51 protein-coding genes, 2 pseudogenes and 1 riboswitch (1 of these 54 only partly in view) are annotated in these 57,081 nt (G+C 63.7%); of the genes and pseudogenes, 30 read left to right on the forward strand and 23 right to left on the reverse strand.

What is annotated here, in order from left to right; genetic code table 11:
- The coding region (locus G332_RS0106800) for an IS481 family transposase (RefSeq protein WP_019626249.1) at positions 1-976 on the reverse strand (976 nt) is incomplete at its 3' end.
- Between the two features lie 170 nt (positions 977-1,146).
- On the opposite strand from G332_RS0106800, the gene G332_RS0106805 reads away from it, so the two are divergent.
- The 4 genes from G332_RS0106805 (at position 1,147) to G332_RS0106820 (ending at position 6,834) form a co-directional block, all read left to right on the forward strand.
- On the forward strand, positions 1,147-3,177 hold the full coding sequence (locus G332_RS0106805; protein WP_081619775.1) for an N-6 DNA methylase: 2,031 nt from the start codon (positions 1,147-1,149) through the stop codon (positions 3,175-3,177).
- Between the two features lie 137 nt (positions 3,178-3,314).
- Positions 3,315-4,607 (forward strand): restriction endonuclease subunit S, encoded by a 1,293-nt coding sequence (locus tag G332_RS0106810; RefSeq protein WP_156000789.1) that lies wholly within the window; start codon positions 3,315-3,317, stop codon positions 4,605-4,607.
- On the forward strand, positions 4,607-5,401 hold the full coding sequence (locus tag G332_RS0106815; protein ID WP_019626252.1) for a hypothetical protein: 795 nt from the start codon (positions 4,607-4,609) through the stop codon (positions 5,399-5,401). The genes G332_RS0106810 and G332_RS0106815 overlap by 1 nt, the downstream gene beginning before the upstream one ends.
- 308 nt (positions 5,402-5,709) lie before the next feature.
- Positions 5,710-6,834, forward strand: coding sequence for a hypothetical protein (locus G332_RS0106820; RefSeq protein ID WP_019626253.1), 1,125 nt, complete (start codon positions 5,710-5,712; stop codon positions 6,832-6,834).
- 775 nt (positions 6,835-7,609) lie between these two features.
- Here the strand turns inward: G332_RS0106820 and G332_RS13070 are convergent.
- Positions 7,610-7,708, reverse strand: a pseudogene (locus G332_RS13070) (IS3 family transposase); the annotation flags it as partial.
- A gap of 223 nt (positions 7,709-7,931) precedes the next feature.
- On the opposite strand from G332_RS13070, the pseudogene G332_RS13255 reads away from it, so the two are divergent.
- Positions 7,932-8,345, forward strand: a pseudogene (locus tag G332_RS13255) (type I restriction-modification enzyme R subunit C-terminal domain-containing protein); the annotation flags it as partial.
- Positions 8,346-8,545: 200 nt separating this feature from the next.
- Here G332_RS13255 and G332_RS0106835 read toward each other — a convergent pair.
- Entirely contained in the window at positions 8,546-9,472 is a 927-nt protein-coding gene (locus G332_RS0106835; protein WP_019626256.1) for a prenyltransferase, read from the reverse strand.
- Positions 9,473-9,637: 165 nt separating this feature from the next.
- Positions 9,638-9,760, reverse strand: a complete 123-nt coding sequence (locus G332_RS13825) for a hypothetical protein (protein WP_019626257.1) — start codon at positions 9,758-9,760, stop codon at positions 9,638-9,640.
- 551 nt (positions 9,761-10,311) lie between these two features.
- Between G332_RS13825 and rfbF the strand changes: the two genes are divergently transcribed.
- From rfbF to G332_RS0106875, 7 genes are all read left to right on the forward strand, one after another.
- Positions 10,312-11,091, forward strand: a complete 780-nt coding sequence (rfbF, locus tag G332_RS0106845; RefSeq protein WP_019626258.1) for a glucose-1-phosphate cytidylyltransferase — start codon at positions 10,312-10,314, stop codon at positions 11,089-11,091.
- Between the two features lie 2 nt (positions 11,092-11,093).
- Complete coding sequence (gene rfbG, locus G332_RS0106850; RefSeq protein ID WP_156000791.1) at positions 11,094-12,206, forward strand: CDP-glucose 4,6-dehydratase; 1,113 nt, start codon at positions 11,094-11,096, stop codon at positions 12,204-12,206.
- Positions 12,196-12,774, forward strand: coding sequence for a dTDP-4-dehydrorhamnose 3,5-epimerase family protein (locus tag G332_RS0106855; protein WP_019626260.1), 579 nt, complete (start codon positions 12,196-12,198; stop codon positions 12,772-12,774). The genes rfbG and G332_RS0106855 overlap by 11 nt, the downstream gene beginning before the upstream one ends.
- Complete coding sequence (locus G332_RS0106860; RefSeq protein ID WP_019626261.1) at positions 12,771-13,661, forward strand: NAD(P)-dependent oxidoreductase; 891 nt, start codon at positions 12,771-12,773, stop codon at positions 13,659-13,661. The genes G332_RS0106855 and G332_RS0106860 overlap by 4 nt, the downstream gene beginning before the upstream one ends.
- Entirely contained in the window at positions 13,658-15,019 is a 1,362-nt protein-coding gene (locus G332_RS0106865; protein WP_019626262.1) for an NAD(P)/FAD-dependent oxidoreductase, read from the forward strand. Before G332_RS0106860 ends, G332_RS0106865 begins: the two co-directional genes overlap by 4 nt.
- Before the next feature lie 4 nt (positions 15,020-15,023).
- Entirely contained in the window at positions 15,024-15,992 is a 969-nt protein-coding gene (locus G332_RS13075) for a glycosyltransferase family 2 protein (protein WP_019626263.1), read from the forward strand.
- A gap of 352 nt (positions 15,993-16,344) precedes the next feature.
- A complete protein-coding gene (locus G332_RS0106875; RefSeq protein WP_019626264.1) occupies positions 16,345-17,802 on the forward strand; it encodes a triacylglycerol lipase in 1,458 nt (485 codons plus the stop codon).
- A gap of 228 nt (positions 17,803-18,030) precedes the next feature.
- Here G332_RS0106875 and G332_RS13770 read toward each other — a convergent pair whose 3' ends face one another.
- Positions 18,031-18,252: a hypothetical protein gene (locus G332_RS13770; protein ID WP_019626265.1), complete on the reverse strand. Its 222-nt coding sequence runs from the start codon at positions 18,250-18,252 to the stop codon at positions 18,031-18,033.
- A 699-nt stretch (positions 18,253-18,951) separates the two neighbouring features.
- Between G332_RS13770 and G332_RS0106890 the strand changes: the two genes are divergently transcribed.
- The 4 genes from G332_RS0106890 to G332_RS0106905 all read left to right on the forward strand — a co-directional run bounded on the left by G332_RS0106890 (position 18,952) and on the right by G332_RS0106905 (position 26,111).
- On the forward strand, positions 18,952-20,997 hold the full coding sequence (locus tag G332_RS0106890) for a hypothetical protein (protein WP_019626267.1): 2,046 nt from the start codon (positions 18,952-18,954) through the stop codon (positions 20,995-20,997).
- 211 nt (positions 20,998-21,208) lie between these two features.
- Positions 21,209-22,702 (forward strand): pyruvate kinase, encoded by a 1,494-nt coding sequence (pyk, locus tag G332_RS0106895; protein WP_026340683.1) that lies wholly within the window; start codon positions 21,209-21,211, stop codon positions 22,700-22,702.
- Positions 22,703-23,070: 368 nt separating this feature from the next.
- The gene (locus G332_RS0106900) at positions 23,071-23,856 is read left to right on the forward strand and encodes an alpha/beta fold hydrolase (protein ID WP_019626269.1); all 786 of its coding nucleotides are present in this window, start codon (positions 23,071-23,073) and stop codon (positions 23,854-23,856) included.
- Positions 23,853-26,111 carry a bifunctional diguanylate cyclase/phosphodiesterase gene (locus G332_RS0106905; RefSeq protein WP_019626270.1) on the forward strand — a complete coding sequence of 753 codons (2,259 nt, stop codon included), beginning with the start codon at positions 23,853-23,855 and terminating at the stop codon, positions 26,109-26,111. The genes G332_RS0106900 and G332_RS0106905 overlap by 4 nt, the downstream gene beginning before the upstream one ends.
- A gap of 87 nt (positions 26,112-26,198) precedes the next feature.
- Here the strand turns inward: G332_RS0106905 and G332_RS0106910 are convergent, their stop codons facing one another.
- Positions 26,199-26,621, reverse strand: a complete 423-nt coding sequence (locus G332_RS0106910; protein WP_019626271.1) for a rhodanese-like domain-containing protein — start codon at positions 26,619-26,621, stop codon at positions 26,199-26,201.
- 173 nt (positions 26,622-26,794) lie between these two features.
- A riboswitch (yybP-ykoY riboswitch) is annotated at positions 26,795-26,961 on the forward strand.
- A gap of 68 nt (positions 26,962-27,029) precedes the next feature.
- On the opposite strand from G332_RS0106910, the gene G332_RS0106915 reads away from it, so the two are divergent.
- Positions 27,030-27,656 (forward strand): TMEM165/GDT1 family protein, encoded by a 627-nt coding sequence (locus G332_RS0106915; protein WP_019626272.1) that lies wholly within the window; start codon positions 27,030-27,032, stop codon positions 27,654-27,656.
- Between the two features lie 280 nt (positions 27,657-27,936).
- The gene (locus tag G332_RS0106920; RefSeq protein WP_019626273.1) at positions 27,937-28,368 is read left to right on the forward strand and encodes a hypothetical protein; all 432 of its coding nucleotides are present in this window, start codon (positions 27,937-27,939) and stop codon (positions 28,366-28,368) included.
- Positions 28,369-28,555: 187 nt separating this feature from the next.
- Here the strand turns inward: G332_RS0106920 and G332_RS0106925 are convergent, their stop codons facing one another.
- Positions 28,556-30,649 (reverse strand): S9 family peptidase, encoded by a 2,094-nt coding sequence (locus G332_RS0106925; RefSeq protein ID WP_026340685.1) that lies wholly within the window; start codon positions 30,647-30,649, stop codon positions 28,556-28,558.
- A 552-nt stretch (positions 30,650-31,201) separates the two neighbouring features.
- Positions 31,202-31,588 carry a cupin domain-containing protein gene (locus G332_RS0106935; protein WP_018935040.1) on the reverse strand — a complete coding sequence of 129 codons (387 nt, stop codon included), beginning with the start codon at positions 31,586-31,588 and terminating at the stop codon, positions 31,202-31,204.
- A gap of 267 nt (positions 31,589-31,855) precedes the next feature.
- Between G332_RS0106935 and G332_RS0106940 the strand changes: the two genes are divergently transcribed.
- The 5 genes from G332_RS0106940 (at position 31,856) to G332_RS12730 (ending at position 36,875) form a co-directional block, all read left to right on the forward strand.
- On the forward strand, positions 31,856-32,152 hold the full coding sequence (locus G332_RS0106940) for a DUF3817 domain-containing protein (RefSeq protein WP_019626276.1): 297 nt from the start codon (positions 31,856-31,858) through the stop codon (positions 32,150-32,152).
- A 22-nt stretch (positions 32,153-32,174) separates the two neighbouring features.
- On the forward strand, positions 32,175-33,155 hold the full coding sequence (locus G332_RS0106945) for a daunorubicin resistance protein DrrA family ABC transporter ATP-binding protein (protein WP_019626277.1): 981 nt from the start codon (positions 32,175-32,177) through the stop codon (positions 33,153-33,155).
- Positions 33,152-33,919 carry an ABC transporter permease gene (locus G332_RS0106950; protein WP_019626278.1) on the forward strand — a complete coding sequence of 256 codons (768 nt, stop codon included), beginning with the start codon at positions 33,152-33,154 and terminating at the stop codon, positions 33,917-33,919. Before G332_RS0106945 ends, G332_RS0106950 begins: the two co-directional genes overlap by 4 nt.
- Before the next feature lie 95 nt (positions 33,920-34,014).
- A complete protein-coding gene (locus G332_RS0106955; protein ID WP_026340686.1) occupies positions 34,015-35,130 on the forward strand; it encodes an FIST signal transduction protein in 1,116 nt (371 codons plus the stop codon).
- Positions 35,127-36,875 (forward strand): bifunctional diguanylate cyclase/phosphodiesterase, encoded by a 1,749-nt coding sequence (locus G332_RS12730; protein WP_051080540.1) that lies wholly within the window; start codon positions 35,127-35,129, stop codon positions 36,873-36,875. Before G332_RS0106955 ends, G332_RS12730 begins: the two co-directional genes overlap by 4 nt.
- A gap of 28 nt (positions 36,876-36,903) precedes the next feature.
- Here G332_RS12730 and G332_RS0106965 read toward each other — a convergent pair whose 3' ends face one another.
- The 3 genes from G332_RS0106965 to G332_RS0106975 all read right to left on the reverse strand — a co-directional run bounded on the left by G332_RS0106965 (position 36,904) and on the right by G332_RS0106975 (position 38,598).
- Entirely contained in the window at positions 36,904-37,404 is a 501-nt protein-coding gene (locus tag G332_RS0106965) for a DsrE family protein (protein ID WP_019626281.1), read from the reverse strand.
- 70 nt (positions 37,405-37,474) lie between these two features.
- Positions 37,475-37,963, reverse strand: coding sequence for a DsrE family protein (locus G332_RS0106970; RefSeq protein ID WP_026340687.1), 489 nt, complete (start codon positions 37,961-37,963; stop codon positions 37,475-37,477).
- A complete protein-coding gene (locus G332_RS0106975) occupies positions 37,960-38,598 on the reverse strand; it encodes a TetR/AcrR family transcriptional regulator (protein WP_019626283.1) in 639 nt (212 codons plus the stop codon). Before G332_RS0106975 ends, G332_RS0106970 begins: the two co-directional genes overlap by 4 nt.
- 381 nt (positions 38,599-38,979) lie before the next feature.
- Between G332_RS0106975 and G332_RS0106980 the strand changes: the two genes are divergently transcribed.
- Complete coding sequence (locus tag G332_RS0106980; RefSeq protein WP_019626284.1) at positions 38,980-39,654, forward strand: rhodanese-like domain-containing protein; 675 nt, start codon at positions 38,980-38,982, stop codon at positions 39,652-39,654.
- Positions 39,655-39,901: 247 nt separating this feature from the next.
- Here the strand turns inward: G332_RS0106980 and G332_RS0106985 are convergent, their stop codons facing one another.
- Together G332_RS0106985 and G332_RS0106990 are read right to left on the reverse strand one after the other, a co-directional pair.
- The gene (locus G332_RS0106985; protein WP_019626285.1) at positions 39,902-40,474 is read right to left on the reverse strand and encodes an NUDIX hydrolase; all 573 of its coding nucleotides are present in this window, start codon (positions 40,472-40,474) and stop codon (positions 39,902-39,904) included.
- Position 40,475: 1 nt separating this feature from the next.
- Positions 40,476-41,090: a BMC domain-containing protein gene (locus G332_RS0106990; RefSeq protein WP_019626286.1), complete on the reverse strand. Its 615-nt coding sequence runs from the start codon at positions 41,088-41,090 to the stop codon at positions 40,476-40,478.
- Between the two features lie 268 nt (positions 41,091-41,358).
- Here G332_RS0106990 and G332_RS0106995 point away from each other — a divergent pair, with 268 nt between their 5' ends.
- From G332_RS0106995 to G332_RS0107005, 3 genes are all read left to right on the forward strand, one after another.
- A complete protein-coding gene (locus tag G332_RS0106995; protein WP_019626287.1) occupies positions 41,359-43,389 on the forward strand; it encodes a site-specific recombinase in 2,031 nt (676 codons plus the stop codon).
- 155 nt (positions 43,390-43,544) lie between these two features.
- Positions 43,545-44,636, forward strand: a complete 1,092-nt coding sequence (locus G332_RS12735; RefSeq protein ID WP_019626288.1) for an alpha/beta fold hydrolase — start codon at positions 43,545-43,547, stop codon at positions 44,634-44,636.
- Between the two features lie 29 nt (positions 44,637-44,665).
- Entirely contained in the window at positions 44,666-45,052 is a 387-nt protein-coding gene (locus tag G332_RS0107005) for a YajD family HNH nuclease (protein WP_019626289.1), read from the forward strand.
- 20 nt (positions 45,053-45,072) lie between these two features.
- On the opposite strand, the gene G332_RS0107010 is transcribed toward G332_RS0107005, so the two are convergent.
- Complete coding sequence (locus tag G332_RS0107010; protein ID WP_019626290.1) at positions 45,073-45,654, reverse strand: GNAT family N-acetyltransferase; 582 nt, start codon at positions 45,652-45,654, stop codon at positions 45,073-45,075.
- Positions 45,655-45,927: 273 nt separating this feature from the next.
- Here G332_RS0107010 and G332_RS0107015 point away from each other — a divergent pair, with 273 nt between their 5' ends.
- Positions 45,928-46,377, forward strand: coding sequence for a host attachment protein (locus G332_RS0107015; RefSeq protein WP_019626291.1), 450 nt, complete (start codon positions 45,928-45,930; stop codon positions 46,375-46,377).
- A gap of 291 nt (positions 46,378-46,668) precedes the next feature.
- Here G332_RS0107015 and G332_RS0107020 read toward each other — a convergent pair whose 3' ends face one another.
- Entirely contained in the window at positions 46,669-47,241 is a 573-nt protein-coding gene (locus tag G332_RS0107020; RefSeq protein WP_369699373.1) for a histidine phosphatase family protein, read from the reverse strand.
- A 189-nt stretch (positions 47,242-47,430) separates the two neighbouring features.
- Here G332_RS0107020 and G332_RS0107025 point away from each other — a divergent pair, with 189 nt between their 5' ends.
- Positions 47,431-48,219, forward strand: a complete 789-nt coding sequence (locus tag G332_RS0107025; RefSeq protein WP_019626293.1) for a proteasome-type protease — start codon at positions 47,431-47,433, stop codon at positions 48,217-48,219.
- Positions 48,220-48,417: 198 nt separating this feature from the next.
- Here G332_RS0107025 and G332_RS0107030 read toward each other — a convergent pair whose 3' ends face one another.
- Both G332_RS0107030 and G332_RS0107035 read right to left on the reverse strand, forming a co-directional pair.
- On the reverse strand, positions 48,418-49,374 hold the full coding sequence (locus G332_RS0107030) for an alpha-E domain-containing protein (RefSeq protein ID WP_019626294.1): 957 nt from the start codon (positions 49,372-49,374) through the stop codon (positions 48,418-48,420).
- A gap of 1 nt (position 49,375) precedes the next feature.
- Complete coding sequence (locus G332_RS0107035) at positions 49,376-50,824, reverse strand: circularly permuted type 2 ATP-grasp protein (protein WP_019626295.1); 1,449 nt, start codon at positions 50,822-50,824, stop codon at positions 49,376-49,378.
- 135 nt (positions 50,825-50,959) lie between these two features.
- On the opposite strand from G332_RS0107035, the gene G332_RS0107040 reads away from it, so the two are divergent.
- Positions 50,960-51,238 (forward strand): hypothetical protein, encoded by a 279-nt coding sequence (locus G332_RS0107040; protein WP_019626296.1) that lies wholly within the window; start codon positions 50,960-50,962, stop codon positions 51,236-51,238.
- 153 nt (positions 51,239-51,391) lie between these two features.
- Here the strand turns inward: G332_RS0107040 and G332_RS0107045 are convergent, their stop codons facing one another.
- From G332_RS0107045 to infB, 6 genes are all read right to left on the reverse strand, one after another.
- A complete protein-coding gene (locus tag G332_RS0107045; RefSeq protein ID WP_019626297.1) occupies positions 51,392-52,009 on the reverse strand; it encodes a class I SAM-dependent methyltransferase in 618 nt (205 codons plus the stop codon).
- A gap of 54 nt (positions 52,010-52,063) precedes the next feature.
- Entirely contained in the window at positions 52,064-54,151 is a 2,088-nt protein-coding gene (pnp, locus tag G332_RS0107050; RefSeq protein ID WP_026340689.1) for a polyribonucleotide nucleotidyltransferase, read from the reverse strand.
- 123 nt (positions 54,152-54,274) lie between these two features.
- Positions 54,275-54,544: a 30S ribosomal protein S15 gene (gene rpsO / locus G332_RS0107055; protein WP_019626299.1), complete on the reverse strand. Its 270-nt coding sequence runs from the start codon at positions 54,542-54,544 to the stop codon at positions 54,275-54,277.
- Positions 54,545-54,661: 117 nt separating this feature from the next.
- On the reverse strand, positions 54,662-55,621 hold the full coding sequence (truB, locus tag G332_RS0107060; RefSeq protein ID WP_019626300.1) for a tRNA pseudouridine(55) synthase TruB: 960 nt from the start codon (positions 55,619-55,621) through the stop codon (positions 54,662-54,664).
- A gap of 32 nt (positions 55,622-55,653) precedes the next feature.
- Entirely contained in the window at positions 55,654-56,121 is a 468-nt protein-coding gene (gene rbfA / locus G332_RS0107065; RefSeq protein ID WP_019626301.1) for a 30S ribosome-binding factor RbfA, read from the reverse strand.
- Positions 56,121-57,081: the 3' portion of a translation initiation factor IF-2 gene (gene infB, locus G332_RS0107070; RefSeq protein ID WP_019626302.1), read on the reverse strand. Its footprint extends 1,859 nt past the window's final position; 961 of the gene's 2,820 nt are visible here — the last part of the coding sequence; its start codon lies beyond the right edge, outside the window; it ends in the stop codon at positions 56,121-56,123. The genes rbfA and infB overlap by 1 nt, the downstream gene beginning before the upstream one ends.

The following is a 57,081-nucleotide window of genomic DNA, read 5'->3' on the forward strand; positions in this document are numbered from 1 at the left end:
TCGCCTGGTCATATACACGTTTTCGAAATAAATCGGGGCGTTCATGGTGCCAGGCCTTGAGGGTTTCCACCGGTGTCCGGTGCCCAAGCGCCTTCTGCCCGATGTGATGGTTGTACAGCCGCTGGTAGTGTCGCAGGGCGTCGTGCAGGTGCTGACCGGAATCGAAGTGATGCGTCCGCAGCAGGTCGGCGATGCGCCCGTTGAAGCGCTCGACCATACCGTTGGTCTGGGGCCGCTTGGGCCGGATCAGGCGATGCTCGATCCCGTGCTCGGCGCACAGCCGGTCGAACGGGTGACGCCCGGTCGGCTCACGCTCCCCGGTCGCGGCCAATCGATCCGTGAACTCCTTGCCGTTGTCGGTGACAAGGTGGGTGATATGGAATGGCGCTTTCTCGAGAAGCTTCTTCAGAAAGCCGCGCGCGGCTTCGGCGCTCTTGGCCCGTCGCACCTCCAGGTAGACCCAGCGGCTGGCACGGTCGATGGCCACGAACAGGTAGCCCCGCGAGGCCTGATCCGCCATCTGCGGCAGGTACTTCACGTCTACATGCACAAAGCCCGGCACGTAGTCCTTGAACGGCTTGTGGGCCGGCTCCTCGGGCTCTCCTTCCCGTTCCCGCTGCAGGGCCCGAAGGTCGCCCACGCCGTGCCGGCGCAGGCAACGCGCCAGCGCCGCCCGGCTCAACTCCGGGTTCACGAACTCGCGCGCCACAATCAGCAGGTCATCCAGCGACAGCAGGGCCACTTCTCGGACCTGGACCACGATCGCTTCCTGCTCCGGCGTCAGGGTCGTGTGCAGCCGCTTCGGGCAATGCGAACGATCCTCGACCTCTCGTCGGTAGCGCCACTTGCGCACGGTCATCCGGGTGATGCCGTAGCGCCGGGCCAGCTCAGGATCGCTCACGCTCGGCGGCGCTTCCTGCAGCTCTCGCCGGATCTGGGGTGTGGTGCGCGCGTTCGAATGGATCGTACTCGCCATGCTATCCGTCCTGCGTGGGGCTGTCGTACACGATACTCAGCCACTCCTGGGCACGAAACAGGGGTGCCTTCTCGTGCGGTATAGAATCATCCGTTACCCAACAAATATATCTACTTCTACATTATTAACATGATTGCAAGAAAGTTAATACAGAAAAAGGTGAGTTAACTTTGAAGAATATCGCAAACAAAGAATTTAGCGAGTTCGTTCTTTTTTCCGAAGACGAGAACCAAGCCCTAGACCAGCGGAGTTTTGAACGAGAAGTTCGAGGAAAACCTGCTGTCTTCGTCACTTGCCTTGCTCGCAATAAAGACGTCCAGCTCAAGCCTGAGGAGCGCACTCGGCAACTATGGCTGGCGCGGCTGATTGACCAATATGGCTATCCCTCGTCCAGAATTCAGGTTGAATACCCGATTACCTTCGGGCGCGACAGTTCCAAGCGCGCCGATATCGTGGTCTTCGACCCTGACCGTCCTACAGTTCCTTACATCATAATCGAAGTAAAGGCGGCCAAACTGCGCGATGGCAAGGAACAACTTCGCTCCTATGCGCACGCGACAGGCGCACCGCTGGCGATGTGGAGCAACGGGATTATTGCCGAAGTCTGGCACCGCAAGAACCCCAACTACTTCGTCCCTATTCATTACCTGCCACGGGCTGCGCAGACGATTGAAGATATCGTCGATCAACCGTGGACCATTCAGACCCTCATCGACAAAGAGAACGAGCGGGAGCGCGAAGGATCAAAAGCACTGTCGCTGCGCGAGTTAATCGTGGACATGGAGAACGAAGTGCTGGCCAACGCTGGCGTCGATGTCTTCGAAGAAGTGTTCAAGCTGATCTTTACGAAACTCTATGACGAGATGGCCACGCACCGGGGCCAGCACCCGTACCTGCGCTTCCGTAACACCAACACCGCCGCACAACTCAAGCGCGCCATGCAAGACCTGTTCGACGAAGCCAAGCGCAAATGGCCCGGCGTCTTCCTCGAAGATGAACGCATCCGCTTGTCGCCCGATCACCTGCAAGTCTGCGTCGGGTCGCTTGAAGAGTGGAAGCTGTTCAACTCCAATCTCGACGTGATAGACGACGCCTTTGAATACCTCGTGAACAAGTCGTCGAAGGGCGAGAAGGGGCAGTACTTTACGCCGCGCTGGGTCATCGACATGTGCGTGAAGATGCTCAATCCGCAGGAGCATGAAACCGTTATCGACACGGCGTGCGGTTCGGCAGGCTTCACAGTGCATACCATGTTCCACGTCTGGCGTCAGATTATGGAGGACTTGGGGCTAGCGGAAAGCCACCTGTTCACGATGGACCAGAAGCCGCCGCGCTGCGAAGACTACGTGCGCGACAAGGTGTTCGCTATCGACTTCGATGAAAAGTCAGTGCGCGTGTCGCGTTGCCTCAACCTCATTGCGGGCGATGGCGAAACCAACGTGCTGCACCTCAACACGCTGGATTGGACCAAGTGGGACGAGACAGTAAAGGAGGACGAGTGGTCTGACACTTACGGCGACGGGTGGCGACGGTTGCGCAAGCAAAGGGCCAACCCGCGTCAGGCCAACTACCGGTCCTTCAGCTATGACGTGTTGATGGCGAACCCGCCCTTCGCGGGCGACATCAAGCAGTCCGACATGCTGTCGCCCTATGACCTGGCCCACAAGAAGAACGGCAAGTTGGAACGCGCAGTGGGGCGAGACTTGCTGTTCATCGAACGCAATCTGGACTTCCTGAAACCCGGTGGGCGCATTGCCGTGGTGCTGCCGCAGGGCCGGTTCAACAACTCGTCCGACCAGCGTGTGCGCGAGTTCATCATGGAGCGCTGCCGCATCCTTGCCGTGGTCGGTCTACACCCCAACACCTTCAAACCCCACACGGGGACTAAGACCAGCGTGCTGTTCGTGCAGAAGTGGAATGATGATCCCGCAGCCGGGCCGCTTTGTCCGAAGGTGGACGACTACAACATCTTCTTCGCCACGCAGCAGGTGGAAAGCGTGAACAACTCGGGCGAAAAGGTCTATGTGCGCCGGGATGACGGAACCCTTATGCGTGACACTCACGGGCACTTCATCGTGGCCCATGATCTCTACAATCACGAAGGGCTGACGCAGGACGGGATAGCTGAAGCCTTCCAAGAGTTCGCGGCACAGGAGCAGTTCAGTTTTTTTCGTCAAGCCCCTTCGACAGTGAGCGCTTAAGCGCACTGTTGGAGGGGCTTGAAGCCTCTATAGCAAGAGCATCGCAACTGGAACGAACGTCGCGCATAGACGCGGAATACTTCCAAAAGCGTTTTTTGCGGTCTGCGAATTTGATAGCCAAGTGGCAACGCGAGAGCGTGCAAACACTGGCTCGCGTTTCAGACGGAAATCACTTCACCATAAGTGATGCCTTCGTCGATGACGGCATTCCTTATTATCGTGGGCAAGACGTTACGGATCGCTTCTTCGCGGAAACGGCATCGCCTATTTGCATCACGCAGGAGGCATATGACCGCAAATACATGCGACGGTCATATCTTGAACGTGGCGACGTGCTGCTTTCGATTATCGGAACCATCGGAGAGTTAAGCCTTGTTGCCTCAGACGATCCGGCAACATGCTCGTGCAAACTCGCCATTTTGAGGCCGCGCAAGATTGCACCTGAGTTCTTGGCCGTTTTCTTGCGCTCTGAGCATGGCCAAAACCAGATCGAGCGGCTTACGCGTGGCGCAGTGCAAAAGGGTCTGATCCTCGAAGACATGGAGCAACTATGGGTTCCTGATGTTTCAGAGGGCTTCGAGAAGCGTATCGCGAAAGTTGTCCAGTGTGCGCGCAATGCACAGGAAGCGTCCGGGGGCAAGATCAGTGAAGCTGAAGAAACGCTGCTTGAGGCGCTGGGGTTGGCAGACTGGTCGCCGCCGGAACCGCTCAGCTACTCCGCCCGCGCCAGCGACGCCTTCGCCGCCGGGCGCTTGGATGCAGAGCATTTTCGTCCGAAGTACGCGAGAGCAATGGCGCACATTGCTGAAGCGGGGGTGACTATAACGCCGCTGCACGATCTGATTGAGCCATTGCGAAACGGCGTCGACTTGCGTGAGTTCACCGAAACTGGAACCCCATACATCCGCGTTGGTGACATTAAAGGTGGACGGATTGAGGTCGAAACCGCGAAGCGGGTTTCAGACAGCCCTGCCTCAGTCAAAAAGAGCATTCACTTGAAACCGGGCGACATACTGTTCACGCGGAAAGGCTCATTTGGCAACGCGGCTGTGGTCAGTAGCGAGCAGACAGACGCGATATTGAGTACTGAGATCATGCTTCTGCGACTGAACGCGCGCGGGCAAAGCGAGATCGTCCCAGATTACCTCGCAGCGTTCTTCAACAGTCAGTTGGGCAAATTACAAGCAGAACAATGGGCGCATGGAGTGGCGTTTTACAGTGTCACACAAGACGACTTGTACAAGTTCCAAATCCCTCTACCGGACAAAGCCATACAACAGTCGATATCCGCTCAACTCGATGAGGCAGATAGGCTTAGGTATAGATCACGCGAAACTCTCGAAGCCGCCAAGCGTGCGGTCGAGATCACCATCGAAGACGGCGAAGACGCCGCGATGGCCTTACTTGATGAAGCAGAGGGGGCAGATTGATGGCGCTTCCGCCGCACGCTAGGGATTGGCTTGAACGGGCAGAGATCGACTATATCGGCCCGTTCGTAAAAGCATGGGCCGCCTTCAATGCTTGGTATAGGGATGCCAGTGGGCAGGCGAGAGAGCGGGACATGCTCAACTTCGCTATCCGCAACAACAACAGCCGGTTGCGCCGCCGCGTCCTGCCATTGCTGCAACATGACAACGAAACCGCAGAAGCGGAGCGGCTCAAACAGGCAATCTGCGATTTGCAGCTTCAGCTGGACGGCATTCAGTGGGAGGTAACGCCCAAAGGCAATGTCGAGAGAGTATCGCTGCGGGAAGTGTGCATCGCACCCAGGTATCTTCAGAACGAACAAATTGACCGCAACGGGCAACGCTTCACCGCCCGGAAAATCCAAGGTGGGCAGATTGAAGTTAAGGTTGTCTCCCTCACAACTGGGAACGTGAAGTTTGAATACGTGCAGGAGCGGTATGACCCGGCGACCGTCTATGCCCAACCAGAGTTCACAACCGATTTGTCCGCAGCACAGCAACTCAGGCTGCGAGAGTTCTATGACGGATGCAATCCGCGTCCGATGGTGGACCTTGTGCAAGGTGGCGGCCCACATTTGCAGGTATCGACCATGCACTTCCAATGCACCAACGAGGACTTGTTGGCTGGCCTTGTCGAAACGCTCTACGCGATGCGCAATGCCTTGTTGCATGGCGAAGTGGACCCGGACGAGCAAGTGCTTGCCTGCTTCGAACCGGCATATCGAATAGTTATTTCTTTCCTGGAATCAATAAGGTGAATGATAAGAAAAAGAGCTTCATGCTGATATCGGCGGGAATAGCGCAACCAGCCTGAAATTTAACAAGTGGGTGAAGCTGACCGATACTACGCTGCGCTCCGTCCCGGCAGCTTACCCAAGGCGTTATGCGGCAATTGGGGAGTCACACGATGTCAATAGATTCAATCGTTACTGTTCTTGAGCAATATGGAACCTGCGACAGCAGTGGGTCAGACCTTGCCTTTTGCCTCCCTGCCACGGCAGTGACCTAAGGCAAGGCCTGACCCCTTAGGTGCTCTGTTAGGCGCCGAAAATCATGGGGGGGCAGCATGGTAACTGAGAATAAGCGATACAACAGACTGGAAACGTCCAGTGACCACATCTACCTGAATTACTATGGTGGCAACGGGGTGGGAAACCATGAGGTTTTTGGCTACATCAAGTGTAAGCTTGCCCATACAGAAAATGCTTCGGTGATTATCCCCGATCAGATCTTTTTTAACTGGGATGGCGAGCTTAGGTGGATTCAGCCTTTCAACTTCCTGCCGTGCGTCCTCGTAAAGGACGACGATTTCATTGTTTGTGAGTTGTATTTCGATATCTCATGCGGTTTTGTGGTTCGAGCACGTTTCTTCGATAACGGATTCGTTAGAACTTTTCAAGACGGCTCACAGTTGTATAAGTGTAAGTTCTATGTTCCTGATAAGTTCGGTGATCACGCCATCGGCGTTGCGAAACAAGGAGATGATTGTTCTATAGCTGTCCAGCTGTTTCATCACACTAAGCCAGAGACGGTTGATTTGATAAACCGGTCGGGGGCACTTATAGGGTCACGATGGAATATTCAGGGCAATAAAGAGTTAAAAGATTCCGATCATGTCTATTTCACGCCTTTGCATGAGCTGAAGGTAAACAACGACCTAGAAAAAATTGCGATGTCTAGCGAGGCAAGGATTACCCTGGTAAGAGACGGCTTTGAGCCTCCCGGGTTATTATTTCCTGGTTGGGAAGAGGCCTATAAAACAGACATTCTGATCATGGAAGTCTACAGGGAGGACGTCTCATGCCGGAGTGCCACGATGGATTTTTGGATTCCTGTTGAACTTATTTCCCCGCATCATGTAATTAAGCACTCCCCGCCGAACAGCATGGTCTACTACGAAATTTCGGCGCCGTTCATTCATCGCGTACGAATTTGCAAGGGCTCCCGATTGGGATTTTCTGGCTCTGAAATAACAGATTCGGAGGCGGTTCGCTTTCATGACAAGGTGATTATAGGTGATGGAAGAACTCTTGAAGGACTGTTAGCCCCTTTTGATGAAGAGAACACAAGTCAAACATTTGAAATTCAAAAGACCGATCCCCAAAAGACAATCCTGGAGTTCTGGTTCGACCATGCGAATCAAGATCTGTACGGGAAAGGCAATTGTCATGTTATCCAGCCCCAGAGTTAGTAAGCGTCATGGGGTCTACCTTGTCAAAATGGCGTCGGACCTCGATAGGTCGCTGAATCTAAAGGGCTACCGCGCCCTCTCTTACCGCTCGACAGGCGCTTCAACGGCCATTTTTGGGTCGAAAAGCCCAAGCGAAGTGGACACCGATGGCCGTTCGCCGGAAAGCTGGCTGGCCATGCAGCGCCGGCACGACCTCTGGTGTGCACGAAAGCGCGTCAAGCTGGACAGCGTGCGCCCGGTGCGGTTCGATCGGCCTGGCGACGGCGGGCAACCCGTCGCTTAACACCGCAGGAAGTACGCCAGGGAAGTGGCGCCCACCTTTCTCCTGACCTGACATTACGGGGTCGGACCTCGGTAGGCGACTGAAACACCAGACGTTAATGCGCTCTCCTTGCCCATATTGAGCCTTAGACGTGCAGTTTCATGGGCGAGAATGGCCGACTAACGGGCAAGCTAAGAGGACACGCATCTTCCTTCACAATTTCGACGGCTACCGTGGGCTGTGAGCTACATCATGGGGTCGGACCGCGATAAGGCGCTAAATCTAAAAGCCTAATTTCCTCTCTTGGCGCTCCACAAGCGCTTAGACGGCCAATTTTCGGGTCGAAAAGCCCAAGCGAAGTGCGCACCATGGGGTCTACCTTTGGATTTCAGACCTTGGCTTTTGCCCCTGTGGTGGTACGGAGGGCAAAGGGCAAGGTCTGACGCCTTCGGCGCAACCTACCCACAGCCGCAGCGTCTCCGGCGTGCAGCCGATCTTCGGCGCAATGGACTACATCTCCGCATGCTGCGACGAATACTCCTCCCGGTGTTCCCACACCAGCCGCACCGCCCGTTCCCGGACCTCCGGGCTATACCGTGTCATCTCACTCATCGCTCTATCCTCCCCAGGATCAGAGCCTCCGGAAAAGTCGGTACGGTTCAGAAGGCAACGGTTTCCATTTTGGAAACAGTTCGAACCGTTGCACTAAGCACCATGGGGGTCAGAGTCCTTCGGCGCTTCCTTCGCCGGCCTGCGAAATCCAAAGGTAGACCCCTTCGGCGCTTCCCAGCGGCTGTTCGGGGATCTACCAGTGCTCTTCTAGGACGAAGATGAGCTTCGCCGCCTGTGGAGCCGCCCGGATACCCGGAAGCGCCTGCTGGAGGGGCTGGAGGAGAAGGGCTACGGCACGCAACAGCTAGCCGAAGTCGGCAAGCTGATCGAGGCCGAAAACAGCGATCTATACGATGTGCTGGCCTACATCGCCTTCAACATGGCGCCGGTCACCCGGGCCGAACGAGTGGATGCCCACAAGGACCGCATCTTCCGGGGACACGACTACAGCCAGCAGGAGTTTCTGCGATTCGTGCTCGATCACTATGTCGCCCAGGGCGTAAGCGAACTGGACACGGCGAAGCTCCCCCAGCTAATCGAATTGAAGTACCACAGCCTCGGTGATGCGGTGCACGAGCTGGGCCCGGTGAGCAACATCCGAGATGTGTTCGTGGACTTTCAGCAGCATTTGTATTGATGCAAGGCCACGAATAAAGCCGCGGAAGAAGTGCGCACCATGGGGTCTACCTCTGAATTTCGCCCTCCATGGCACCACAGGGGCCAAAGGCAAGGTCTGAAATCCAAAGGTAGACCCCTTCGGCGCTTCCAGCACATCGCGAACGTGGAACATGAGCGGAAGGCCCTGTCGAGCGGCCGTTCAGCGCCCCGTCCAACGCGTTACGGGGCCGTCGGGATCCCCATCAGGCCTGCGGCCATCAACCCGATGGTCGTCAGCACAACCGCCACATTGACGCCCAGCCAGGGCACCAACCTGGGGATGTCCCTGGCGTGCCGTCGAACCCGGATGACCAGCCAAATGGCCACAGGCAGGGGTAACAACCCCGCCAGGGCACCGGCTGGGAGGGCCCCGAACCCTACTGAAACCATCAAGGCCACGTAGGCGCCCATCACCAGCAACGCGAACACAATAGCGGCCCGCTCGCGGCCCAAGACAATGGGAAGATGCCTGCGCCGCACCCGGCGATCAGCGTCGGTGTCCGGAATCTGGTTGACCAGCAACAAGGCGCTACAGAGTAATGCCGGCACCAGTGTCGCTACGAGAGCGACGTTGTCGAAGGTCCCGGTCATCGCGTAATGGGTACCCGGCACCATCAAGCCGATACCTAGCCCCGGAGCCATCAGACACATCAGCGGCGAGCGCACAATCCAGCCCGAATATCCCGTGACCAGTATCAAGCCCATCGCCCCCAATAGCAGCAAGCCCGGGCCAGCAATGATCACCAGCCACAGGCCAATCGCCACCACCAGCCCCAGGGCCACCCACGCAGCCACTTGCACCCAACCGAGGGCGGCCGGCTGCGCTGGCAATGTGCCACTGCCTCCGCTGAATGAGGTCCGGGATGTTTGCAGGTCGAGCCCTGAGCGAAAATCCTCCGCCTCGTTCAACAGATTCACGGCCGCATGGGCCAGCAGAGCGCCCAGCGTCACCAGGACCAGCCGCCACGGATTCCAGTCGGCCTGCGCCGTCATTGCCGTGCCCAGTCCCAGCGCCACGCATAATGGGGTCAGTAGCAGAAACGAAGGCCGGGATGCCTGAATCACCTCCCGCCAGAAGGTTCCATTTCGGGCATGCGCCTCAGCCATTCCGAATCCTCGGTGGTGTCAGAAACAGGCCACGCGCCTGCCGGGTTTTGACGATGTGACAATGGACGGACAATGGGGACAGATTTATTTTCTCACGTCCGTGCCGCTACGGCGGCACACATTGCGATGCAGGATGCCCCCATACCCCCCCAAGGCCAGCGCTTGCTACATCAGGCCGCGATGTTCGCGCCAGACGCGCAGCAGGTGCTCGCCCCCGGCCAGCAGCGCCCGCGGGCATCGGCGGGCATCAAGGTCGGACCTCAGCAAGCCACTGAACGTAATGCGCATGCCGCCCCTTGTGAGGGCCAGTAGCCGTTTGGACAACCCATTTTGGCCGCAAATACGGCACCAAAGGCGTCCCCTACGTAAACGGGTTTCCCCTTCTGCCCGTGCCGGCCCTTCAAGGCAGCAAGTGCCTCGACGCGGGCCGCAGGAAACAGCCACGCCGGGCTGTGGGCCCTCCCTCGAGACCACGTTTGATGGCCGAAATAGCCGATGTAAGGCGGGTTTTCGCACCTGCCGCACCCATTTTTTCCGCTCTTTCAAATGGTTAGCGTGGTCCGCCCCCGTGGCTCCCGCGCGTGACTCCGCCGTGACCTCGGGTGGTCTCGACCCCGTGATCTCGGGGTCGGACCATCAAGCATCTGCTCGGACATGCGGGTAAGCTCGAGCGCGCACGTACCGGATTGCTTCGTGCTCTGGCACAGTGGGGCACCACAGAGGCTATGCGACCCGCCGCGCCGGTCGGTGCGGGAGCATTCCCTGTGCGCGTGGGTCGATGGGATGGAACAACTCGAAGCGCTGACGATGCGCGAGCTCTCAGGGTGGAGAGGGATGAAATGAAGACGGTGATTCTGGCGGGCGGCTTCGGCACACGTCTGGCCGAGGAAACACAATTGAAGCCCAAGCCGATGGTGGAGATCGGCGGCAAGCCATTGCTGTGGCACATCATGAAGCTGTACTCCGCCCATGGCGTCAACGAGTTCGTGATCTGCTGCGGCTACAAGGGCTACCTGATCAAGGAGTACTTCGCCAACTATTTCCTGCACATGTCGGACGTCACCTTCGACATGGCCACCAATCGCATGGAAGTCCACCAGCGCTACGCCGAACCCTGGCGCGTCTCGCTGATCGATACCGGCGAGACGACCGGGACGGGCGGTCGGCTGCGCCAGGTACGCGACTATGTGAAAGATGACGACTTCTGCTTCACCTATGGCGATGTGATATCCGATGTGGATATCACCCGGCTGATTGCCTTCCACCGGCGCGAGGGCCGCCTGGCGACACTGACGACCACCCGCATGCCCGGGCGCTTTGGTGTCCTGAGCCTGGACGGCGGCCGGGTCAGCAGTTTCGAGGAAAAACCGCACAACGGTGGCGGCTGGATTAACGGCGGCTTCTTCGTCCTCTCTCCGCAGGTGCTGGACTACATCACCGACGACACGACCATGTGGGAACAGGAACCCGCCGAGGCCCTCGCCCGCGAAGGCCAGTTCGCGGCCTACACCCACGATGGCTTCTGGCACCCCATGGATACCCTGCGGGACAAGAGCCACCTGGAAGAACTCTGGGCCGCGGGCTCCGCCCCGTGGAAGGTCTGGGACACCAGGTGCTGACCATGGCGGGAAACCCGCTCCTGCGCCGTGCCTATGCAGGCCACACCGTGGTGGTCACCGGACACACGGGGTTCAAGGGCGCGTGGCTCAGCGAATGGCTGCTCATGCTGGGGGCCCGGGTAGTCGGCATCGCCCAGCCCCCGCGTGAGCGCGCGCTTTTCACCGCGCTCGGCCTGGAACCGCGCCTGCAGCACCACATGATCGACATCCGCGATGCCGACGCGCTCAAGAGGTGCATCCTCGATGCCGCTCCGGATTACGTATTCCACCTGGCGGCTCAGTCCCTGGTGCGCCCCGCTTTCGGGGACCCCGTCGCGACACTGTCCACGAACATCATGGGCACGGCGCACGTCCTGGACGCCCTCCGGGCGCTGGACCAGCGTTATGCAGGCACGCATCGCACGTGCGCGGCCGTTCTTGCCACCAGCGACAAGTGCTATGCGTCGCTCGGCGCCGATCAGCCTTTCCATGAGGACCACCCCCTGGGCGGGCATGACCCCTACAGCGCCAGCAAGGCCGCGGCGGAGATCGTTATTGATGCTTACCGGGCCTCGTTCCTCCGCCCGGACGGCGGCAAGGTCAGCGTGGCCTCGGTACGCGCAGGCAATGTCATCGGCGGGGGCGACTGGGCTCCCGAGCGCATCCTGCCGGACTGCATACGCAACCTTGAGCGCGGCGCCACCATCCCGGTGCGCAACCCGGAAGCTACCCGCCCCTGGCAGCATGTCCTTGAGCCGCTCGGTGGCTATCTCACGCTGGCTGCGCGACAACACCAGGCGCTGCAGGATGGGGATGCGGACGCGAGTCGCGCCCTGGCGTCGGCATTCAATTTCGGCCCCGAGGCAGGGGCCAGTCAGCGGGTGCGTGAACTCGTCACGGAGCTGCTGCGCCACTGGCCGGGCGAGTGGGCACATCAAGCCGAGACGAGTGCCCCGCAAGAGGCCGAAAACCTCGCCATTGACTGGAGCAAGGCGGAGCAGGTCCTGGGGTGGTCGCCTCGCTGGGGGTTCAGCGAGGCGGTTGCGCGGACGGCGCTGTGGTATCGCAGGCATGTAGTCGAGGGAGCAGACGCGCTGGAACTGACCAGGGGGGATATCAACGCATATGGATCTTGACGCCCGACCGACAGGCATTCCCGGCTGTCTGGAACTCCGGCCGCGGGAAATCAGCGACCATCGCGGCGCCTTCATCAAGACGTTCCGGGAGGACCGGTTCCGGGCGCTGGGGCTGCCGACGGACTGGGCGGAGCAGTACTACTCGGAGTCCAGGCCCGGCGTGCTGCGCGGGCTCCACCTGCAGCTCCCGCCGTTCGATCACGGCAAGCTCGTCCACTGCATGCGCGGCCATGTGGTGGACGTGGTCGTGGACCTGCGCAAGGGCTCCCCTGCCGAGGGGCAGGCGGCGCGGGTGGAATTGAGCGCCGAAACGCGCAACATGCTCTACGTGCCGAACGGCCTGGCACATGGGTTCTGCACGACGGATGTGCCGGCCACCGTCCTCTACTGCGCCACGACGGTCCATGCACCGGACTTCGAGGCAGGCATTCGCTGGGACTCGCTTGCAGTCGCATGGCCACTCAGTGCGCCCACGCTCTCCGCGCGCGACGCGCGCCTGCCGCCGCTCTCCGCATTCGAGAGTCCCTTTGTCTTCGATCCCGACGCACAGGCCATTGCAACACCATGAGTCTGCGACACGCCCTGGTCACCGGCGCCACCGGATTCGTCGGCCGGCACCTTGTCCGCCATCTCCTGGATACCGGCTGGCGGGTCCATGCACTCGTGCGTCCGGGCTCCGAAACCGACGTGCTCCCGGTGGAGACCGCAGCCATCACGGTGCACACCACCGACGGCTCCTCCGACTCCGTGGAGCAGGCCGTCGCAACCGCCCGCCCGGATGTCGTATTCCACCTCGCCTCCCGGTTCGTCGCGCAACACGGGCGGGCGGACATCACACCCATGATCGAGTCCAACCTGCGCTTCGGCACCCAGCTCGCCGAGGCGATGGTGCACGCCGGCAGCAGCGCCCTGGTCAACACCGGCACCCCCTGGCAGTACCGTGAGGGCAGCGACTACAGCCCGGTCAACCTCTACGCCGCGACCAAGCAGGCCTTCGAGGATCTACTGCAGTACTACGCGGACGCCGACGGCCTGCGCGTCATCACCCTGGCGCTCGCCGACACCTACGGCCCCGGCGATCCGCGCCCGAAGCTGCTGCCGAAACTGGCCGCCCACGCGACGGGTCACGCGCCACTCCCGCTCAGCCCCGGAGAACAGCACCTGGACCTGGTACACGTGCGTGACGCCGCCAGGGCATTCCGCATGGCGGGAGAACACGTCCTCGAGTGCGCACCGGGCCACCGCGCCCGCTACGCAGTCACCTCGGGTAGCACCCTGTCCCTGCGGGAGCTGGTCGCCACCATCGAATCCGTCGTCGGGCAGCGCCTGCCTGTGGCCTGGGGTGCACGCCCCTATCGGCCGCGCGAGGTCATGCGGCCCACGATCGGCACCCCACTGCCCGATTGGGCCCCGGAGATCGCGCTTCGCACGGGACTCAAGGAGCTGTTTCCATGATCACCATCCTCGGCGCAGGCCTGGCAGGGCTGAGCTGCTCGTACTATCTCGGTCACGACAACTGCATCGTGTTCGAGCGCAACGCCCACGCCGGTGGCCACATTCACAGCCAACAGCGCAACGGCGTCGTCTGGGACGAGGGGCCGCACATCTCGTTCACCCGGAACCCGTACGTCCGCGAGCTGTTCGAGCAAAGCGTCCAGGGCGATGTCCGCGAGATCCCGGTCCGGGTGGGCAACTACTACCATGGCCACTGGATACCCCATCCCGCGCAGTCCAACCTCTGCGCCGTCCCCGAGCCCCTGCGCACCGAGTGCCTTGACGCGTTTCTCGCCACTCGGCGCAGCGCCGAGGAGCCGCACGCGCCCGCGAACTACCAGCAGTGGCTGGATCAGGCATTCGGCCCCACCTTTGCCGCGCGCTTCCCCCGCGCGTACACCGAGAAATACTGGACCGTCCCGCCCGAGGCACTGGCCACCGACTGGGTCGGCCAACGCGTCTATTACCCGGACGAGGACACCGTAATCCAGGGCTATCACGGCCCCCAGGATCGCTCCACGCACTACATCCGTACCGCGCGCTACCCCAGCCGCGGCGGCTATCGGGCGTTCGCGAGCGCACTGCTCGAGGGCGCACCCGTCCGCTTGCAGACCGCCGTCATCGGGATCGATCTGCGCCGGCGCGAGATCCAGCTCGCGGATGGCACCGTTCACCCGTATCAGCAGCTCATCAACACCCTGCCGCTGCCGGAATTCGTCCGCATGATCCCCACGGCCCCGCCCAGGGTGCAGGAAGCCGCCGACGCACTGCAGTGCTCCTCGCTGCTGCTGGTAAACATCACCGCCAGGAACGTCGCCACACATCCGTTCCACTGGTTTTACGTCTACGACCGCGACAAGTTCGCCACCCGGGTGCACCATGTGGACCGCCTGTCACCGCACAATGCACCGGCCGGGACAACGGGCGTCCAGGTGGAAGTCTACGCCTCCCGCGCCCGGCCCTTCACGCGCAGCCATGAGGCGATCGCCGCAACGGTCGTCCGGGAGCTGATCGAAATGGGCGTGATCGAGCACTGCGATAGCGTCCACACCCAGTTCATCCCCTGGGCCAACGTCATCTTCGACCACGCCCGGCGCGAGGCCCAGGATACGATCCTGTCCTGGCTCGCCGACCAGGGCCTGGCTCGCGAACCCGACGACCTGGAACCGATGACGGACTGGGATCAGGCCCTGCCCTCGCCCCGGGGGTCCATCGCGCTGGCCGGGCGCTTCGCGCAATGGAAATACTTCTGGACGGACGACTGTGTGCTGCGCGGGCGGCAGCTCGCCGGTCTGCCCACCCGCACAGCCGGGGGCTGACAACATGGCCACCCGAAACCCCGCGCCCGCCCATCCGGACGCGACGCCCGCGCTGCCCGATAAGCGCCCTCTGCTCACGATCGCCATCCCGTCCTATAACAACGCCGAGACCGTCGGGACGGCGGTCACAAGCGCCCTGGAGCAATCCGATCTGGAGTCCTGCGAGATCCTGGTGGTAAACAACGCCTCCACGGACGGAACGGCGGACGTGCTCCGCCGCCATGTGCACAACCCGGTTCTGCGCGTCGCCAACAACCCCGAGACCGTCGGCCTCTGGGAGAACCACAACGTCTGCCTGCGGAAGGCGCGAGGCGACTACGTGCTCTTCTGCCATGCCGATGACCACCTCGACCGGCACGCCGTGCACGCAATCAAGCGCAAGCTGGAGCAGCGCGACTACCCCGAGCGCTACATCCTCTGGGGCCACAGCCTGTTCCGCGACTATTACGCCCCGCTTGCCAACGCAGGGCTGACCACGGGCAAGCTGTTCGCCGGCCTGGCCGCAGTGCGGCCGTTCATCAATGTCGGCCTGACACCCTCGGGCACTTGCTACGCCCGCGAACTCATCGACCACGGCGGCTTCTTCCCCGTGGACAATCTGGCCCCTTCCGACTCCTCGTCGATGGTCTGGGCTGCCCTGCAGGGCTTTCGCTTCGAGATGATGGAAGACATCCTGTTCCACCGCCGGGACGCCTCGACGGCCCTGAGCACTTGCAAACGCAGCGAATACATCCCGCGCTTCAAGGCTGCCTGGACGCCCCTGCTTGAGCGCATCGACGACAACACGGCGGTCGATCTCGTCCGTGCCAGCCAGGCTGTACGCTGGGTCAATCCGGGCTTCTACGCCTGCCTGGCCGACCGCATCCCGCGGGAAGTCCGCGAACGCATGCTCATCAAACTCCTGGAAAGCCCCCTCCACGCGATACGGCCACCGTTCTGGACAACACTGATGCGCTGCGCCTTCAAAAACTAGCTCCGGTCGCCGGGAGAATACGCGCACACTCCATCCTCCTGGTGAGCCGTGCAGGCGCCTGGTAATGACGGATCACCGCCAGAAGAATCGCAGATGCGAACGCTCTTGCGGCGGACCGCAGCGATGATCAGCCCGGCCAGCGGCATGCGTCCTTCAATGACTCGCGCTACGAAGAGACCGTCGATAACCGGAAGTCCGCGCACTCGTCGGAACACCATTTCCGCCCGCCCGGGCGGCCATCGTGGCATGGAAGCGCCGGGGCTTTGACAATCCCACTGGCGGCAGGGATATTGCCTCGAAGGCCGCTCGATTTCACAGGCCTGAGCTTTGCCCTTGAACACGGAGGTGAGAAATGTCCGGCGACAAGTTTCTTCCCATCATTTATGTGCGCGGCTATGCCGGCAGACAGGGCGCTGTCGAAAACACCGTGAATCTGCCGTATTACGGCTTCAACCTGGGCAGCACCCAGACCCGCACCGGCCCCGAAGGTGACCCGGAATTCAGCATCTTCGAGAGCCCACTCGTCCGCCTGATGAAGGATTTCGGCTATACGGATTTCTTTGCTCGCGTCACGCCGAACGGCGATGTGGAACTGCTGAATAACGAAGCCGATCAATATGAGGAATCGGGTTTTCCTCAAAAGGGCCTCTGGATCTACCGATATTATGACGAGACCTCAAACTGGGCCGGCAGAGGGGAGCGCGAAACCATCGAGACCATTGCAGATGGACTGCACACCCTGGTCGACTTCGTGCTCGACAAGACAGGGGCACCCGCCGTCCACCTCGTCGCCCATTCCATGGGGGGGCTGATCTGTCGCAGTCTGATCCAGCGCACACTGCGTGAAGAGGCACAAGAAAAGATCGCGAAGCTCTTCACCTATGCGACACCGCATCGCGGCATTCATTTCCGCAAGGGGCTGGGTGCGTTGACCATGATCCGCGACCTGACCGGAATCAACGAAGCGGATACCTTTGGCCTCCGCCGCATGCGGGAGTTTCTTGCAACACCGGATGCAACGCTGGACGACGTTCATCGCATAACCCATTTCCCGACCGACCGCGTGTTCTCCCTGATCGGGACGAACCACTCGGATTACACCGTGACCCCTTCTAGAATCGCGGTGGGCCCGGCAAGCGACGGGCTGGTGATGAACAAGCATGCTTATGTCAAAGGCAGCCGGCGCGCCTACGTGTATCGCAGCCATAGCGGGCCGCAGGGCATCGTGAATTCCGAAGAGGGCTATCAGAACCTGCATCGGTTTCTGTTCGGTGACACCAGCGTGCGCATCCGGCTGGAGAACTTGCGTCTCGCCCCGAAATATCGGGACGACGAAACGCTGCGTTATCTGATGATCGAAAATCAGGTACTGATCCGTGGTGGCGAAGTCATGATGACCGACCAGCGTGAGGAACGCGGTTCGGCCTTGACGATCGGCGCACGGGACGGCGAGCAAGAACCCCTTACGTTGTTTCGCGTCTACCTCTCCAGCGCATGCCGGCCGGAGGGAGAACGCCACTATTCCAGCTTCCAGATCCGCCTGGGCATCCTGCCCCATCATGTCAGAGGCCGGCGCGTCCTCAGCGACAGACACTTCTTTGGTGAGCGCCTGTTCCACAAGGCGCTGACGGTCGCGATTCGCGATGACGACAAACGTGGCGGGCGTCTGGTCAAGACCGCATGGACCGAAATCGACGACGACATGCCACGCAGCGGAACCCGTTACGACAACGCACAGGACATTCGCATCCCGCTCGCAAGCAAGGCGTTCGTCAGCGGTGAAATCGTGCTGTCGGTGACCGACGAGTAGCATGCTGGCCGGCCGCGCTCGGGGGCGACCCTTCCGAGCCGGTCGGAAAGGTCTCGATGATGACAGTTCCGGGCCTCCCGCTGGCTCAGGGGGACGCTCGCTTACAAGCCCGTTTGATAGCGCGAATGCCCTGCATGAGCACGCGTTGCGCGCCTGTTGGCGCTCGTTTCCACCTTGTTCTTTCCGTGGGTTACCGTTGCCCGGCCTCGTAATGGGCAACCGTCATATTCATGGGCGCATTGGAAGACGGGCCGAATAAAACGCCAAATCCGGCCCCGTTTCCATTCTTGCTGCGGGCGAACAGGGCCGCCCGGAGCCGTCCTGCTTATGGACGGTCTCCCCCTTCAAGGAGTACGAAATACCGAGAACCTCGTCGCAGACTGAACGCGGGTAATTCATCTCCTGCATGGCCTGCACGATGTCGTCGAGTACCGCCACGAATTCGTCCACGCATGACGTTCATGCCGGTATGCGTCTCCAGCATGGATCGCCCGGTATATTCCACCGGTCCTCCCGGTCCGGCGCCGAGGAACTCCTTGACTAGTTCCCGGGCGTGGTCGACCTGGTCGTCGGTCAACGCCCAGTACCAAGGGCCAATGGTCGGATTCTTAAGGAGACGCTGATTGAATCGCACGTCCGCGCTCGAGTCGCTTTTGCGTGCGTTTAATGCGCAGTGACGGCCGTGCAGTCATTCTGCTACAGGTGAACCGCAACGCTGTGCGCACACCCGTTTTTGATCAGCAACGGGCGGCCGAGCCCCTTCTTTCAATGACTTGCGGGGTTGGCGCCCCCCCCCCCGATTCTGAATATATACGGCCCGATCCTGCGTTGCACCCCGAATCCATCAGAAACGGGCGGGTAGAACCACCACCCGCTGTTTGAGGCGCCTTGTCTCGGAACGTTTGTCTCGAACAACTGGGGGGCACCAACGCGGACGTGTGATTCAATCAGCGTCTCCTTAAGGTGAAGTTCGACAAGGCGGTTCACCAGCTTGTCGATACCGGCCTGACCGCCGAGCCGGTCGTAGAGTACTTCGGTTTCGGACATGACAATCACCCCCTATGCTCTGGTTAATCGGAACGATGCATCGAGCACCTACAGGGAAGACGTGACATTTGCTGTCACGATACGGACCAGGAGACGTGAGAGATGGCGGAGCCAGACCTGACACCGGTACGCGCGGCCCTCGACGCCGGCGACTTTGCCCGAGCACGCGACCTGATCAACAACCTCGACATCCCGCCTTCGGCGGAGCTGCTGGAGCTACGGGCCATGGCGGCGTATGGAGGTGGAGACCTGGAAGGGACTCTGGCCACATATGGCGACCTGTACCGCCTTCATCTCGAGAACGAGGCGCCCTGCGAGGCAGCCCAGGCCGCCGTAAACGTGGCCATGTATCTGATGATGGATTCAGGCCTGATGGCACCCGTACGCGCCTGGCTGTCACGGGCCGAGCACCTGCTCTCCGATGCACCGGACAATCCGGTGTGGGCCTGGGTCGCTGCGGTAAGAACCTACGAACGCCTGATGTGCGGCGACATGCCGGGGACCGGGCACTGGGCGCAGAAGGCGATGGAAGGGGGACACAGGCATGACCTGAAGGCACCGGCGATCATCGGACAGGTGGCTCACGCCAGGGTCCGTATCCATGACGGCGCGATCAACGAAGGACTGAATGCGCTGGACGATGTAGCCGTGGAGCTGAGCGCCGGCAATCTCGACCCCCTGACCTCCGGGCAGATGTGGTGCGAGGTCATTTGCGCGATGCAGTGGATCGGTCAACACGACCGTGCCGAACAGTGGACCGAAGCCATGGAACGCTGGCGCCAGGGTGCCGCGTTCGGGGGCCTTGGCGGCCGCTGCCGAGTCCACCAGGCAGAGATCAAGCGCCTGCGGGGACCCTGCGATGCGGCCGAGCAGGAGGCATTGCTGGCGTGCGAGGAACTGCGCCCCTGGATGCGCCGCGAGTACGGCTGGCCACTCACTGAACTGGGCAACGCACGCCTGCGCAAGGGCGATTTCGCCGGGGCCGAAGAGGCGTTTCTGGCTGCCCATCAGCATGCCTGGCTTCCCCAGCCGGGCTTCGCCTGGCTGCGGCTGGCCCAGGGGCACATTGAAGAAGCCTATGCGATGATCGAGAACGCACTCGAACATCCGTTCGACATCCCCTCGAAGGAGCGCCCACCTACCGGGGCCCTGCGCAGGGCCCCGTTGCGCGATGCCGAGGTGGTGATCGCACTGGCCGCCGGGCACACGGATGTGGCGCACGCCGCCGCGGTGGATCTGGAGGCCACCGCGGAGACCTATCAGAGCCAGACACTGCGCAACGCAGCCGTCGCGGCCCGGGGACGTCTGGCGCTCCATGACGGACAAACCGCAGAGGCGATCCGTCTGTTGAGTACTGCCGTCACGGCATGGGTCTCGCTGCGCATGCCCTTCGATGCAGCGACCCTGCGCATCGACCTGGCCGAAGCCTATCGTGCGGCGGGCGACAGCCGGACGGCCGAGCAGGAACTCGAGGCAGCCTGTAGCGCGTTCCGGGAGCTCAACGCCGCTCCCTGGGCGGAACTCGCCCGCGAACGGGCACCAGAGAAACTGGCGCAGGCAACAGCCGAACCCGAACGCTGCGTCTTCCGCCGGGAGGCGGACATGCGGACGGTGGCTTACGCCGGTTCCACCGTGCGCGTCAAGGACCTCAAGGGCATGCGCTACCTGGAGCGTCTGCTGGCAGAACCCGGTCGCGAATTCCACGTCCTTGACCTGGTGTCGGCCGAACGCGGGGCGTTGCCGGTCACCCGGCTTACGGAGGACCTCCGGATCGATGCCCAGGTCGGACTGGAGGTCTTCGATTCCAGGGCGCGCGAAGCCTATCGACAACGACTTGCCGAAACGGAAGCGGATATCGAAGAGGCCGAGGCCGACAACGACCTTCACCGAGCAGAACTGGCACGCGCCGACCGCGAATTTCTGATCAACGAACTGCGCCGCGGCGTAGGCCTGAACGACCGTGCCCGAACCGTGGGGGACGGCGTAGAACGGGCACGCACCAGTGCAACCCGGTCACTGCGTTATGCCCTCGACCGGATCGCCCGGCACCATGCGGGTCTCGGCGAGCACCTCGAACGGACCGTACGCACCGGCACCTACTTCACTTACGAGCCCGACCCTCGGGCACCCGTCGAGTGGCAAATCTGACCGCATCGCGTTCGCATTGCCATCCGGCCAGTACAGGGCCGGAATTCGATCCCCCTGCAAGCCCATGATTTCGATCAGGCGGACCGAAAACAGGACACGCGTGCTCCAGGGGTCAAGGAAACACGGATCCTCGAAACGCACACTGTTCAGCGGCGACAAGCATGCGCGGACGTTTTACCCTCAAGCTCAGTGATCGAGTAAGGGGCTGATCATGCCGTTTCCCGCACAGAAGACGAAGATCGTGGCCACCGTGGGACCAGCGTCCGACTCACCGGAGACGCTGCGACGAATGATTCTGGCCGGGCTGAACGTGGTGCGACTGAATTTCTCGCACGGGGATGCTGCGTACCACGGCGAGGTAATCGGCCGCATCCGTGAAGCCGCGCGTACGACGGGCAGACGCGTTGCGATCCTCGGGGATCTGCCAGGCCCGAAGATGCGGATCGGCGCGCTGCGCGAAGAACCGATCGAACTGGAAGCCGGTCGGGCCATTACGCTGACCACGGAGGATGGCCCTGGCGATGCCTCGCGCATCAGCGTATCGGTTCCCGGACTGTCGGAGGCGGTGCGCCCGGGCGATGCGCTCTTTCTGAACGATGGGTACATCGAGCTGGAGGTGGCATCGGTCGAGGGCGAAGATGTCATCTGCCGCGTGCAGAGCGGTGGCGAACTGCGCTCGCGCAAGGGCCTGAACCTGCCGGGCATTGATCTCGGCATTCGCGCCTTTACCCTCGACGACCACGAGTGGCTGCGATTCGCGGCGGAGCATCGCGTCGATGCCGTCAGCCAGAGCTTCGTGGTCGACGGTGACGACATCCTGGCCGTGCGCAAGGCGGCGGAGGCGCTGGACTACAACCCGTTCATCATCGCCAAGATTGAGCGGGCCGCGGCGCTGGAACAACTCGACAGTATCCTGGAAGCGGCGGACGGCATCATGGTGGCACGCGGCGACCTGGGGGTGGAGATCCCGATCGCGAGCATCGCCCGCGCCCAGCGCCGGATCACTCGACGCGCGAACCAGTATCACCGCCCGGTCATTACTGCGACCCAGATGCTGGAGTCGATGGTCACCTCGCGCCGCCCGACCCGCGCGGAGGCCACCGACGTGGCCAATGCGATCCTCGGCGGCACCGATTGCGTGATGCTCTCCGGCGAATCCGCGATGGGGCGCTATCCGGTAGAGTCCGTCGCGATGCTCGCGTCCATTGCCCGCTCCATCGAGCCGGAGCGCGACACGGGCATACCCCCCGATGGGCCCGATGGCCCCGATGGCCCCGACGGCCTCGATAACCTCGATGACCACAACGCAGGCGGGCATGACCGCGCCGTCGATCTGATCGTACGCAGCGTGTTTCACACCGCCCAGCGATGCCAGCCACGTGTGATCCTCGCGCCCACTCTCAGCGGCGCCACCGCCCGGCGCATTGCACGCCTGCGCCTGCCCTGCTGGACCGCGGCGTTCACCCCGGATCCTGCAACCGCGCAGGGCCTGCAGTTCTCCTACGGCGTCCAGCCGCTGCAGGTCGCCGAGGACCGCAGCGACTGGAACGCGTTTGTCCGCACCTGGCTCGCCGAGAACGCCATCAACGACGGCATCGCCCTCCTCGTCCAGGGCCCCTCGGTCCCCAACCCGGCCGGCAACCACCGTCTGGAACTGCTCGAACTCGACGACTCCGAAAGCAGAGCGCCGTCATCGGATCAGTAGCCAGTCGGGCCAGCCCACGCAACGGTCGGGCCCCGGAAACTTTTCGAACCTTTAAATCAAGGACTTGCCTCCTTCTTCTGAAAGGCGACGGGAAAGGTCGGGGAATCGCGTGAGGTAAAACCAGGACAAGACGCAAGGTCCGGCCCGCCATTGGTTGATCCGGGTTATCGCGCATACGGGTTCATGCGCTTGCAACCCGCCGAATACAGCTACACTATCGGATGTATATTGCTTTGGTAATGCCTGTCTGCGGAGGTCAAAGGGGTACCGGCATGCTCGGATGGTTATGGCGCGTTATGGGTGTCGTGGTGGTCAGTGCAGCTTTTTCGAGCTCGGGCATGGCGGCTGGCGGCAAAGAGACCCGCGTAATGGTGGAAATGCCAGGTGGCCTTTTGGCGCAGGGCAGTTACTGGGCGGGTGCCCCCGATATGCCCGCGGTCATGATTCAGCACGGGTTCCTGCAAACGCACGAGTTTCATACCGTCCGCAACCTGGCGCTGGCACTCGCCACGACTGGCTTCCATGTCCTCACTCCTACCCTCACGCTGGGCGTCGACCGGCGCGCATCCAGCCTGCCCTGCGAAGCCGTGCATGCCCACAATCTCGATCAGACCCGAGAGGAGGTCAGGGTCTGGACGGACTGGCTGCACGCCGCAGCAGGTCGATCACCCGTGCTAATCGGCCACAGCGCAGGCAACATGAACCTGCTGGCTTACCTGGAGGACGCCCCGGCGGACCATGTCGCGCACGCCATCTTCATCAGCGTGACCTTTTTCGGAAGCGGCGAGGTCGCCTTCGAATCCCCGAAACATGCGGAACGCGCACGAGTCGCTCTCGACCGAGGCGAACAGGGGCTGAAAGAGTTGGCGCTCGGTTTCTGCCGCCAGTACACCACCACACCCGCGGCGTATCTCTCCTACTACGACTGGGACCGTCCTCGCACCGAACAGGCTTTGCGAACGGCCAACGTGCCCTCAACCCTCATTGCGGGCGGCGCCGACAACCGGATCGACCTGGACTGGATCGAGACCATACAACGTCATGGCGCCGAGGTTCGCGTCATTGACGGCGCCAATCACTTCTACGATGAGTTGCACGAATTCGAGTTGATGGAGGAAATCGAGCAGGTCCTGCGGAAACACGTCGCGCAATGATCGCCAGGCACCCCCCGTCAATCATTCACTATGCCCTGCTGCTGGCCGCGATCACCCTGATCATCATCTTCGTCTTCGGCCTGTACACCTGGTACAAGGTCGATCAGTTACGCGGCGAGATCCACGCAGGCAGCCAGGCCGCAGGCCAGCAGGAACTCGCGACTGCCCTCGAGCGCGTGCAAACACAATCGATCCAGCAGGCCCTCCGTTTTGCAGAGTGGGAGGAGGTGCGCCAGCAACTGCGTACCCCGGAGTTCTACGGTCACTGGAAGAATCACCGCATGCATCAAGCCAGCATCCTGAGCAAACGGGTGCAAGATGCTCATATCTACGATGCCCGGGGCGTCGCCCTGTCCGGTGGCGGCACCCGCCAATTACCTCCCGACGTCGCGGTTCCCCCGCCCTCCGCACACGCGACCCAGGGCGAAAATGAACCGTCCCTGATTATTTTCAAACCTATTCCGGCCGCAGAGCCGGACCAGGCACCAATCGGCTTTGTGGGCATTCAAAGCCGATTTGTAAATGCGCTGCGCGAGGGCCACACCTATCATCATGTGGACCTCGAATCGATCCGTTTCGATTTTCAGGACAGGACCACCATCCCGGCCGAAGATCTGTTGAGCCATGCCCGGTTCGACCTGCGAGCCAACCCCCTGGCCGACCAGGTCAAAGACCGTCTCTCGGTTGCGGCCCTCAATCTTGGCACTCTGCTCAGTGCGACGACCCTCGCGCTGTTCGCCAGCCTCGCCTATCTCATCGTACGCCCGCTGCGAGCAATCGCCTCACATGTCGACCACCTGCGTGAGAGTTCCGGCGAGATAGAGCTCAAACGCCCGGGCGGGCTGCTGCCTGTCGCCGAGACCGAGAAGATCCGTGAATCGCTGAACTCCTACCAGGCCCGCCTGCAGGACGTCCATTCCAACCTGGAGGCCCGGAACCGCGAATTCTGGCGCATGGCCCACCATGATGCGCTGACCGGCGTGCACAACCGCCGGGCATTTGAAGAGCAATGGGAAACCCTGCCGAACCTGGCCGCCCGACAAGGCGTCCCCGTGTGCTTTGTCCTGTTCGATATCAACCAGTTCAAGGCCATCAACGACAGCTACGGACATCAGGTGGGCGATGCGGTCCTGCAAACGGTGGCCCGCAGCATCGACGAGGTCTTGCGAGACGGAGAACACCTCTTTCGCCTTGGAGGCGACGAGTTCGCCACGATCCTCATGGACTGCGACGAGGCGGGGGCACTCCGCCTGGCCGAACGCTGCCAGGAGAAAATCCGGGACACCGACTTCACCACATGCGGGGTCCACGAACCGGTCAAGGTCAGCATCGGGTTGGCGGTCACACACGGTACGGATCGGGAGGCTTTACGTTCACTGCAGTGGCAAGCCGACGTGGCGATGTACAAGGCGAAGCGCCCAAGCACCCCGCAAGTGGTCCTGTTTTCCCGGGAACAGTTAAAGGATACCCGGGGCCTCTACTCGAACTGGATCAACAATGCAGTCATCGAGGCCATCACCCACGAGCGCGGTGTGCAGATGGTCTATCAGCCGGTGGTCAGCCTCAACCACCGACATACGCCCTATTTCGAGGCCTTGTTGCGCATCCAGCACCGGGACGAGATTATCGGTCCTGCCGATATCTTCCCCCTGGTGACCGCGCGCCGTCTGGAACTCGATCTCGACAAAGCCATACTTCACTGCATCCTTCACGATCTACACGCGCACCGTATCCCACCCGGGGCCGGCGTCTCCATCAACGTTTCAGGTCCGACCATCGTACATGCCCAACTGACCGAATGGCTGGCCCCCTTCGTGCCCTTCCTGCAGGACCGGGACATCATCCTCGAAGTGACCGAGACCGCTCTGATCACCGAAATCACTCGAGCCACGGAAAATCTGCGGACATTGCGCCAACAGGGGTTCCTCATCGCACTGGACGATTTCGGTAGTGGTTATTCCTCGTTCCGCTACATTGCCTCCATGCCTGTCGATACTGTGAAGTTCGACATCAGCCTGATCCGCAGTCTGGAGACCCCGGGCCAGCATCACATCGTCGAAGGCCTGGTCAAAATACTAGGAGAGGCCGGCTATTCAACGGTCGCCGAAGGGATTGAGACCCCGGAACTACTGGAACGTGTGCGCGATCTGCAGTTCGACTTCGCGCAGGGCTATCATTTCGGACACCCGACCCGGCAACCCCAAGGATTCCCGCCCCTGCCGTCGTCTCACCGGCCCGATATCTCCCCGGTCTGAACAACCCCGGCATGCAAGCGATCGGTCAAGGCCGCGTACGGCCCGTTCGCGGACCACGGGGACAGACTTCGGCGGATCCGGAAAGAATTACGGTGGAGTATTCGGGGTGATCCAGCCGCGGAAGCCTTCGCGCACGGAGAGGCTGCGGGCATAGCCCAGGTCGCGCAGGAGTTGTGCAGCACGCAGGCTGCGACGGCCGCTGTTGCAAAGGCACAGCAGGATCTGGTCCTGAGTGACGTGGTGGCGGTTGATCAGGGACAGAAAGTGCTGGAAGTCGCGTTCGTCCGGCTCGTCGGCGTCCAGCAGTTCCTGTTCTTCCTCCGTCAGCGTGCGCCCGAGCAGTTGTTTCAGACGAAACAGCGGGACCGAGACCGCATTTTCCACGACACCCTCCAGTTCCAGCTCGAAGGGCTGGCGGATATCCAGCAGCACGGCCAGCCCGATATCCACCAGCTCACGGGCAGCACCTGCGCTGATCTCCAGCTTTGCATCGTTGCTTGCTGCGGCCATACGGGCTCCTTCCGGTTCGGACTTCGGTGGGCGGTTTCATGTTTCGGGAAACCTCGGCCGATTGCAAAAGACACGGCCGCTGCCATGTCTCCGCCCGCGTGTCGCGGATAACGGGGCCGGGCCGGCGCTGCGCGGATGGACAGGTTCGCGGGGCTTGGCTATCATGCGTGCGCCCTCAGGGGAGTAGTCGCTTCGGCCGCCCTGGTCGAAGGCACACGTCAACATACTTGGCCGCATGGCCATGGCGTGTGCAGCCCGTGCAAAGGCGCTCTGGCGCCTGTCCAGCGCCGGGCCTGACAAGACCTGTGGCACCGATATCCGGCCTGCCTTGTGGCGGGCCCGGCCCGTGGGCGGGCGGCGATGTCGGTGTCACCGGTTTTGTCGTGCCGCTCGCCCCGGATGATCTTCATGGAACTCTTCCTGCTTTCTATTGTGGCTGTTGCGATCGCGGAGGTCGGCGACCGCTCAATGTTCCTGGCTGCCCTGTTCGGGATGCGCTGCCGCAGCGCCTGGGCCGTGTTCTGGGGTATGGCCACGGGTCTGTTTCTCAATCAACTGCTGTCCGCGGTGGCCGGGATCTGGCTGTTCGCGGTGATCGCGACCGACTGGCATCTGTGGGTGGTGGGGGCCGCGTTCCTGGCGATGGCGGTCTGGGTACTGATCCCCGAGGACGAGGAGATCGAGAAGGACACCCGCGCCCGCAGCGCCTTTTTCGCCGCGGCGATCGCCTTCTTCGTGTTCGAGATGCTGGACAAGACCCAGCTCGCGGTGGTCACCCTGGCCGGGGCCTCCGGAGCGCTGCTGCCGGTGGTGCTGGGCGCGACGGTCGGGATTCTCCTGATCACTACCCCTGCGCTGATCCTCGGCAAGCGCTTTGCCAACAGCATCCCGGCCGCGCCCCTGCGGTTTGTGGCCTCCGGCCTGTTCCTGCTGGTGGGCCTGTGGACGTGGGCCGAGGCCGGCGGCTGGATGCCCGATCTGGGTCTGCCCGATTTCTCGGGGATGCTGCTCCGGGCGATGGAGAACCACCCGTGACCCAATCGGATGCGGCCGTTCGGAGTGACCCGTGAGATGGCGCCAGCAGGCGCCGCTTGCGGGGTTGGTGATCAGTACTCCACACGGGAAGTGCGAATGAAGGCATGCGCACGGATGCAAGCGGTGCAGCGGACCCTGACACCACGGGGCATTGCGATGGGTTCACCTGCCGGATGACCCGGTTCCGGGCGTGACCGCTGTGCACCTGTGTGCGCTTGCCTGATGTATTCGTGTATGCGTATCTTCTGATGTTCTTTCATCGCAACTCCAAGGAGATCCCATGCGAACCATCAAGACGCTTGCCGCTTCCGCCATCCTCGCCATCGCCGGTGCCAGCGGCGCGCAGGCCGGCGAACCGGACAAGCTGTTCGTCAGCCTGACCTCGGGCGATGATCACACCCAGTTCATGTCCATGGTGCTGGCCAACCAGGGCATGCGCCAGGGTCAGGAAATCCGGGTGCTGCTGTGCGGACCGGCCGCGACGATGGCGACCGAGGACTTCGACGGCGCCACCATGCAGCCGGCGGACCGGAATGCTCAGCAGCTGCTGATGAACCTGGTCAACAACGGCGCGACCGTCGAGACCTGCGCCATCTTCCTGCCGAACACCGACTACACCGCAGCCGACCTGCTGGACGGCATCACCCCGGCCAACCCGGAAGAAGTCGGCGCCTACATGGCGGACCCGAGCGTGCGCTTCTTCTCCAACTGATCCCCGCGCAGGATCACCGCAAGGCCCTCTTCGGAGGGCCTTGTTGTTTGCGGGTACGGCCACCCACAGGGACACGGGCCCATCGCGGGTCCGAGTCCCGGCTTCGGACCTCGGGGGCCAGCGCCGTGCCTGCCCCTCCTCGTAGAAGCGCACAGCCTCAAGTTGTGTGCGTCCATTCGTGTTGCCGTTACGGGGCCTGCACCGCATCGACGTCCTGGCGGAGCTGCTGCAGTCGCTCCCGTACCGCTTCGGAGTAGTCCGCCTGCTGGCGGCCACCACCCACGTGTGCGGCCAGGAAGGTTTCCAGCCCGGCGAAGAAGGCGAGGCGGTTGGTCTGGTCCACCAGACCGTGGCCTTCGTCCAGGGCCAGCAGGTATTCGACCGGGTGTCCGGCGTCACGCAGGGCCGCCACGATCTGGTCGGACTCCTGCTGCTTCACGCGCGGGTCATTCGCGCCCTGCGCGACCATCAGCGGGGCCTGGATATTCTCGACGTGGAACAGCGGTGACTGGGCCTCGAGACGCTCGCGGTCGTTCGGGTCTTCGGGATCACCGACACGGCCATGCATACGCCGGATGCCGGCCTCCCAGTACGGCGGGATGGATTCCATCAGCGTGATCAGGTTGGACGGCCCCACCATGGAGATACCGGCGGTGTACAGTTCGGGCGTCCAGGTCAGCCCGGCCAATGCCGCATAGCCGCCATAGGAAGCGCCGAAGATTGCGATCCGGTCGGGATCGGCAATGCCCCGGTCGATCAGATATTTCACACCGTCGGTGACATCGTGCTGCATGACACCCGTGCCCCATTCCTGGTTACCCGCGTTCAGGAACGCCTTGCCGAAACCGGAGGAGCCGCGAAAGTTGGGCTGAAAGACCGCGTAGCCGCGGTTGGCGAGAAACTGCACGGTCCCGCTGTAACCCCAGGTGTCGCGAATCCATGGGCCGCCATGCGGCATCACCACCAGCGGCAGACCTTTCGGCTGCGCGCCGTGGGGTAGCGTGAGGTAGCCGGGGATTTCCTGGCCGTCACGCGCGGTGTAGCGAATGGGCTCCATCGGCGCGAGATACGCACGCGGCAGTTCCGGGCGCCCCTCGTAAAGCCGTTCGATCGCCCGCGCCTCGACATCCGCGAGATACACGCTGCCCGGGTCGGTATCCCGGATCACCGCGACGGTCCAAAGAGTCTCGTCCCGCGTGCGCGAGGTGATCTCCAGCTCGCCTTCGCCCAGCGCCTCGCGCAGCCATTCCAGGTGCGACGCGAAGTCCTCGTCGTGGGCGTAGATGCGCTGACGATCCCCGGTGTACACCGTGGCCAGCAGGCGATGGTCCTGATCGGAGAATCGGGCGCGACCAAGATCCACCTCGCCTTCCGGATCGCGGTGTATCCACTCCTCCGTGCCAGTCGCCGGGTCGAACAGGACAAGCTCGATCAGATCGCGCTCATCCCCCGCGTTCGTGCGCAGATAAAGCCGCTCGCCGTCGGGATGGAAGTTCGCGATCGCGCAGGTCTCGCCGAACGCACAGGTATAGACGGGTTCGAACGTGTCCTGCGATTGCACGCGCAGGATCTCGGTGCCCGCATCCTGCGTGGTGCGCACGGCCTTGCGCAGCTCGCCCTCGTGGAAGCCCCAGCGCTCGATCGCGGCCGTATTCTTCGCTACGCGGGTCTTTTCGCCCGTCGCCAGCGCCACGCGATAGACATCGTGCAGGCGCGGATCGCGTGCGTTCAGCCCGATAAAAATGTATTCCGGCGCCGTACGCGGGACGTGCTGCACCCGCGCCTGCACCCCCTCGCCCCCGGCAAGCCGGCGCGACTCGGGGAGGCCGTCCGACGCGGCCGCATCCTCCAGCGCGATCACGCGCAGCTCCATATTTTCGTCGCCGTCACGATCCCGCGCGAAGATCAGATACTGCCCGTCACGGGACCAGAAAAACCCCATGATCGAACGCGGCTCGGCGGTCAGCGGGCGTGCCGACTCCAGGGATTCGCCCCGCGCCATCAGGTGCAGGTTCATCGCGCCCTCGTGGGCGCTCAACAGGGCCACGTAATCCCCATCCGGCGAGATGCGTCCGGAGGCATGCTGCGGATCGCGGAAGAACTGTTCCAGCTCGATCAGCGGGGGCGCCTCGCCCTGCACCCAGGGGCCTGCGCCCTCTTGTGCGGGTTCGGCAGCGCCGACAATCGGCCCCGCGAACCATGTCAGGAGCACACTCACCCCGATGGCCACGAGACACCTGCGCCGCTGCGCAACCCCGGGCTTCACCGAACACATCCCCATGAACTGCATCAACCTGTCTCCCATTACATGTTGGATCAGCGACCTCCGAACGCAGCCTCAGGTTCCCGACGGCGCCGGTGCAGAAGGCCTGCAAATCCATCGCCCGACACCGGCCCCGGACACAGCTGATCGCCTGCTATCGGATGGGCTGGAGCGTCTGGAGCGGGATACAGGTCCTGTTCCTCCGAGTCGTACCATTCGGGTTCCTCCATGTGGATCACATGATCCGCCACGCTGCCGCCCCCACCGGCAAGGCCGAAGCGGCCTGACACCCCCGCCGGGACCCAGGCTCGACACGCCCACCACCAACTTGTCGCACATCCACTGTCACGCCGACCGCAGCGCAGCGAAGAGCCGGGATCTTCCGGCCAGCCCCTCCGGCAGGCCCGCACCACATCCGACATCCCCCCTCCATTCGCTATGCGACGCCGGGCCTGCCACCACTGGGACGGCGTCCGCGAACCGCCTCTGGCGCGGTCGCGGCATCATCCGCCAGCCGCTCGGCCCGCGCCCCTCATAACCGTCGCGGACGTGGTGGTATCGTCCGCGGGGTTAACTGTCGAGTTGCTGCTTCAGGTGGTTCAGGGTCTCGCAGTGCTCATGCTGAGGGCTGAAGAGGATGATCTCGGCGTCCTCCTCCACCCGGAGGGTGTGTCCGGGAGGCCAGTAGAAGAGATCCCCGGCCGCGACGGCCTCCTCGCTGCCGTCGCGGTAAGTCATGATCAGGCGGCCCTGAATCATGTAACCCCAGTGGGGTGACTGACACAGATCCTCCTTCAAACCATGGAGCAGCGGGGTGATGTCGGTGCCCGCATCCAGCGAGAAATACTCCCCCGTCATCTGCGTGTAACCGGACGCGTCGCCAAACTCCAGCGCCTGGCGGGCAACCGCCCCCGGTGCGCTGAATACCTCGGGTACTTCGGATTTCGCAATGCGCATGACTGCCTCCTTCCGAGCGGTTAGGACACAACAGGTGCACCCGGCACCTACCCAATAGGCGTGAGATTCCTTGTCACAACTGGAACAACTCCAGGCCGCCCTGAATCCGCTGCCAGCACCGAGCGCCGGGCCCGTGCATTCCCGCCGACTGCCCGAGCCTGTCGGATGTGGCACCGGGGAGATTCTGGTCACCCGCCGGGCAATGGCGCCGGCACTCGGGCCCCGTGCTACCCTGCGCGGCCGTTTTACCAAGGGTTCCGGCAATCCATGAAATACTTCCGCGCGATCAGCGTGATCGAGGGCATCTCACTGATCACCCTGCTGTTTGTCGCCATGCCACTGCGCACCTACGCGGACATGCACATGGCGGTCACCTGGGTCGGCTGGATCCATGGCATCCTGTTCCTGATCTATGCGACCGCCACGGTGGTGGCCAGCCACCTGCGCGGCTGGTCGGTTCTGAAGTGGCTGCTGGTGCTGATCATGGGCGTGGTGCCCTTCGGATTCCTGTATGTGGACTGGATGATCCGGCGCGAGCTGACGCGCGAGCTGCAGCACGCCTGACCGTCCGCGAACGGAGGCAAGCGTGGACAACACCATCGAGGTGGAAGGCCTGGTCCGGGATTTCGCCGGCACCCGCGCAGTAGACGAGGTCAGCCTGCAGGTCCCGGCCGGCCATGTACTCGGGCTGCTGGGCCCGAACGGCGCCGGCAAGACCACCACCGTACGCATGCTGGCGACCCTGCTGTCCCCCACCGCCGGTCGCGCGCGGGTCGGCGGCCTCGATGTCGTCGACGAGGCGGCGCGGGTGCGCGAGATCATCGGCCTGACCGGCCAGTACGCCTCGGTGGACGAGAAGCTGACCGGGCGCGAGAACCTGATCCTGATCGCCCGCCTGCTGGGCATGAAGCGCGCCGCGGCCCGGGCCCGTGCCGACGAGCTGCTGGCCGACTTCTCCCTGCGGGAGGCCGGGAACCGCCCGGTGCAGACCTATTCCGGCGGCATGCGCCGGCGCCTGGATCTGGCCGCCAGTCTGGTCGGGCGCCCGCGCATCCTGTTCCTCGACGAACCCTCCACCGGTCTGGACCCGCGCGCCCGCCGCGACCTGTGGGCGCGGGTGCGCCGGCTGCAGGACGCCGGCACCACGGTGCTGCTGACCACCCAGTACCTCGAGGAGGCCGACGCGCTGGCCGATTCCATCGTGGTGCTGGATCAGGGCCGCGTGATCGCCGAGGGCACGGCCGCGGAGCTGAAGGCCCGGGTCGGCACACGCACGCTGTTCCTGCGCCTGGCGCGGGCGGATCAGGCAGATGCGGCCGCCCGCCGGGTGGCCACGCTCACCGGCAGCGAACCGCATGTAGAAGGCGAGACCGTCAGCGCACCGGTGGCCGAGGCCTCGCTGCTCCCGGCGGTGCTGCGCGCGCTGGATGCCGCCGGGATCGAGGTCGCTGAACTGGGCCTGCGCAGCGCCAGCCTGGACGACGTATTCCTGTCACTCACCGGACAGACCGGCAGCGCCGACGCCCCGGCCGATGCCGCCGGGGACAGCGGGGAGGATGCCGCATGAACGCCCTCGACCAGACCCTCGCGCTGGCCTGGCGAAGCCTGGTGCAGGTGCGCCGCAACCCCTGGGAGCTGGGGGATTACTCCATCCAGCCGATCCTGTTCCTGGTGCTGTTCCTGTTCGTGTTCGGCGGGGCCATCGCCGGTTCACCGGATGACTACCTCGCCTTCGTGCTGCCGGGCGTGATCGTGATGAACATGCTGTTCGTCACGGTGTATGTGGGCCACGGCCTCAACACCGACCTGACCCGTGGGGTGTTCGACCGCTTCCGAGCCCTGCCCATCCCGCGCTGGGCGCCGCTGGCCGGGCGCATCCTCGCGGACGTGGTAAAGCAGGTGCTGTGCATCGCCCTGCTGCTGATCGTGGGCTACCTGCTGGGCTTCCGCCTGGCCACCTCCTTCGGCCATCTGCTGGTCATGGTGCTGCTGGTGCTGACCTTCGCGGCGGCGTTCTCCTGGGTGATGGTGCTGGTCGGCGTGCTCGCGCGCGACCCGGAACACGTGCAGCTGTTCGGTTTCACCGCGCTGTTCCCGGTCACGTTCGTCAGCTCGGCGTTTGTTCCGGTGGAGACCATGCCCGAGTGGCTGCAGGGCTTCGTCCAGGCCAACCCGGTGTCGCTCCTGACCGAGGCCGCGCGCGGCCTGTTGAATGCCGACGGCTCGGTCCTGGAGCCCGCTTTGTGGTCCATGGCCTGGGCCCTGGGCATTGCGGCGGTCTTCGCGCCGCTGTCGGTCTACGCCCTCAACCGCCGCCTGGCACGCAGTTGAACCCCCGGGACCTGCCCCGTTGCGACGGGGGAAAAACCGGTTTACTGTGAATCTGCGCTGACGGGTCCGAGAATCCGATCAAGGAGCACCCTCTAATGCAAATCGGGGCGACGCCTGACCTGAGGCCAGAAAGCCTTGAAGAGATGCTGCAGCATCTGGAGGCCAATCCGTCCGTCGGCAGCATTCTCTTGATGGTTGCCCACGACCCTTCCCGATCCGAATCCGCGGACTGGACCGACTTACTTCGCGAACGGCGTTGCACCGTATTCGGCGGCGAGTTTCCCGGCCTGCTGACATGCAACGGCGTTATGGAACACGGCGCGCTTGCCGTGGGGCTTCCACAACCAGCACAGACGACCCGCATTGACGAGCTGTCGAATCCCGCGTGCGACCCTGCCGAATCACTCGAAAAAGCCTTTCCGGATCCACCCGGGCACGGCCTGCTGTTCGTCTTCGTCGACGGCCTTGCGGCTGGTATCGATCGCCTGGTCAATGCGCTTTACGACCATTTCGGACTGGAAACCGGCTACATCGGTGGCGGTTGCGGCAACGCGCGTTTTCAACCGATCCCGGCGGTACTCGATCCTGAGGGACTGCATGCCGACAGTGCGGTCGTGGCCTGGCTGGACCTGCCGGCAAGCATCGGCGTGGCGCACGGCTGGGAGCCGGTGTCCGCTCCACTCAAGGTGACATCCGCCTCCAGGAACGTCATCTACAGCCTGGACTGGAAACCAGCGGCCGACGTATGGGGACACATTGTGCAGGAACATGGCGGAGAGCCCCCGACTCCGGCTTCGTTCGACCGCCTTGCTCCCGCCTACCCCTTCGGCATCGGCCGCATCGGAGGCGAGTTGGTTGTGCGCGATCCCATTCAGCTCCAGGGAGATGCGCTGGTCTGTGTTGGCGAAGTACCGGAGGGGGCCTTCGTACGAGTCCTGACCGGCGACCACAACACCCTGCTCAACGCAGCCCGCAAGGCAAGGGACCGCAGCCGGGAACGCGCGCAAGATTTCACTCCGACGCTTCGCCTCACCATGGACTGCATCTCGCGGGCCAATTTTCTAGGGAACGCTTACGACCAGGAGCTTGCCATCCTTTGCGAGGGCGATGCGATACCACTTGCAGGCGCACTGTCGCTGGGGGAGATCGCAAACTGTGGAGATGAATCGCTGGAGTTCTACAACAAGACCGTGACGGCAGGACTTCTTTGAACCACGATCGCCTGTACGAATTCGAAGTGCTGCACGAGATCGCAATGGCGATCGGCGTCAGTCTCGATCGTGATGCGATGCTCAAGCAGTGCCTGCCACTGTTCCTGCGCCGCCTCCGCTGCACCCTGGTCACGGTGGTGGCCGATGGGCCACACATCGTGACATCGGTCCCCCGTAGCGCGGATGTGCAATCGCTGCTGCCGCAGATTGACGAGACGCTGCGCGCGGGCGAACCGCTACCGGTCCTGGTCGAGAACGGACGCCACCTCTATATGTGGCGGCTGGAAGACTTTGGCGCCCTCGTTCTGGGGCGCGCTCGGCCCTTCAGCCAGGATCTGGTACAGGAGATTGGCCAGCTGGCCGGACGCCTCGCCGTCGCCTTGCACGCCTGCGACAAACACGCTCGATTGAAGGACCTGGCCCGTGAGGCCACCTGGCTGGCTCACCACGATGACCTGACTGGTCTGTATGGCCGGCGCTTCTTCCTTGAACGGCTGGACACCCTCAGTTCCACGGCCCCGGATGCCCCGGATGGATTTCATGGTCTGATCTATCTCGATCTCGATCAATTCAAGATCGTCAACGACACCGCCGGCCATATGGCCGGCGATCGCTTGTTGCAGGAGCTCGGCGCCCTTCTGCGTTCCGCCGATTGCGGGGCGGACACAATCGCCCGGCTGGGCGGTGACGAATTCGGCATCCTGATCGCCAATACAACCGAGGAGCTCGCTCAACGCACCGCCGAAACACTGCTCCGGGTCGTCCGCACCTTTCTTTTCAACTGGCAAGAGCGTGAGTTCCGCCTCAGCGCCAGCGCCGGTGTCGCACTATTCGAGGATAGCGACAACCACTCGCGCGACATCCTGGCCGCAGCGGATACCGCCTGCTACATGGCCAAGGAACGGGGCGGTGATCGGATACAGACCTACAGCATCGACGACGGCGAGCTGTCGCGCCGCCATAGTGAGATGCACCTGGCCGCACATCTCAGTAGTGTAATCGAGCACGGTGGCTTCGTCCTTCACGCGCAACGCATCCAGCCACTGGTAGAAGGTGTCGCGGAGCGCATCGAGATCCTTGTGCGCATGCAGAGCAGGCCCAACGAGGCACTCGTTACGCCCGGACACTTCATACCCGCCGCGGAACGCTTCGGTCTGATGGGCGCCATTGACCGCTGGGTGGTCAGCAACACGTTTGCCCTGCGCAACACACTGGCACGCAGCAGCGACCGTGTGTCATGGAACATCAATCTCTCCGGGAACTCTCTCAGCGATCCAGCCTTCTTGCGCTTCGTGACCGGGAAGATCCGCGAACACGCGCCGGCACCGGGGGCAATCTGCTTCGAAATCACCGAGACGGCGGTCGTAAGCAACCTGGAAGCCGTGTCCGCATTCATCCTTGAGCTGCGGGAACTGGGCTGTGAATTCGCTCTGGATGATTTCGGCAGCGGCCTTTCATCCTTCGCCTACCTGCAGCAACTGCCGGTGGATTATCTGAAAATCGATGGTCGGTTCGTGCGTGACCTTGCCTCCAGCCCCACCGATCGGGCGATCGTGGAATCCATCCACCACATCGGCGGAACCCTGGGAATACGTACCATTGCCGAATACGTTGAGGACGCCACGACCATGGAGATCCTGCGGAACATGGGGATCGAATTGGGCCAGGGCTTCCACATCCATACACCCGAGCCGTTAGAAGACCTTCTGGCGACCGGGGAGGACGACACGGTGCGCCGCGCATAGCCCCGGTGCCCGCTGCCGTCCGCCGGACTCAGTAAACGGGCACCAGTGCGTACCCCTGGTTCTGGTAGCCCATCACGGCAATGAAGCCGCTGCGCACGACATTGATCGGCTCCAGGATGGTGTCGTTGTTCACGCCATAGGCGCGTGTCGCCGCGGCGCAAACCTCCATCTTCACACCCAGTTCGCCCAGGCGGTCAACGGCCTGTGCGATCTCCTCCAGCGTGTCACCGTGGTCGATCGCGACCTCGGGTTGCGGATCCGTGGTGATGAACTTGACCGCTGCGGCGATGAACACCATGCGCAGGTCCGGCTCCACCCCCTCCTTGAGCAGGTTTTCGTGGTTGCTGGCGATACCGCGCAGGTAGGCCAGCATCACGTCAGGGTCGGACTGGCGCACATCGTAGACCGCACGCATGGTCTCGATGCCCTGGGTGGCCTCGCGGTTGTCCAGGCCCTCGGCCTGTGCCTTGGCGCTCAGTCCGAGGGGTAACATCAGGGCCAGCAGCAGGATTGTGATTCGGTTTCGCATCGGTGATACCTCCTTTGGAGATGAAGTCCGTTGGTTCCGTGTTCACCCCGGACCGGGGGCGGTACGCCGCTCAGTAGATCGGGATCACCGCGTAGCCCTGGGCCTGGTAGCCGGTCAGCGAGACGAACGTGTTGCGCACCGGCTCGATGCCTGGCAACAACTCGCCGTGATCGACACCGAACAGGCGGGTGGCCACGGCGCAGGATTCCATGTGCACGCCCTTTTCCTTCAGTGCAGCCACGTGTTCCTCGATCGCATCCAGATGATCAAACTCGGTCAGCTCGAAGCGCTCGCGGTCCGTACTGACCATGGTCACCGCGCGCCCGCGAAAGGCCAGGATCATGTCCGGCTCCACGCCCTGCGCGGTGAGGTCCTCGTGCGTCTCCCGGATCACCGTCAGGTACAGCGCCAGCAGCTCGGGGTCATTGTTGTTGAGGTCAAACACGACCCGGCCTTGATCAACGCCCTCCAGGGCACGGGCATCGGTGGGTTCGGCATACGCGGCCAGAGAGGCGAAGGACAGCGCAAGGAAAAGGGAAATAACGGCCAGCATTCTCATTTTTCAGTCTCCCGGGTAATGGTGTCTGTCGGGTTGAACGGTTCGCGGGCGATCGCCCGCCAGGCGGCTTCCTGCATCGACATCAGGTAGCGCGAAAGGGGGGCTTCCAGGGCCCCGTCCAGATGCAGCTGCAGCAGGCGGATCGTCCCGCCAAAGGCTGCGGTGGCGGCGACCGGGACCTCGATGGGGCGCAGTTCGCCGGTGGCGATGCCCTGCTCGATGCACTCGCGCATGCGCAGAAAGGGCTGCGAGGAACACACCGGCGGTTCCTGCGGCAGAAATTCACGGTGGCGCGCCTCGAGTACGAAACGCATAGTGCGAGGGTCCTCCTGCGCTACCCGGAACAGAAAGGCGATGATGCCGTCGCAGCGCGCGCGGCAACCGGACTCCCGCTCCATCACCTCGGCCAGGCCGGCGTCCATACGTTGCAACAGGTCGTCGTACAACGCCTTGGCCAGTGCCTCCTTGTTGCCGAAATGATGATAGATCGAGCCAATCGAGACCCCGGCCTGACGGCGGATGTCGTGGATGGAGGTATTGAAATAGCCATCGCGGCTGAAGCGCTCAAGCGCGGTATCCAGCACCAGCTTGCGCAGCGCCACACCGCGTACCGATGGCTTCGGGTTCTCTGTCATGGGCATCACCGAACCGAACGTTCGTTCTAATATAGACCGGAAGAGCAAATCACGCCACCCGTCCGGCTTTCTGTTCGGCACCATCGAATGCACCGACCCCGACGTGATCGAGCCGATCCGCGAACACCTCCAGGAATCGACACGAGGCGGAACCGGCAGGCATTCCCAATACCCACGCCCGATGTGACCCCGGGGAGAGCGAGGCCCCTTTTTGCGGTCTCTCGAGGCGCATCGTGGGGACGGTGTAAAGAGAGAGAGCGGGACAAGGGGCCGCTCCCCCTGCCCGCGCGCAGCCGATCAGTCCAAAATCCGGCAGCCCCCGGGGAAATCATCCGCGTTGGGGACTACGCTCAAGACACCATCAAGACAAAGGAGCATCCGATGAAAAACACCGCACCCGCCTCAGTCCTGATCCGGAGCCTGTTCGCGAGTCTGCCGCTGCTGCTGGCTGCGCCAGCCTTCGCGGAGGTGGAGGTGGGCATCACCGCCGACCTGGCCGAGTTCGAAGTGCTCCATGACGCCGAACGCATGACGGTGACCCGCGACCAGGACACCTTCGCGACCATCGATCTCGACTACGCCCAGATTGCCAGGCCCTGCCCGCCATTCTGTGTTCAGCCGATGAATCTCGGTCGCGGGGTGGAGACACTGGGCGAACTCGAGTTTATCGACTACCTGAAGCAGACCCCGGAACGCGACGATCTGATCATCATTGATTCGCGCACCCCGCGAGAATACAGCCGCGGCACCATCCCCGGTGCCATCAACATCCCGTGGGACGAACTGCATTTCGGCTCCGGCGCCGACCCGGACGACGTGCGCGAGGTGTTGACCGAACGCTTCGGCGTGGTCTACGACGGCGACTTCTACGATTTCAGCCAGGCAAAGACCCTGGTGCTGTTCTGCAACGGTCCCTGGTGCGGGCAATCCCCCACCAATATCCGCACCCTGACCAATCTCGGCTACCCGGGCGAGCACATCAAGTGGTACCGCGGCGGCATGCAGATGTGGCACTCCTTCGGCCTGACCACGGTCGAAGGCCAAAGTGCAGACTAGTGGGCCATGCGGGAAGTGTGGTGACGATGGAGCACAGCCAGAAGTGTCGGAGCCAGGCGGGCAAGTGCTGGAATAGCCACCCTGTTTCAAACGGGCCCAACGCAGCGCCGGCGCTTCTGGCGAAGCGATCGGTTACCAAACTTTCCGCGTGGTCCACCAGGCGCCTGTCGGGTTCGGGACGGGTCCGCTGCGCATGCGCGAGAGCATCTTCCTCGCCCGGCTGCTCCAGCCGGGCGGAACCCGGGAATCAGCGCGGGTGGGTGTGGCGATAGGTCCGCAGACGCCGGGTCTTCTCCACCATGCGCCAGAGGGAACGGCTGTTGTTGTAGCGCGAGACGTGCTGCAGGGGGACCCACAGGACCTCGTGTGACTCGTCGCTGCCGGGCACCGGCAGACGGTCGTCGATCTCCAGCAGGAAGCGCACGTCGATATGCTCGTGCATCGGGAAATGCGGGCTGGCCGGAATGGTGTGGATATCCAGGTCGAACACATCCTCCGCGACAAGTCGGATGTGTTCCGGGGCCAGCCCGGTCTCCTCGTGCGTTTCGCGCAGGGCCACCTGCAGGATATCGGCCTGGCCATCGGCGTGCCCGCCAGGCTGGAACCAGCGATGATGCTTGCCATGCAGCAGCAGCAATGCCTGTTCGCGATCCGGGCTGACCACCCAGGCCGAACCGGTCACGTGCGCCGGAGTCAGGTCACAGTGGAAGCAGTCCGGGTGCGCCTGGACGAAATCCAGCGCACGGCGGACAAAACCGGCCTCCTCCATGAAGGTCGTCTGGTGGCGGGCAAGAAGGTCCAGCAGCTGCGCGCGATGCATCTCAGGTGCCAGCCGGGTTGTGCAGCGCGTAGATCGCGGCACGCGCCGCCTCGTCCACGTCGCCCTCGCGGCCGGCCAGGGTCAGGCGGCCAAAGGCCCCCACCGCGCGCACGTCGATCAACGACACGCTCGCGGCCTTCAGGGCCTGGTTGGCCGCGTAGATAATATAGCCGGCCGGCTCCGCCTCCAGGATAAACATGCTCTGATCCGGCAGGATCATGTTGCCGCGGCGATTCTGGCGGTTAATCAGCACGGTGTGGTCCGGGGTCATCCCGCGGATGGTCTCCTGCCACGGGATGCGACAAGGCTGACGATCTTCCTGACTGGCGCCCAGACGCGACAGCAGCACGCGGCCGGCCTCCTGCACTTCGCTCTGGTCACGGTGGTGGATCACCATGGAGCCGAATTCGCGCTCCACCACCTGCTGCGCGAGATGCACGTTGGTCGCCTTCAGCGCCACATCGGTCAGGCGATGCACCGCCATCCCCGGCGAAACCTCCACCCACAGGCAGGAATCCCCCGGAACGGGCAGAAAGCCCTGGGAGACCGTGGCCATGTATTCCGCCAGCTGCGGCTGGAGGGAATCCATGTAGACATAGGTTCGCAGCTGGATCATCGATTCACTCTGGGCCAGGGTCTGTGCCCCCGGACGCCCCGCACGGCGCGGCCCGAACCCGCACGGGGACCCGCACACACCCGAGCGGGCCGCAATCGGATCGCAGGCCCCGCAACGCGTACACGGAAGAATTTAAGGGGCGTATTGTGAACGCTGCGTGCCCCAAGCTCAACGTCAGCCCGAGGGGACCCGCCCCACAACCGGGCCACGGCACCCTGAGGCCACCGTATAATGCGGGCGCGATACCCACTGCTCCCAAGGAATCCACATGTCCAAGCAGGACGCGCCCCAATGGCTCGCACGCCTGGCCAGCACCGAACTCGATCTGGCGGATACCCTGCGCTGGATCGTGGACTGGCTGCGCCCGGAGGATGCGCGCAACATCGCCCCGGTCATTGCCCGCATCGAGGCCCTGGTCCTGGCCCTGGACGAGGAACCCGAGCTGCGCGGCCGCCTGCGTCAGCGGCTGGAGAGCGGGCTGGAAGACGCACGCCACCTGACGCTGTATACCGGCATCGGCCTGTTTTCGCGCAAGGGCTTCTTCCGTGAGGCCGCGGAGCTGCTCTATGAGCGCATCAACCCGCGCCCGATGGACCGCGAAGACCTGAAAGACATCCTCTACCATGTCTTTCACGACCCGCAGGACGCGCTCTGGGTCGCCCGACTGCCGGACGATGCCTGGTCGCGGCTGTTGCAGGCGCTGGGCTGCCTCTCCGGCGACCACCCCGGGGTACTGCATCGCGCCCGCGAGGAGGCCCTGTATGCGCTGGAAATGCTGTCGATCTGGATTGCGGCCGAGGAGCTGGAGCCCGAATTGCTGCGGCTGGACCCGACCATCGCCGAACGCAACTCGGCCTTTGTCGCCCAGGAACGAGAGATCTCGGCCTATGTGCGCGACTACCGGCGCGCGCTGGAAGAGCCGGACCATACACGCATGGATGATCGCCACGCGCGAGTGCTGCTGCAGCAATGCAGCGAACAGGTCGAGCGCCTGCGCCAGCGCGCGATCACCCAGGGCAACAGCCTGTCCCTGACGCATCTGCTGGAACGCCTGGACCAGACCCTGGCCCGCATCCACAAGCTGCTGGACCTGCTGGAGCCGGACAGCGGCGAATCGCCCCGCCGCGCCGCCGTCGGCGTGTTCCGCGAGCTGGTCACCATCAGCGCCCGCAGCCACGGGGTCCGCGCGCTGTGGCAGGACAACGTCAAACTGGTATCGCGCAGCATTACCCAGCATGTCAGCGACACCGGTGAGCATTACATCACCCAGTCGCGCGGCGAGTACTTTCAGATGCTGCGTTCCGGCGCCGGCGCCGGATTGATCATCGCGCTGATGGCGCTGATCAAGATCCAGATCGAGGGGCTGGGCCTGTCCGAAGGCTGGAATACCCTGCTGGTCAGCCTGAACTACGGCCTCGGCTTCGTACTGATCCACATGCTGCACTTTACGGTCGCGACCAAGCAGCCGGCGATGACCGCCGCCCGCCTGGCGGCCGCCATCGAAGAGAGCGAACGCGGCACCGCCGACCCACGCAAGATGGCGGACCTGCTCATGCGGGTGGGCCGCTCGCAGTTCGCCGCGGTCCTCGGCAATGTCGGTGTCGCCCTGCCCACCGCCATCCTGATCGGGCTGGCGACGGCCAGCCTGTTCGGGACCAGCATCCTGTCCAGCGGCGAGGTCGACTACCTGCTGGACGGGCTGCGTCCGATCATGGGTCTGGCATTGATGTTCGCGGCAATCGCCGGGGTCTGGCTGTTCGTGTCCGGCCTGATCGCCGGCTACTTCGACAACCGCTGCGCCTACCTGGACCTCCCCGGCCGTCTGCGCGAACACCCCCTGCTGCGACGGCTGCTGCCCACTCGCGCACGCCACCGCCTGGCCGACTGGATCGGGTACAACTACGGGGCGGTGATGGGCAACTTCCTGTTCGGCATGCTCCTGGGGCTCACCGGTTATGTCGGTTATCTGCTGAATCTCCCGCTGGATATCCAGCATGTGGCCTTTGCCTCGGCCAACCTCGGCTACGTGACCTCCGGCGAGGCCCTGGGGCTGCTGGGCTTCGGGCTGTTCCTTGGCTTTGTGCTGCTGATCGGGGCAGTCAACCTGTGGGTCAGCTTCGGGCTGGCATTGTACGTCGCCCTGCGCGCCCGCGGCGTCCGCATCGGGGCCTTCGGCCGCGTATTCCGGGCCTACGGCCAGCACCTGCGCGAACGCCCGCGCGAGTTCCTGTTCCCGCCGCGCCCCGAGACCGGCAACGGCCCCGACCACTCCGATTCCAACCCCAACGGCTCGAACTAGTGGGCCATGCGGGAAGTGCGGTGACGATGGAGTGCAGCCAGAAGTGCCGGAGTAGCCACCCTGTTTTCAACTGGCCCAACGCAGCGCCGGCGCTTCTGGCGAAGCGATCGGTTACCGAACTTTCCGCGTGGCCCACCCGGGAAACACTGTCTGCATTGAGCGATCTTCGCGAGCATGGCGGGACGCCGACCCTCGCCCTGGTGCTGATACTGGTGCTGGTGCTCGCCGGCTGCGCCGGGACGATACCCAGCCCCTCGGGAGACAGCCGCGGCACGCCGGAGTTGACGCCGGACAGCATCCGGGTCGCCGATGGCGACCACCTGCCACTGCACCGCTGGGGCCCGGAAGACCCGGAACGGGTCGTACTGGCCCTGCACGGGTTCAACGACCACGGCGGCAGCATGCAGGCCCTGGGCGAGGCACTGGCGGCAGACGCCATCGCAGTCTACGCCTATGACCAGCGCGGCTTCGGGGCCACGCGCAACGCCGGCTACTGGTCAGGACACCGACTGATGGCCGCCGATGCCCGCACCGTGCTGCGGCTGCTGGATGCCCGCTACCCGGAGCAGACGCCCTTCCTGGTCGGCAAGAGCATGGGGGGCGGAGTAGCGCTGCTGGCCGCTGCCACCCACGCCGACGACGAAACCCCCGCCCCGGTCGCAGGTACGGTCCTGATCGCCCCTGCCGTCTGGAGTCGGGGCGACATGCCCTGGTACCAGCGCTTCGGCCTCTGGCTCGGGGCGCGCCTGGCACCCGGCTGGCGCCTGGACGGCGAGCTCGTGGCCGACCTGGAGATCCACCCCACCGATGACCCGGAAGTGCTGCAGCAGATGCGGGCAGACCCGCTGGTCCTGCACGACGCCCGCATTGATGCCCTGGACGGGCTGACAACCCTGATGACCCATGCGCTGGAGGCGGCCCCCAACCTGCCGGCGCCAACCCTGACCCTGTACGGCGACCGCGACGACCTCGTCCCGCCAGGGCCCCTGACCCGCCTGCTGGAGACCCTGGCAGACAGTGATGACCCGGGACACCGCGCCGTGCTGTACCCCGAGGGCTATCACATGCTGACGCGCTACACCCGCGCCCGGACCACCTTCGACGACATCGTGGCTTGGCTGCACCATCCGCAGGACCCGCTCCCGTCCGGGCACGACGGTACTGCGGGCGCCCTGGCAGCGACGCTCGCGGAACGCTGGGGAGACACGGATGACGCTGGCCCCCGGCCCGCTGCATCAGTACCGTAGGAACGAGCACGCCGCAGGAGGATCGCCGCATGAGTGAATCGAAATCCAGCCGCCTCGACGACCTGGTCGCACGCAGCCGCCAGGATCAGGCGGCTCGCGAACGCGGCTACCGCGAACAGGCCTTGAAGATGTACCCCTGGGTCTGCGGACGTTGCGGGCGCGAGTTCACGCGCGCCAACCTGCGCGAGCTGACGGTGCACCACCGCGATCACAACCACGACAACAATCCGCCGGACGGCAGTAACTGGGAGCTGCTGTGCCTGTATTGCCACGATAACGAACACCAGCGCTTCACCGATGCTGCGCCCGGTCGCGGCACCACACACGGAAGCACAGCGACGCACAGCCCCTTCGCCGGCCTGGCCGGGCTGCTCAAGGGCGACCGGGACGCAGGCGACGACTCCTCGTCCTCATAGCGCAGGCGACCGCCCGCAGCTCAGAGGCGACGCCACCAGAACTGCAGCGGTTTGTACGTCTCCTGCGCCGCGCCAGTATCCGGCCACGAAAACTCGCATACCAGCCCTTCCGCCCGGGCATAGCCACGGCGCGACCAGAATCCGTCCAGCGGGCGGTAATCCGCCGGCCGCCGCGGGTCATCCGGTGGCCGCACCACCGCACAGAAAGCCGCGTGCTCAAATCCCAGCTGGCGTGCTACAGCCTCGCGCGCATCGAAAAACCGATGGCCGGCCCCGTACCCGCGATACGCCGGTTGCAGCACCGATTCCGCGAGATAGTAATAGCGCGCCGTGTCCAGCCCGCGGGCATGAAACGGGGCCTGGAACTCGGGCTCGGCCGCCGCCAGCGGCAGCGCGGTGGACGCTCCCACCACCCGCTCGTCATCCAGCGCCAGCACCAGGGTGCTGTCCGGGCACTCCGCGTAATGGCGCAGGTAGCCCTGCTCGTATTCCGCCGACCCGGCGTACAGGTAGGGCCACTCGCGAAACACCGCGATGCGCAGACGCGCCACAGCCTCCAGATACCGCTTGATCGCCGCCCCGCGCACCGTCTGAAATTGCATAGTGGTCGGCCTCCGGTGAGGTCAGTGCAGGGGGACCTGTGGGATCTGGAGGATCATCACGAGCGAGACAGGGGATCCGTCCCCGATCCGCCTGGCCCCGGTCAGCATAACGTGCGGTACCGCGGGGCTCGAACCCCTTGTTGCCGCGCAAACGATCTACACTCGGAACTGGGGCCGGCCCTGTCCGGGCCGACCTGCGGGCGGCCCCGCCAACCGACGTACCGGTCCGGTGCGTCCGGCACCGCCCCACCAGCCCACCACAGGAGGAACTGCATGGATACTGTCTGGATCGTTGTTGCCGATGCCGCGCGCGCCCGCATCTTTACCTGCGAGGGCCGCGCCTGTCAGGGAATGCACGAGAGCGAGACGCTCTCGCACAGCGAATCCCGCGCCCATAACCAGGACCTGGTGTCCGACCGTCCCGGGCGCAGCTGGGCCAGCGCCAGCGGGGATGCCCGACACGCCATGCAGGAAAGCACTGACCCCGCCGCCAACGAGCGCAATCGTTTTGCGCGCCAGGTCGCCGAACATCTCAAATCCGCCTGTCACGCAGGCAGCTTCAAGCACCTGGTCATCGTGGCCGCACCTACCTTCCTGGGGGCACTGCGCGACGCCCTGGACCCGACCGTAGCCCAGAGCGTCACCGCCGAGGTCGCCAAGAACGTGACCAAATCCGTCGACGCCAGCACCTTGCGCAAACACCTGCCCGACTTCCTCTATTAGGGCTGAGCGCATTGATCGATGTTTCCCTTCGGCACCGGGACGTGCCGCCGGAATCGACCACGGCAAGGGCGATTGCGTCCGGAACAAGCGGCAAGCCCCTTGGCCAGGGCAACGCATTACCAGGCCCTGCAGGCCCGCGGGCGCTGAAAAGGCCCGCATGGCTTTGTTCAGCGCTTCCCTGATCTTCCCGCGGGCCCAACTCTGCAGGTCGGTTCCGGCCCGCTCGATTCCCGCCACGCCATGGCATCCGCCGGCCCCGGAGAGACCCCGGGGCGGGCTCGCCTGCGGCGTTCAGAGCGGCCCCAGGTCCTCCGGATGCAACGTCCCCAGCAGGCGCGGTGCCTCCGCATCCGGGTCGAACACCGCGATCTCGCCCTCCTCGATCAGCACCCGGGCCGCACGCTGCAGATTGATGTTGTGGCCCACGATCACCACGTTGCGCGTCGCGTCCTCGGGTGCAGTGACCAGATAGTCCTGCAGCGCAGCCACCAGGGCCTGCTGTTGCTGGCGATTGCGCACCGGCGGGAGGTTGAACAGATCATCGCGGGTTTCGTAGCGACCTTCCCCAAAGGCGATGCGGGCGCTCTCGGTATTGCGGCAGAACGCCGAACTGAGGATGCGCTCAACGGGGATGGCGTGACGCTCGAAACCCGCGCCCACCTGCCGCGCCTGCTCGCGCCCCGCGTCATTGAGGTTGCGCTGGTGCTCGCAGCGGCTCATGTCGGAAAGATCCGTATCGCGCTGCCCATGATCCGTGGCGGCATGACGCCAGTAGATCACCAGCCCGCCTCCCTGCATGCGCTCCAGCAGGGCCTCGCGGTCCAGGGTATCGGCATTGACCGTGAGCAGGGGCACAAACAGCATCAGAACTACCGCCAACCAGCGATGGCGCATCGGGACCTCCGGAATCATGGTTTGCACTATTCAGCTGACCACCCCGGACCGGGTCGGGTTCAGCCGCCGCCACGCGGTGCTCGCCACCGCTTCGCGTTGACGCCCCCCGAAGCCAGCCCTAGTATGCCGATTCCCCCTTGCCCGGAATTCCGCGCCCCCATGACCTACTGTGTCGCCATCGACCTGGACGACGGCCTCGTCTTCGCCTCCGACTCCCGCACCAATGCCGGGGTCGATCAGGTCAGCACCTACAGCAAGATGCACACCTTCGAGATCGAGGGCCAGCGGGTATTCGTGGTGCTCGCGGCGGGCAACCTGGCCACCACGCAGTCCGTGGTGCACCAGCTCAAACGCGACATGGAAGAAGGTGCCGACGAGAGCCTGGCGACAGTGGAACGCATGTCGGACGCGGCCGAGTACCTCGGCCGGATCAACCGCCAGGAGGCGGAGAAGCACTCCGAAGCGCTATCACGGTCCGGCATCAAGGCGGAGGCGACACTGATCATCGGGGGCCAGATCGGCGAAGACGCCCCGGCCATCTATCTCATCTACCCGCAGGGCAACTACATCACCACTTCGCAGCAGACCCGGTTTCTGCAGCTGGGCGAGAGCAAATACGGCAAGCCGATCCTGGATCGAATCATTGATCACACCACCCCACTGGGAGATGCGGCACGCTGCGCCCTGGTCTCCATCGATTCGACCATCCGTTCGAATCTCACCGTCGGTCCTCCGGTCGAGGTGATGGTCTACGAGCGCGGCACCCTGACCTTTGACCACTACCTGTGTCTGGAGGCGGACGACGGCTATCTGCGCTCACTGAACCAGGCCTGGGACAAGAACATCAAGAAGGCCTTTACTGACCTGCCACGGTTCGACTGGGAGTCCGCGCACGCCCACAAGCAGCGCGGTACGCGGGTCAGCCGCGGCTCCGGCAGCGCCTCCTGACCAATCCGGCAAGCCTGACCGCTGCCCCGACAGGCCCCGGGTGGGCCACGCGGAAAATTCGGTAACCGATCGCATCGCCAGAAGCGCCGGCACTGCCGTTGCGCAAACTTGAAAGAAGGGGGCTATTCCAGCACTTGCCCGCCAGGCTCCCGCACTTCTGGCTGTGCTCCATCGTCACCGCACTTCCCGCATGGCCCACTAGGCCACCGCCTGTCCCTGCGCCGGGACGGCCAGGAACCAGGTCGTGGCGTTGGCACCATGAATCTCTCCGATATCCCTCTGCAGCACGTCGATAAAGGCGTGCAGGCCATCTTCCTTGATCAGTTCGTGCACCTGGGCGCTGGTCGCATGACGGCGTGCCTGTATCACCAGACGCAGCGGCAGTTCGTTGTTCGGCAGCTTCTCCAGGGCATCCTGCACCTGATTGAGGGTATGGGTGACCGCACGCGGGAAGGCATTATCTTGAAGCAGGAAGCGCACGACATCGACCCCGTTGATGCGGCGCTTCACATGCTGGCGATACATCTGGAACCCGCTCTGCGAACGCAGGATGCTGGTCCACAACAGACCCTCATAGGGCTCCGGGTCCTCTCCATCCTTCTTCAAATGCCGCAGGGCGCCAACGTCGATCTGTCGCGTCCCCATGTCGGCGCGTTCCAGATTGCGCCCCAGGCGGATAAAGTCGTAGGCGGCGTCGTGACTCATGGTCCCGGCCAGCAACCCGGTCAGGGTCTGGCAGCGCTGGATTACCTCGGACAGGAAGTCGAAACGCCCCCGCTTGCCGATGCCCTGATCAATGCGGTCACGAGCGAACAGGTACAGCTCGTTCATTACCTCCCAGGCCTCGGACGGCACCAGGTCACGCGTGGTACGTACGTTCTCGCGGGCCGCCCGCAGGGAGTTCAGTACCGAGCTCGGGTTGTCGTCATCCGCGAGCAGGAATTTCACACAGTTGCGTTCATCATCACGCTGGTAATGGTTGTCGAACTGCCCCTCGTTACCGGTAACCTCCACCAGTCCCTTCCAGGACAGCTGCACCGACTTCGGCATATCCAGCGCCAGCAGGTTAAAGGCCATGACCATGCGCGCGGTGTTTTCGGCGCGTTCAACATAACGCGCCATCCAGTACACACGTTCGGCGACTCTCGAGAGCATCTCAGTTCTCCTCGTCCACGATCCAGGTGTCCTTGCTGCCCCCGCCCTGCGAGGAGTTCACCACCAGCGAACCCCTGCGCATGGCCACCCGGGTCAGACCCCCGGCCGTCACATCCGTGCGCACCCCCTGCAGGATGAACGGACGCAGGTCCAGGTGCCGCGGCTCGATCTCGTCGCCGCAAAGGGTGGGTGCCACGGACAGGTCCAGGGTGGGCTGGGCGATATAGTTGCGCGGGTTTTTCTTGATCAGCTGCGCAAACTCGGCACGCTGCTTCTTGCTCGCGTGTGGCCCCACCAGCATGCCGTAGCCCCCGGACTCGTTAGCCGGCTTCACCACCAGCTCGTCGAGGTGGTCGAGCACGTAGGCGCGATCCTTCTCGTTCACGCAGAGATAGGTCGGCACGTTGGGGATGATCGGCTCCTGATCCAGGTAGTAGCGGATGATGTCCGGCACGTAGGCATACATCACCTTGTCGTCGGCCACGCCGGCACCGGGCGCATTGGCCAGACCGACATTACCCTTGCGCCAGGCCCGCATCAGGCCGGGCACGCCCAGCATCGAGTCCGGGTTGAAGACCTCCGGATCGAGGAATTCGTCGTCGATGCGACGGTAGATCACGTCGACCCGCTCCAGCCCGTCAATGGTCCGCATGTACACGCAGTCATCGTCATCGACGACCAGATCCGCCCCCTCGACCAGTTCCGCGCCCATGCGCTGCGCCAGGAACGAGTGCTCGAAATAGGCCGAGTTGTAGATCCCCGGCGTCAGGACCACGATCTCGGGGTAGTCCTGCGGCCGCGGCGAGATCGCGGCCAGCATGTCAAACAGCTGCGTCGGGTACTCGTCCACCGGCAGGATGCTGGAGTTTTCGAACAGTTCCGGGAACACGCGCTTGGTCACCTGACGGTTTTCCAGCATGTAGGAGACCCCCGAGGGCACGCGCAGGTTATCTTCCAGCACGAAGAACTGGCCGTCACCGTCGCGTACGAGGTCACTGCCGCAGATGTGCGCCCACACGCCGTGCGGCGGCTTGATGCCGACGCACTGCTCGCGGAAATTCTTCGACTGGTTCAGCACATAGCGCGGGATCACCTTGTCCTGAAAGATGCGCTGCTCGTTGTAGATATCGTCAATGAACAGGTTCAGTGCGGTCAGACGCTGTTCCAGCCCGGCCTGGACCTGATCCCACTCCTGGCGCGCAATCACCCGCGGGATGATGTCGAAGGGCCAGGCGCGGTCGATGTTCTCGCCCTCGGTATACACCGTGAAGCTGATACCCATCTCCAGGATCGCACTGTCGGCCGCCTGCTTGCGGCTGTGGATCTCGCCGGCATCCAGCGACGCCAGGTATTCCGCCAGCGCGCGCGCGGGGTCGCGGGGGCGGCCGGGGCTCTCGATCAGTTCGTCGTAGAACGGGGTAGAGTCGTAGCGCTTCCAGTCGATTGCCATTCGTCGGGTCCTCTGACGCCGTGGGCAGGGTTCGTCTACAGTAACGCCTTTTGGCACTCACCGGCACGACGGCCGGGAGACACCAAAGGTGTGTTTCCCTGGGGCTTCGTCCGACCTTTCCCTTTCGAGGTTCCCATGTCCGACCCACTCGACCAACGCCTGCGCGAGCTGTACCAGCATCCAAAGATCCAGGGCTGCAACTGGCAACCACGACTTTTCTGGCACCCTGACGTCGATGGCAAACCCTTCGGTACGCTGCGGGTGGACGGACGTGAGCTGGAGGTCTTTCTGGCCACGATCATCGGGGAGGAATCCACCGAGCAGGCGGCCCTGGACCAGGAACAGGAGGGGCGTGGCCGTTTCATCGCGGCCAACGCGCGGCGCCACGAATTGCCGCTGTTCACGCGGCGTTGACCCAGCCGGGCAAACACCAGGCGCCGCAGTCTGGTGAGACGCACAACGCCGTGGCGGCCCGTGCACATCGCCCGGAGAAACACGGACCCATGTTCCCCGGGGCACCACCATCAGGTTACGCCGGGGATGGACCCGCACCGCGCGGAGAGATCTTCAGACCGGCTTGCGAAACTCGACCTGCTTCCAGTAGCCGAACAGGCTGGCCGGGGCGACCATGCAAGGTTCCTGTCCGGTCACCCGCACGAAGTCCTCGAACTCCATGTCGGGACGGAAGCCCACGGCCTTGGACAGCGGCCGCAGGCAACGCTCGAACCCGCGCAGCAACCATTGCCGCGAGGCAAAGTGATTCACGACCAGCACCCGACCACCCGGGCGGCAGACCCGCCACATCTCGGCAAACAGGGCATCCGGATTGGGGACGACGGTGGCCACGTACATCGCCACCACCGCATCGAAGCTGTCATCGGCAAACCCGAGCTTCTCCGCGTCCATTTCGCAAAGTCCGGCCACCGCCGGCAGCCCACCGTTCAGACGCCCCCGAGCGACTTCCAGCATCTCGCGCGAGACGTCGATACCGACCACCTGGCAATCGTCCGGGTAGTCCGGCAGCGAGAGTCCCGTACCTACTCCGACCTCCAGGATGCGTTTGCCCGAGAGCGGCGCCAGGGTCTCCTTCGCACTGGCACGACCGGTCGCGAACACCCGCCCGAAGGTCGCGTCATAGTGACGGGCGTAGCGTCGGTAGCTGTTGCGAATACTGACGAGATCCATGCCAAAACATCCTGAAGCGGGATAACAGGGCGCCCGAAAACCACGCGCGGCCGGTCAGGCGTCCGATTCCACCGCTTTCATGCTCAGACGAATGCGACCTTGCTTGTCCACTTCCAGGACCCGTACGGTCACCGAGTCACCCTCGGCGAGGAAATCGCCGACGTTCTCGACCCGCTCGTCCGAGATCTGCGAGATGTGAACCAGGCCATCGCGACCCGGCAGGATCGAGACGAACGCCCCGAAGTCCATGATCTTCGCAACCTTGCCGGTGTACTGACGCCCCACTTCGATATCCGCGGTCAGCTCCTCGATGCGGCGCTTGGCCTCGAGGCCGGCCGCCTGATCGGTGGAAGCCACCTTGACGGTTCCGTCGTCCTGGATATCGATGGTCGCGCCGGTCTCCTCGGTCAGGGCCCGGATGGTCGCGCCGCCCTTGCCGATCACGTCGCGGATCTTGTCCGGGTTGATCTTCATGGTGATGAAACGCGGCGCGTGCGAGGACATCTCGTCACGGTGACGCGGCAGCACCTCGTTCATGCAGCCAAGGATGTGCATCCGGCCCTCACGGGCCTGCGCCAGCGCCTGCTCCATGATCTCGCGGGTAATGCCGTCGATCTTGATGTCCATCTGCAGCGCGGTCACGCCATCAGAGGTACCGGCCACCTTGAAGTCCATGTCGCCGAGATGGTCCTCGTCACCGAGGATGTCGGACAGCACGGCAAAACGCTCCCCTTCCTTGATCAGGCCCATCGCGATCCCGGCCACCGGCGCCTTCAGCGGCACCCCGGCATCCATCAGGGCCAGCGAGGTCCCGCACACCGACGCCATGGAGCTGGAGCCGTTGGATTCGGTGATCTCCGAGACCACGCGGAGCACATAGGGAAAGTCCTCGTCGGAGGGCATCACCGCAGCAACACCACGCTTGGCCAGGCGCCCGTGACCGATCTCGCGGCGCTTGGGCGAGCCGACGAAGCCCGTCTCCCCCGTGCAATAGGGCGGGAAGTTGTAATGCAGCATAAAGCGGTCGCGACGCTCACCCTCGATCGCGTCAATCACCTGGGCGTCGCGATCGGTACCCAGCGTCGCCACCACCATCGCCTGGGTCTCGCCGCGGGTAAACACCGCCGAACCGTGAGCACGCGGCAGCATGCCGGTATTCACGGTGATCGGCCGTACGGTGCGCGTATCGCGGCCGTCGATACGCGGGTTCCCGTCCAGGATGCGGTCCCGAACCAGGCGGTATTCGAGATCATGGAAGGCGGTCTTGACGTCATCCACGGAGGGGCCTTCTTCATCCTCGCTCACCAGGGCCTCGACAGCCTGGCTGCGCAGCTCCCCGATCCGCTGGGTGCGCGCCTGCTTCTCGGCGATCTGATAGGCAGCGACGAGTTCGTCACCGACCACGCCCTTGACCTGGTCTTCCAGCGATTCGATGGTCGGCGGTGCGACCCAGTCCCAGGCCGGCTTCCCGGCCTCGGCGGCCAGTTCGTTGATCGCCTGGATCGCGGCCTGCATCTGTTCGTGACCAAACATCACCGCGCCCAGCATCGTCTCTTCGGACAGCTGGTTGGCCTCCGACTCCACCATCAGCACCGCGTTTTCGGTACCGGCCACCACCAGATCGAGATCCGATTCCTCCAGCGCGCTGTAGGTCGGGTTGAGCAGATATTCGCCGGCACGATAACCCACGCGCGCCGCGCCGATCGGCCCGGCAAACGGGACACCGGACAGCGCCAGCGCGGCCGAGGTGCCGAGCATCGCGGGGATATCGGGATCGACCTCGGGGTTGATCGACATCACCGTGGCGACCACCTGGGTCTCGTTCTTGAACCCCTCGGGGAACAGCGGACGGATCGGACGATCGATCAGGCGCGAGGTCAGGGTTTCCTTCTCGCTCGGACGCCCCTCGCGCTTGAAGAACCCACCGGGGATCTTGCCCGCAGCGTAGGTGCGTTCCTGATAGTTCACGGTCAGCGGGAAGAAGTCGCGGCCCGGATCGGCTTCCTTGCGGGCCACCACAGTGACCAGCACCACGGTCTCGGCCATGTTGACGAGGACAGCACCGCTGGCCTGGCGGGCGATATCACCGGTTTCGAAGGTAACGGTATGGTTTCCGTACTGGAACGACTTCTTGTATGCCACGTTGTATCCCGTATCCGTAATGACGTGCGTCTGATGCATGCAACGGGCCGGACCCGCTCGCTGCGCGTCCGGCCCCGAAACTGAACGGGCCCGCACCAGTGGCGCGGGCCCGTTGTGCCGGCCTTAGCGGCGCAGGCCAAGCTCCTGAACCAGGGCCTTGTAGCGATCCTGGTCATTGCGCTTGAGATAGGTCAGCAGCTTGCGGCGCTGGCTGACCATCTTCAGCAGCCCGCGGCGCGAGTGATGATCCTGCTTGTGCTTTTCGAAATGCCCCATCAGGTGCTGGATGCGGGCCGTCAGCAGCGCGACCTGGACTTCCGGCGAACCGGTGTCGTTGGCATCGCGCTTGTGCTTTTCGACGATGGCCGATTTTTCTTCGGTAGTGAGCGACATTAAAACCTGACTCCTGAAAGTACTGAAACCGTTAACCGACCAGTGGCGCTGGCGATAGGCGCGCAATATTAGCACGAGCCATCACGACGTGAACAGAAACGCACGCCCGGCCCGACGTCAGGCGGCAGACACAAACAACCGCCGCGCTCGTACCCAGCCGGCGGGGTCCTCCACCGCGACCGCCAGAAAGCGCCCTTCGGCATCCACCACCTGCACCAGGGGCCAGCCGCTGCCGGCCTCGGCCGGAGCATCATCGGCTCCCGACGTACGCGCGATAATCGCCGCCGCGGGCGCCGGATTACCATGCCGCATCGCGGCGCTCGCAGCAGCATCAAGCCGCACCGAGGGCCAGTGCGCCAGGGCCGCTTCTGCCGGCTGCAGCATTGCCTCGATTGCCGCCGCCCCGCCCGCCTCGAAGGCGGTCTCGATCGCGTCCAGCGACACCATGGCGGCGGCATTGAAGTGGCCATGACCGACCCGGTGCAGGATATCCACGGCGGCGCCACAACCCAGCTCACGGCCGACATCGGCCACCAGCGAGCGGATGTAGGTCCCCTTGGAACAGTGCACCTCGAACCGCAACCGATCCGGCGCGGTCTGCTCGATACTCAGCATATGGATGCGCACCGGTCGCGGCGGCCGTTCAACCTCGACCCCCTGGCGCGCCAGCTCGTACAGGCGCCGGCCGCGGTGCTTGAGCGCCGATACCATCGGCGGCACCTGCTCCTGAGCGCCACTGAACTGCCGCTCCAGCGCCCGCAGCTGCGCGGGTTCGATCACCGGCACCGGAGACTCGCGGATGACCGTCCCGTCCAGGTCCGCGCTATCGGTCTCGATCCCGAGACGGGCCTCGGCCAGGTACCGCTTGTCGGCATCCAGCAACCAGCCGGACACCTTGGTCGCCTGCCCGAAGCACAACGGCAAAAGGCCGGTCGCCCGCGGGTCCAGCGCCCCGGTGTGACCGGCCTTTTTCGCCTGCAGCAGATACTTGACCCGCCCCAGCACTTGGTTGGAACTGCGCCCACGCGGCTTGTCCAGCAACAGGATGCCGTCGACTTCGCGCCGCTTGCCCGCCATGGATGGGTCGCCCGCCCGGAAACGCCGGGGGCTCAGGCCCCGCGTTCCGGTCCTTCGCCCGGGTCACGGGCGGCGTCGGCATCCCCCTCCGAGGACCCGCCGCTACCGTCCCCGCCATCGGGATCGTCCGCGTGGTGCGCACGATCCTCGGCCAGTGCCTGGTCGATCAGAGACGACAGGTGCGCACCCCGCTCCGGGGTATCGTCATAGCTGAAACGCAGCTGCGGCACGCTGCGCAGGCGCATGCGCTGCCCCAGGGCATGCCGCAGGAAACCGGCGGCGTTGTTCAGGCCCTTTTGCGCCTCCAGCCCCTTTTCGGCACCGCCGAGCTGGGTGAAGTACACGCGCGCATGGGCCAGGTCCCGGGACACCTCGACACCGGCCAGGGTAATCATGCCCACACGCGGGTCCTTCACCTCCAGGCGGATCAGCTCGGCCAGCTCGCGCTGGATCTGCTCCCCGACCCGGTCCGACCGATGAAAATCGCGGCTCCCCGGCATCAGAGCGTCCGGGCCACCTCGACGCGCTGGAAGACCTCGATCTGGTCACCCGACTTCACGTCGTTGTAGTTCTTCACCGCGATCCCGCACTCGGTACCCGCCTTCACCTCGTTCACGTCGTCCTTGAAGCGACGCAGGCTCTCCAGCTCGCCTTCGTAGATCACCACGTTGTCACGCAGCACACGAATCGGGTTGCCCCGCTTCACCGCACCCTCGACCACGAGACAACCGGCAACCTGACCAAAGCCGGAGGCCTTGAACACATCGCGCACCTCGGCAAGGCCCACGACCTCTTCGCGGATCTCCGCCGACAGCAGTCCGGACAGCGCCTGCTTCACGTCATCGATCGCCTCGTAGATCACCGAGTAGTAGCGCACGTCGATCTCGTTCTCGGCCGCCAGGCGTTTGGCCCCGGCATCGGCACGCACGTTGAACGCGATCACGATCGCCTCGGAGGCCATCGCCAGGTTGAGGTCGGATTCGGAGATCCCCCCGACCCCGGCAGAGACCACCTTCACGCGCACCTCGTCGGTGGACAGCTTGACCAGCGACTCGCGCAGGGCCTCGGCCGAGCCCTGAACATCCGCCTTGATCAGGATGTTCACGGTCGCAATCTCGCCTTCCTGCATCTGGTTGAAGATGTTCTCCAGCTTGGCCGCCTGCTGTGCAGCCAGCTTGCGCTCGCGCTGCTTGGCGTCGCGGTGCTCCGCGACCTCGCGGGCGGTCTTGTCGTCTGCGACCACCAGCACCTCGTCACCCGCCTCCGGCACACCGGACAGGCCCAGAACCTCGACCGGCATCGACGGACCCACGGCCTTCACCGCGGCACCGGTGTCGTCGAACATGGCCCGCACACGACCGTATTCCTTGCCGGACAGCAGGATGTCGCCGTGCTTCAGCTTGCCCGACTGCACCAGGATGGTTGCCACCGGGCCACGCCCCTTCTCCAGGCGCGACTCG

The sequence above is a fragment of the Thioalkalivibrio sp. ALJT genome (genome assembly GCF_000381825.1).
GTDB lineage: Bacteria > Pseudomonadota > Gammaproteobacteria > Ectothiorhodospirales > Ectothiorhodospiraceae > Thioalkalivibrio.

What these genes read in the sequence shown, in the direction of transcription:
- G332_RS0106955 (WP_026340686.1), top strand. Translation starts at nt 34,015, where the DNA reads ATGCAAATCGGGGCGACGCCTGACCTGAGGCCAGAAAGCCTTGAAGAG.
- G332_RS0107010 (WP_019626290.1), bottom strand. Translation starts at nt 45,654, where the DNA reads ATGCAATTTCAGACGGTGCGCGGGGCGGCGATCAAGCGGTATCTGGAG.
- G332_RS0106920 (WP_019626273.1), top strand. Translation starts at nt 27,937, where the DNA reads ATGCGAACCATCAAGACGCTTGCCGCTTCCGCCATCCTCGCCATCGCC.
- G332_RS0107025 (WP_019626293.1), top strand. Translation starts at nt 47,431, where the DNA reads ATGACCTACTGTGTCGCCATCGACCTGGACGACGGCCTCGTCTTCGCC.
- G332_RS0106985 (WP_019626285.1), bottom strand. Translation starts at nt 40,474, where the DNA reads ATGCATCGCGCGCAGCTGCTGGACCTTCTTGCCCGCCACCAGACGACC.
- G332_RS0106980 (WP_019626284.1), top strand. Translation starts at nt 38,980, where the DNA reads ATGAAAAACACCGCACCCGCCTCAGTCCTGATCCGGAGCCTGTTCGCG.
- G332_RS13075 (WP_019626263.1), top strand. Translation starts at nt 15,024, where the DNA reads ATGGCCACCCGAAACCCCGCGCCCGCCCATCCGGACGCGACGCCCGCG.
- G332_RS0106975 (WP_019626283.1), bottom strand. Translation starts at nt 38,598, where the DNA reads ATGACAGAGAACCCGAAGCCATCGGTACGCGGTGTGGCGCTGCGCAAG.
- G332_RS0107040 (WP_019626296.1), top strand. Translation starts at nt 50,960, where the DNA reads ATGTCCGACCCACTCGACCAACGCCTGCGCGAGCTGTACCAGCATCCA.
- G332_RS0106910 (WP_019626271.1), bottom strand. Translation starts at nt 26,621, where the DNA reads ATGGCCGCAGCAAGCAACGATGCAAAGCTGGAGATCAGCGCAGGTGCT.
- pyk (WP_026340683.1), top strand. Translation starts at nt 21,209, where the DNA reads ATGCCGTTTCCCGCACAGAAGACGAAGATCGTGGCCACCGTGGGACCA.
- G332_RS0106835 (WP_019626256.1), bottom strand. Translation starts at nt 9,472, where the DNA reads ATGGCTGAGGCGCATGCCCGAAATGGAACCTTCTGGCGGGAGGTGATT.
- G332_RS0106860 (WP_019626261.1), top strand. Translation starts at nt 12,771, where the DNA reads ATGAGTCTGCGACACGCCCTGGTCACCGGCGCCACCGGATTCGTCGGC.
- G332_RS0107015 (WP_019626291.1), top strand. Translation starts at nt 45,928, where the DNA reads ATGGATACTGTCTGGATCGTTGTTGCCGATGCCGCGCGCGCCCGCATC.
- G332_RS0106890 (WP_019626267.1), top strand. Translation starts at nt 18,952, where the DNA reads ATGGCGGAGCCAGACCTGACACCGGTACGCGCGGCCCTCGACGCCGGC.
- truB (WP_019626300.1), bottom strand. Translation starts at nt 55,621, where the DNA reads ATGGCGGGCAAGCGGCGCGAAGTCGACGGCATCCTGTTGCTGGACAAG.
- G332_RS0106815 (WP_019626252.1), top strand. Translation starts at nt 4,607, where the DNA reads ATGGCGCTTCCGCCGCACGCTAGGGATTGGCTTGAACGGGCAGAGATC.
- G332_RS0106990 (WP_019626286.1), bottom strand. Translation starts at nt 41,090, where the DNA reads ATGATCCAGCTGCGAACCTATGTCTACATGGATTCCCTCCAGCCGCAG.
- G332_RS0106995 (WP_019626287.1), top strand. Translation starts at nt 41,359, where the DNA reads ATGTCCAAGCAGGACGCGCCCCAATGGCTCGCACGCCTGGCCAGCACC.
- G332_RS0106875 (WP_019626264.1), top strand. Translation starts at nt 16,345, where the DNA reads ATGTCCGGCGACAAGTTTCTTCCCATCATTTATGTGCGCGGCTATGCC.
- G332_RS0107035 (WP_019626295.1), bottom strand. Translation starts at nt 50,824, where the DNA reads ATGGCAATCGACTGGAAGCGCTACGACTCTACCCCGTTCTACGACGAA.
- G332_RS0106820 (WP_019626253.1), top strand. Translation starts at nt 5,710, where the DNA reads ATGGTAACTGAGAATAAGCGATACAACAGACTGGAAACGTCCAGTGAC.
- rfbG (WP_156000791.1), top strand. Translation starts at nt 11,094, where the DNA reads ATGGCGGGAAACCCGCTCCTGCGCCGTGCCTATGCAGGCCACACCGTG.
- rbfA (WP_019626301.1), bottom strand. Translation starts at nt 56,121, where the DNA reads ATGCCGGGGAGCCGCGATTTTCATCGGTCGGACCGGGTCGGGGAGCAG.
- G332_RS0106935 (WP_018935040.1), bottom strand. Translation starts at nt 31,588, where the DNA reads ATGCGCATTGCGAAATCCGAAGTACCCGAGGTATTCAGCGCACCGGGG.
- G332_RS0107045 (WP_019626297.1), bottom strand. Translation starts at nt 52,009, where the DNA reads ATGGATCTCGTCAGTATTCGCAACAGCTACCGACGCTACGCCCGTCAC.
- G332_RS0106900 (WP_019626269.1), top strand. Translation starts at nt 23,071, where the DNA reads ATGGTGGAAATGCCAGGTGGCCTTTTGGCGCAGGGCAGTTACTGGGCG.
- G332_RS0106855 (WP_019626260.1), top strand. Translation starts at nt 12,196, where the DNA reads ATGGATCTTGACGCCCGACCGACAGGCATTCCCGGCTGTCTGGAACTC.
- G332_RS0106865 (WP_019626262.1), top strand. Translation starts at nt 13,658, where the DNA reads ATGATCACCATCCTCGGCGCAGGCCTGGCAGGGCTGAGCTGCTCGTAC.
- G332_RS0106905 (WP_019626270.1), top strand. Translation starts at nt 23,853, where the DNA reads ATGATCGCCAGGCACCCCCCGTCAATCATTCACTATGCCCTGCTGCTG.
- rpsO (WP_019626299.1), bottom strand. Translation starts at nt 54,544, where the DNA reads ATGTCGCTCACTACCGAAGAAAAATCGGCCATCGTCGAAAAGCACAAG.
- rfbF (WP_019626258.1), top strand. Translation starts at nt 10,312, where the DNA reads ATGAAGACGGTGATTCTGGCGGGCGGCTTCGGCACACGTCTGGCCGAG.
- G332_RS0107005 (WP_019626289.1), top strand. Translation starts at nt 44,666, where the DNA reads ATGAGTGAATCGAAATCCAGCCGCCTCGACGACCTGGTCGCACGCAGC.
- G332_RS0106925 (WP_026340685.1), bottom strand. Translation starts at nt 30,649, where the DNA reads ATGGGGATGTGTTCGGTGAAGCCCGGGGTTGCGCAGCGGCGCAGGTGT.
- G332_RS0107020 (WP_369699373.1), bottom strand. Translation starts at nt 47,241, where the DNA reads ATGCTGTTTGTGCCCCTGCTCACGGTCAATGCCGATACCCTGGACCGC.
- G332_RS13825 (WP_019626257.1), bottom strand. Translation starts at nt 9,760, where the DNA reads ATGCGCATTACGTTCAGTGGCTTGCTGAGGTCCGACCTTGATGCCCGC.
- G332_RS0107030 (WP_019626294.1), bottom strand. Translation starts at nt 49,374, where the DNA reads ATGCTCTCGAGAGTCGCCGAACGTGTGTACTGGATGGCGCGTTATGTT.
- G332_RS0106915 (WP_019626272.1), top strand. Translation starts at nt 27,030, where the DNA reads ATGGAACTCTTCCTGCTTTCTATTGTGGCTGTTGCGATCGCGGAGGTC.
- G332_RS0106965 (WP_019626281.1), bottom strand. Translation starts at nt 37,404, where the DNA reads ATGCGAAACCGAATCACAATCCTGCTGCTGGCCCTGATGTTACCCCTC.
- G332_RS0106940 (WP_019626276.1), top strand. Translation starts at nt 31,856, where the DNA reads ATGAAATACTTCCGCGCGATCAGCGTGATCGAGGGCATCTCACTGATC.
- G332_RS0106950 (WP_019626278.1), top strand. Translation starts at nt 33,152, where the DNA reads ATGAACGCCCTCGACCAGACCCTCGCGCTGGCCTGGCGAAGCCTGGTG.
- G332_RS0106970 (WP_026340687.1), bottom strand. Translation starts at nt 37,963, where the DNA reads ATGAGAATGCTGGCCGTTATTTCCCTTTTCCTTGCGCTGTCCTTCGCC.